Origin of the sequence: Mesorhizobium sangaii (assembly GCF_014207355.1) — a bacterium.
Classification (GTDB): domain Bacteria; phylum Pseudomonadota; class Alphaproteobacteria; order Rhizobiales; family Rhizobiaceae; genus Mesorhizobium; species Mesorhizobium sangaii.
The window spans coordinates 227,272-284,942 of sequence record NZ_JACHEF010000008.1 but is presented as its reverse complement, the minus strand read 5'-3'; the positions used below and the strand labels follow the sequence as shown (position 1 = coordinate 284,942).

Below are 57,671 nucleotides of genomic sequence, written 5' to 3'. Positions count from 1 at the left end.
CTGATACGCTAGCCGGATGACAGAAAAAAGAAACGATCCAGTGCAAAACTAGGGCAGTATCAGTGCGTCGGCAAATGAACCGAGAAGGCAGCGCCCTTGCCGAATTCGGACTTGATCGAAAGCCGGGCATTGTGGCGGGTCAGGATATGCTTGACGATCGACAGACCGAGGCCGGTTCCCTTCTGGGTACGGCTGGTCTCGACGTCGACGCGATAGAAGCGCTCGGTGATGCGCGGAATGTGTTCTTCGGGAATGCCGGGGCCAAAGTCCCTGATGGTCACGTCGATGCCTGGCTCTGAGCCGGCATCGCCGCGCGCGATCGACACCACGACGCGGCCGCCCGACTGCCCGTATTTGCAGGCGTTTTCCAGGAGGTTCTCGAAAACCTGGAAGAGCTCGTCGCCATCCCCCGGCACATCAAGCGGCCCGTCGGCGTAATCCCGTTCAATGACAACGCTGTTTTCCGTGGCTAGCGGCCCGAGCGAATCGATGACGCTGTCGACCGTCTCACGCAGGTCGACCTCGGTTCCGGGCTTTAGATAGGGCTTCATCTCGAGCCGCGACAGCGACAACAAATCGTCGATCAGACGCGCCATGCGGCCGGTCTGGCTCTGCATGATCTGCAGGAACTGATCGCGGGCCGCCGGGTCGTTGCGGGCCGGTCCGCGCAGCGTTTCGATAAAGCCGGAGATAGAGGCGAGCGGCGTGCGCAGTTCGTGGCTGGCATTGGCGATGAAATCGGCGCGCATGCGGTCGATCCTGCGCGCTTCGCTCTGGTCCTTGAACACCAGCACATAGAGATCGGTGCCGTGGCCGACCGAGGAGGCGCTCACCCGGTAGGCCCGTTCGACCGGCAGCTTCTCGGTATAGTCGACGACGTCAGAGGCGACATTACCCGACAGCACGCCGTCCAGCAGAGCCTGCATTTCCGGCGCCCGGAATTTCAGCGACAGCGACAGACCGGGCGCAATCCCGCCGAAGGCGGCAAAAGCGGCGGCATTGGCGTGGACGATGGTGGCGGTCCGGTCGAAGATGATCAGCGGGTCGGCGACGGCGGCCGCAAGATATTCGCCGGAGAGCCGTTGCAGGCCGATTGCCTCGATCGCCGCGGCACTCTCGGCCGATTGGCGCGTGCCGGTGACCGGCAGCATTGCCGCTGCAAGCAGCAGCGCCAGCGCCGCAAGGATAACAAAGCCGGATATCGCGGCCAAAGCATAGACGGCGACAATCGCGACGACGCCGGCGATCAGCAGCCAGCGGCTGTTCCACAGCCGGACGGCCAAGCCTTGCGCCATGCCTCTCTGCTCTGCGTCCAGGTCAGCCATTCGCTCGCGCGCCCGCACCCTATGCCTCGCACCCGACCGGTGACGGGAATTTCCGCTGGACCGGTCTAACGCATGACCTAGAAAATCGGAATCGATTTTCTGAAAGGATCATGCGCAAAATCAAAAGTGCTGTAGTGGCTCCCAATAGCATGAGTCCGGAAGCAGAAAAGGGTTCGTCTCGATGAAAAAAGCCAAGGAAACTCCCGCCGCCCCGACTTCGGGTCCGCTGAAGATCAGGATCGACGGCAAGGAGCGGGAGTTCGATATTGAAAATCCCGTGCTTCCCGATTGGGTCGAAGACAAAAAGCTGACCGCCGGCGGTTACCCCTACGACAAGAAGATGAAAAGCGACGAGTATGACGAGACGCTCGAGAAATTGCAGATCGAGCTGGTCAAGGCGCAGGCATGGCTGCAGTCGACCGGCAAACGGGTGATGGCGCTGTTCGAGGGCCGCGACGCCGCCGGCAAGGGCGGCACGATCTTCGTGCTGCGCCAGTATCTCAACCCTCGTACCGCGCGCAACGTGGCGCTGACCAAGCCGACTCCGACAGAGCAGGGGCAGTGGTACTTCCAGCGCTATGTCGACCATTTTCCGACATCGGGTGAGTTCCTCACCTTCGATCGCTCCTGGTACAACCGCGCCGGCGTCGAGCCGGTGATGGGTTTTTGCACGCCGCAGCAGCACGAGCAGTTTCTCGACGAGACACCGCATTTCGAACGTATGATCGCCAATGACGGCATCCACTTCTTCAAATTCTGGCTGAACATCGGCCGGGAGACGCAGCTCGAGCGCTTTCACGATCGCCGCTTCAGCCCCCTGAAAAGCTGGAAGTTTTCGCCGATCGACGTTGCCGGCATCACCAAGTGGGACGACTACACCAAGGTCCGCGACACCATGTTCGAGCGCACCCACAAGGAATTCGCGCCGTGGATCATCATACGGGCCAATGACAAGCGGCGCGCGCGGCTGGCGGTCATTCGGCGCATCCTCCTGTCGCTGCCCTATGACGGGCGCGATCTCGACATCATAGGCAAGGAAGACAGGAAGATCATCGGCGAAGGGCCGTCGTTTCTGGGAAAGCAAGACTGACGTCCTTTGCGCCGCGCAGCCAGAGGCCGCGCGGCGCTTTCGTCATCGAGGCCTTTCGGTCGACCGTTCAAGCCACCAGCCGGGCTATGCGCTGCAATCGCCGCAGCGTGGTGTCATCCTGCAGCGCCTGCTGGAAAAGCGAAATCTCCTGATCGATACGGTCGCACAGCGCGCTGGTGTTGCCTTTGAGTAGACCCCGCGTCTGCAGCAAGGCGGCGACCGGCTTCTTGACAAGCTGCCTCGCCCGGCCGAGGGCCGCGTCTTCGACGGTGCCGCCCGGCACGATCTCGGCGACGAGGCCGAGCGCCCTGGCATCCTCGGCGCGAAGCGTGTCGCCGAGGCAGAAGAAGCGGAAAGCTCCGGCATAGCCGAGTTTCTGCGGCGCCAGGATGCTGGTCGCGGCATCCGGGACCAGGCCGAAATCGACGAACGGCACCCGGAACGTGCTTTGATCGGACGCGATCACCATGTCGCAATGGAACAGGATCGTGCAGCCGACGCCGACGGCATCGCCATCGACGCAGGCTAGGATGGGTTTGGGAAACGTCGCCAGCGTGCGAAACAGATCGGTGACGGCGGCGATCAGTTTCTGGTGCTTTGTGGCGTCGAGGAATTCGGAGAAATCGCCTCCGAGACAGAAGCAGCCTGACAGGCCGCGCAGCACGACGACGCGCACCTCCTCATTGTCGGCGGCTTGATGGAAGGTCTTTGCCAGGCTTTCATAGGCTCTTCTGTCCAGCACAGGCCGGCCGTCATTCGACGATACGGTGACCATTAGCGTGTGGTTGCGGAGTTCTGGTTGCGGATGGGGGCTCATGACTGTCTCCGATTTCACGACGCACGCCTTTGGCCGAGCATGTCGGGGTATCCCCTGGTCAGCACGGGAGCAAAATGATTGCGGCGCGAACGCACCACATCGAGCGTGTGCTCGTTGAAGGTAAGCAAGGTGGCTACGACCTGCTGGTTGCCATAGGTGCGCTGATAGCCCAGCGGGGTCGCCAGGAAATGCAGCTGCAATGCGCGCAGCACCCACATCGGCTCGAACTCGATGATCACCTGGTTGACGTTGCGCTTCAGTCCCCACTCGACGAAGCCAGCGATCAGCTCGGTGCCGACGGTTGACACGCCGCGACGGCCATCGCGGTAACCTGGAGCGACCGCATAGCGGGTCAACTCATAGATGTTGGGTCCGGAGGGCGGCGTTCCTTCAAAGAGGTCGGTCAGCACCTCGGTCAGCAGATGTGCCCGCGTCGTCGGCAAAAGCCGCTGGTAGCCTGCGACTTCACTGCCCCTGATGACGATTTGATGGACGGCCTCGTCATGATCGAACTGATCGCATTCGAGCCCGTCGGGGCGCCTGAGGTCCTCCCATCCCATCTCCTCGACGAATATCTTGTAGCGCAGGCGATGGACCGCCTCCCAAAGGTCCGGGCGTTCCATCAATTCTTGGGTTGTGAGAGAAAAAAGCATTCCGTCATCTCCTGGTTTCAGAGGAAGATACGGCCGTGCTTCGATGAGAAAATTGCGTGATCGCGTAGGCTAGAATTGCTAGGCCGGCACGGCCGACCTAACTAATGTAGCCCCGCCTTATCGCTTCCGCGACCGCCTGAACCCGGTTGACGGCACCAAGTTTGCTTTTGGCGTTAAGAAGATGTTTCTCCGAGGTGTGTTCGGAGATGCCAAGGATTTGCGAAATCTCCCACTCGGACTTGCCGACGGCGGCCCATTGCAGGCATTCGCGTTCGCGCGGCGTCAGTACGATGTGATCGATGGTGTTGCTCGCCATCGTGTGGAGCTGCATGGCGCGGCCGACCGCATAGGTCGACACCAGCGACACCAGGCCGAACTCGGCCGCCGACAATTCGACTGCCTCGCCACCCAGCGACACCATGACGATCTGGCCGTCGAGCGTGATCAGCGGGAAGGCCAATCCGTCGCGCAGCTTGAACGCGCCGGCATCGCCCATCACTTCGCCGCTGCTTTTGTCGATGCGGGCGCCCTGTGAGGCTTCGCGCCACTGGAACGGCGCCTGCAGCTGTTTCATGTGGCTGACGACCGGGTCGTGATCGACATAGTTGCGCGCCACATAGCGCTCCAGCCATTCAACAGGCCAGTCGCAGAGAAGCACATGCTGCTTTTGCTGGCCGCTTGGCGTGCCCGGCTGCGGCACGGTTCCCGCCATCAGCGCGGTGAGCCCGAAATCCGACGTTACACCCAGCAACGTTTCGCAGACTGCCGCCGCCGTTCCGGCGTGCTGCAGTTGGTCTATGAATTCCAGCGTGCGATCGAACTGACCCATCGCAACATCAACCCTATGTTGCCTCATGCATTGCGACCAATGATGCGTGCTTCGTTTGCACTTCACCACCGACCACGGATTGCAAACCGCATGTTTCCGGTCGTGGTTCTCAACCCTGGTCCCCCAACCAAGGCAGCCACTGCTATTTGCAAACTCCCTAAAGCATATCCTGAAATCGACGCGTTGAAATCAAAAAGCATTGTACCTTTGTCATTTTCGTACCAAAACCTGCCAACACGACTGCGGCGGAGTCTTATCGTGGCGTTCCAGTGGAGGTTTTTGGCTCTTGCGTCGCTGCTGATCGCAGCAGTGTCGGTCGCCAATACAGCGCCAGCCGCCGAGCCGCAGGTGCCGGTACTGTGGGATGCCAAGGAGCGGCTGCCGAAACCGGACCTCTCGGCACTGCCGCGGCTGCGCTTCCTGACGACCACGGATTTTCCACCATTCAATTTCCTCGACGGGTCGGGAAAACTGTCCGGTTTCCATATCGATCTGGCACGCGCCATCTGCGCCGAGCTTGGTATCGTTGACAAATGCCAGATCCAGGCCCTGCCCTGGGCAGAGCTCGAAGGCGCGCTGCAGAAAGGTGAGGGCGAAGCGATCATCGCCGGAATCGCCGCAACGCCCGAATCTCGCTCGACCTATGCCTTCTCGCGCTCCTACCTGCAGTTCCCGGCTCGCTTCGTCATACAGAAGAGCAAGGACCTGACCGAACCGGTCTTCGACAAATTGCGCGGCAAGCGTGTCGGCGTGCTCGCCGGCTCGGCGCATGAGCGCATGCTGCGCGACTATTTCAACACCGGTCAGATCGTCCCCTTCGACAGGCCGGAAGATCTCTATGCCGATCTCAAGGCCGGCAAGCTCGACGCCGCCTTCGGCGACGGCATGCGGCTGGCCTTCTGGCTGGGCGGATCGGATGCGACCGGCTGCTGCCGCTTTGCCGGCGGTCCCTATCTGGCGCCCGAATATCTGGGTTCGGGCATGGCCATCGCCACCAGGGCGGACGACCCCGCACTGGCCGCCGCGTTCGACTACGCGCTGCAGGAGATCTCGATGAAGGGCACGTTCGCCGAATTCTATCTGCGCTATTTTCCGGTCAGCTTCTTCTAGCCACCGAAAGGCAGCGCCCTAGGTCAGGGTGCGCAGCCTCGCCTTGGCGGCACGACCGATCGCGGCGACGGTCAAGGTGTCGAGGTCGAGCTGGCGGCGGATGAGCTGCAGCACTCGGACTTCTTCCATGCGCATTTCGAGATCGACGGCGGCCACTTCGAAGGCGGCGGCATAGGCGGTGTCGCGCAAGCGCTCCGGCAAGGCCTGGGCAACCCGCGCAAGAACGCCTTCCAGCCCGCCCTTTTCATTAAGCATCTTCTGGCAGGCCTGGGCGACGCCGACCAGCCGGTCGCGATTGAAATCCTCGAACACCGGCCACGAGCGGACGACGTCGCCGATCCGGGCCAGCTCGACATCGGTCATGTCGCGGTCGGAAGCCGAGGTGATGACCATCAGGTAGATCAGCGCTTCGTGCGGCGTCGGCAACGGCATTCCATACTCCTTGAATGGGTTCCGAAGGTAGGAAAGTGGTATCTGCACCGCAAGGAAAAAGCGCCGCACGCGTTGACGCTCCGGCCACGCACGCCTAGAGACCGGTTGAAAACCCCTGCTCAGGGCAACACCGGCGATTTATTTGGAAAACTGCGACATGGCGGGATCAAACACCATCGATCTCAATCCCGAGCTGCTGGCGGCTGCGACCGAGAGCAAGGCATGGCCGTTCGAGGAAGCCAAGAAGATCATCGAACGGTACAAGGGCACCGACTTTCCTGAAACAATCCTGTTCGAGACCGGCTACGGACCGTCCGGCCTGCCGCATATCGGCACGTTCGGCGAGGTGGCGCGCACGACGATGGTGCGGCACGCCTTCCGCGTCCTGACGCAGGACAAGGTTGCGACCAAGCTGCTGTGCTTTTCCGACGACATGGACGGCATGCGCAAGATCCCCGACAACGTGCCGGATCGTGCGGCGCTGGAGCCCCATTTGCACAAGCCGCTGTCGTCGGTGCCCAATCCGTTCGGCGACGATTACCCGAGCTTTGCCGATCACAATAACGCGATGCTTTGCCGCTTCCTGGACACGTTCGGCTTCGACTACGAGTTCGCCAGCGCGACGCAATATTACAAGTCGGGCCGCTTCGACGCGATGCTGCTGCGCGCCGCCGAACGCTATGACCAGATCATGGCGGTGATGCTGCCGACGCTCGGCTCCGAGCGGCAGGCGACCTACAGTCCGTTCCTGCCGATTTCGCCGAAGAGCGGCCGCGTGCTTTACGTGCCGATGAAGCATGTCGACGCCAAGGCCGGCACCATCACCTTCGACGATGAAGGCACCGAGACCACGCTTTCGATCACCGGCGGCAGGGTGAAGCTGCAGTGGAAGCCGGATTTCGGCATGCGCTGGGCAGCGCTCGGCGTCGATTTCGAGATGTTCGGCAAGGACCACCAGACCAATGCGGTGGTCTATGACCGCATCTGCAATATCCTGGGCGGGCGCGCGCCGGAACATTTCGTCTATGAACTGTTCCTCGACGAAAACGGCCAGAAGATCTCGAAATCGAAGGGCAACGGGCTGACCATCGACGAGTGGCTGACCTATGCGCCGACCGAGAGCCTCGGGCTCTATATGTACCAGCGGCCGCGGCAGGCCAAGAAGCTGTATTTCGATGTCATCCCGAGAGCAGTGGACGAGTATTACACCTTCCTTGCCGCTTACCCGCGGCAGGACTGGAAGGAGCGGCTGGGCAACCCGGTCTGGCATATGCATGACGGCAACCCGCCGGCCATCGACATGCCGGTGCCGTTCTCGCTGCTGCTCAACCTGGTCAGCGCTTCCAACGCGCAGAACAAGGATGTGCTGTGGGGCTTCATTTCGCGCCATACCGCGGGGGTAACGCCAAAGACGCATCCCGAGCTCGACCAGCTGGTCGGCCATGCGATCCGCTATTTCGACGATTTCGTGAAGCCGACGAAAACCTTCCGCCCCGCCGACGAGGTCGAGCGCGAGGCGCTGGCGGCCCTCGACACGGCGCTTGGCGCGCTGCCGGCGGACGCCAAGGGCGAAGCGATCCAGAACGCTTCGCTCAACGTCGCACGCAGGATCGAACGCTATCAGGATCACTCAAAGCAGAGCCCGGAAGGCGGCCCCGGCGTGTCGGGCGCCTTCTTCCAGATGATCTACCAGGTGCTGATCGGCCAGGAGCGCGGCCCGCGCTTCGGCTCGTTCGCCGCGCTGTATGGCATTGCCGAGACGCGGGCGCTCATTGAGCGGGCGCTGGCTGGTCAGCTGGCTTGAGCACGCCGTCGACCTCTTCCAGGATCGAACTCGGCGCCTGAGGCGCCGGGCTCGGTGCGGCCGGCATCGCCGGCATGCCGGAAAGGTTGGGCGGCGACCCGAAAATGCCCTTCTTGGTCGTGCGTGCCTTGTCGCCGGCCTCGACATAGGGCCCACCCTTGGCGGCGCGAGCCCAGCCGTTTTCGACCAGCCATTGACCGACATCCTGCTTGCCGATCCGGCATTCGGCGGCGATCAGGTCGCGACCGCCCTCGGGCGGCACGGTGCAGACCACCGCGCGGCCACGCAGGAAGGCGCGGAACGCCGTTCGCGCCCGGATGCCGCACGGCCAGGATTTGCCGTCATCGCTGCAGGTCTCGTCCTGCCTGACGATGTCGATGCCCGACACCGCGACCGAGTAGCCTTTGGCCTCGATCAGGCCGGCGGCCTGCGCGACCGGCTGGAACAACTTTGTCCCGTTCCAGTCGTCGGGCATTTTCGGCTTGGGCGGCACTGCCAGCGCCAGCTTGCTCAAGGGCTCGCGCGGCTCGACGCGCTCAAGCCCTTCGGCGGGCAGTTCCGGTGGTACGATAATTTCAGGATCGATCGCCCTCGAATGTGGCGCCGGCTTTGGCGGCTGCGGAGCGGTTATGGCGGATGTCGCCGGCTCTGCAGGCACCGTCTCGTTGCCCTCATGCGAGATCGTTTCGGCGCCCGGATCGACCTGATCCACCGTCACCACGCCTTCGGTTCCCTTCAGCGTGCGACCGCCGGCGACGACGATGGCGGCCATTGCCGGCACCATCAGAACTGCCAGGACAAGATGAGGGAGCCGCACCAGCCGGACCTACTGGCTTGCCCAGACAATCCGCGCCACCCATTCGACATCGCGCATGGGAATGTCGCGGTCCGGATGATCGGGATTGAGCGAGACCAGTGCAATCGACTTGACGGTCTGGCGCTCGAGCACCTTGGCCATCACTTCGCCGGCGGTTGTCTTGACGACGACGCGGTCGCCCTTGCGGGTGACGGCGCCCGGCTCGACGATCAGGACGTCGCCATTGCGGTAGAGCGGCAGCATGGAATCACCTTGCACCTGCAGCGCGTAGGAGCTCTCGGTCGATTGCGCCGGCAGTTCGACCAGGTCCCAGCCCTGCCCGGCCGGGAAGCCGGCATCGTCGAAGAAGCCGCCGGCGCCGGCCTGGGCAAAGCCGAGCAACGGCACGGAGCGCCTGCCGGCGACCGATGCGGATCCGGCCCTGCCCTCGATCAGGCCGATGAATTCGTCGAGTGTAGCGCCCGTCGCCTCGATGATCTTGGCCAGCGATTCGGTCGAAGGCCAGCGCGGCCGGCCATCTGACGACAGACGTTTCGACTTGTTGAAGGCCGTCGAATCGAGCCCCGCGCGCCGGGCCAGCCCCGAAGCCGACAGCGAATAGCGCTCGGCGAGAGCATCAATGGCAGCCCAGACACGGTCATGCGAGAGCAATCTCGCTCTCCTCGAAACAGGAAAAAATGCCTCTTCCTGTCTAACGCGCATCCGCCGTCATGTCCACCGGGCGCAGCCGCCGCGTCGCCGACAGAACTGCGTGCCGCCGCGATAACGCTGCGGTCCAGTGATCGGACACCAATGATCGCCGATGAGCCTATCCGGCCATCGCCGCCATCGCCCTCGGCAAGCCCTTCCTGAGTTCCTCGGCGTTCATCACCGAGATCATCTCGACGCTCGCATTGAACGCGAAGAAGAACCGCTCGGCGACATAGGGCATATCCGAACTGTCCTTTACCTCCACGACGAGATAGGCCGTTCGCCGGCCACCGTCGGCGGTGAAATAGGCGGCCTCCGGGCCGAGATCGGACAAGGTGTGCTCGATGAACTTGGCCATGCTGCCGTTCTTGATCGCCTTGTTGCCTTCCTCAGCCGGGATGGAAACTCTCAGCATCATACGCATGACGATTACGTCCTTCTGCCAACTTTAAGTTAGCAAAAGCTAATTTATCACCGACGGACCGCATGGGAAAGCCAAAGCGCGCCGGCCACGGCTGTGTGCCGTGGCCATCATGCGCAAACCAAAGGGCTACGGCCGTCGCGCCCAAACATGGATCGACCAGTGTCAGGCTGCCTGCTTCACGTCACCCTTGGAGTAGGGATTGAAGCGCTCGTAGAAGGTCTCGCCCTTTTCGGCCATATCGAGCAGCAGCTTGGGCGCCTTGAATTCGGCGCCGTATTTCTTCTGAAGCTTCTTGGCGATCTTGACGAATGCCTTGGCGCCGATACCGTCGATATAGGACAGCGCGCCGCCGGTGAAGGGCGCGAAGCCGAAGGCCAGGATCGAGCCGACATCGGCCTCACGCGGATCGGTGACGATACCCTCTTCCATCACCCTGGCCGCTTCCAGCGCGATGGTGACCAGCAGCCGCTGCTGTAGCTCTTCATAATCGACCTTCTCGGCCGCAAGCTGCGGATAGAGATTCTTCAGGCCCGGCCACAGCTTCTTCTTGGCCGGCTTGGCGGGATAGTCGTAAAAACCCTTGCCGTTCTTGCGGCCGAAGCGGCCATGGTCGTCGACCATTGTGTTGATCAGCGCCATCTGCTTCTGGTCGACGGCGGCGTCGCCGAGATCGCGCATGGTCTGCTTCATGATTTTCTGCGCGAGGTCGATGGCCGTCTCGTCGGTCAGAGCTAGCGGGCCAACTGGCATGCCGGCGGCCTTTGCCGCATTCTCGATCATGGGCGCAGGCACGCCTTCGATCAGCATCTTGTAGGCTTCCGACATGTAACGCAGCACGCAGCGATTGACGTAGAAGCCGCGGGTGTCGTTGACGACAATCGGCGTCTTCTTGATGGCACGGACGAAATCGATGGCTGTCGCGAGCGCCTTGTCGCCGGTCTTCTTGCCCAAAATGATCTCGACCAGCATCATCCTATCGACCGGCGAGAAGAAGTGGATGCCGATGAAGTTCTTCGGCCGCGCCGAATTCTTGGCCAGAGACGAAATCGGAATGGTCGAGGTGTTGGAGGCGAAGATCGCCGAGGCTTTAAGCACCGCTTCCGCCTGCTCGGTGGCGCTCTTCTTGACGGCGGAATCCTCGAACACCGCTTCGACCACCAGGTCGCAACCGGCAAGGTCGGCATAGTCGGCCGTCGGCGTGATCAGCGACAGAAGTTTGTCCTTCTCCTCCGGCTTGGCGCGGCCCTTCTTCACCTGATCCGAGACCAGGCTGTCGGAATGCGCCTTGCCCTTGGCGGCCGACTCCATGTCGCGGTCGAGCAGAACCACCGGAATGCCGGCCTTGGCGGTGACATAGGCGATGCCGGCGCCCATGAAGCCGGCGCCGAGAATGCCGATCTTCTTGAACTTGGTATCCGGCACACCGGCCGGACGACGCGCGCCCTTGTTCAGTTCCTGCAGCGATACGAACAGCGAGCGAATCATCGCCGCCGCTTCCTGGGTCTGCATGATCTCGGTGAAATAGCGCTGCTCGATGCGCAAGGCCGTGTCGAACGGCACCAGCAGGCCTTCATAGACGCATTTCAGGATCGCGGCGGCAGCTGGATAGTTGCCATAGGTCTCGCGGCGCAGGATCGCGATGGCCGGCGGCCACAGATTGAAGCCGGCTGGCGAATAGATCTGGCCTCCGGGCAGCTTGAAGCCCTTCTCGTCCCACGGCGCCACCGGCTTCAAGCCGTTCCTGATCATCGCCTTGGCGGTGTCGACCAGCTTGGCCGGTTCGGCGATCTCATGGATCAGGCCCATCGACTTGGCCTTCTGCGGCGACAGCGCCTGGCCGGAGGTCAGCATCTGCAGCGCCTGCTGCTGATCGGTCAGCCGCGGCACGCGCTGGGTGCCGCCGGCGCCCGGGAAGATGCCGATCTTCACTTCGGGAAGCGCCATCCTGACCTTGTCGCTATCGGCCGCGACACGGCCGTGGCAAGCGAGCGACAATTCGAAGGCACCGCCCATGCAGGTGCCGTTGATCGCAGACACCCAGGGCTTGCCCGACGTTTCCAGCTTGCGGAACAGGCCGGTCATAGTGCCGGCATTGTCGAACAGCGCCTTGGTGGCCTTTTCGACATCCTTGTCCTTTTCGGTGGCAAAGGTGGTCAGCATCTTCTGCAGCATGGTGATGTCTGCACCGCCGGAGAAGGTGTCCTTGCCGGAGGTGATCACCGCCCCCTTGATGGCGGCATCGCCCGCCACCGTGTCGACGATGGCGTTCAGTTCCCGCATCGCCTCTTCGGTGAAGACGTTCATAGAGCGGCCCGGCATGTCCCAGGTGACCAGCGCAATGCCGTCGGCGTCCGTGTCGAGGGTGAAATTGGTGTAGCTCATGATTTCTCTCCCCTGTCAGACGCGTTCGATAATCGTTGCGGTGCCCATGCCGGCACCGATGCACAGCGTTACCAGTGCGGTGTTGAGATCGCGGCGCTCAAGTTCGTCCAGCACCGTGCCGAAGATCATCGCCCCGGTGGCGCCGAGCGGATGGCCCATGGCGATGGCGCCGCCATTGACGTTGATCTTGTCGTGCTCGATATCGAAGGCCTGCATGTAGCGCAGCACCACCGAGGCGAAGGCCTCGTTGAGTTCGAACAGGTCGATATCCGACAGCTTCATCTTGGCACGCTTCAACAGCTTCTCGGTGACGTCGACCGGGCCGGTCAGCATCAGCACCGGCTCGGAGCCGATGTTGGCGAAGGTACGGATGCGAGCACGCGGCTTCAGCCCCATCGCCTTGCCGGCCTTCTTCGAGCCGAGCAGAACAGCGGCAGCGCCATCGACGATGCCGGACGAATTGCCGGCATGGTGGACGTGATTGACCTCTTCCACCTCCGGGTGCTTCTGCACCGCGACGGCATCGAAACCGCCCATTTCGCCAGGCATGACGAAGGAAGGGTTGAGCGAGGCCAGCGACTGCATGTCGGTCGACGGGCGCATATGCTCGTCATGGTCGAGGATGGTCAGACCGTTTTGGTCCTTGATCGGGATGACGGACTTCTTGAAACGGCCATCGGCCCAGGACTTTGCCGCCCGCTTCTGGCTCTCCACCGCATAGGCGTCGACGTCGTCGCGCGAAAAGCCGTATTTGGTCGCGATCAAGTCGGCCGAAATGCCTTGCGGCACGAACCAGCCGGGCAGGCCGACCGAAGGGTCCATGAACCAGGCACCGCCTGAGGCGCCCATGCCGACGCGAGACATCGATTCGACGCCGCCGGCGATGACGATGTCGTCGGCGCCCTGCGCGATCTTGGCGGCACCGAAATTGATGGCGTCGAGGCCCGATGCGCAGAAGCGCGAGATCTGCATGCCAGGCGCCTTGGTGTCATAGCCGGCCTCGAAGGCAGCGGCGCGCGGAATGACCGAGCCCGCCTCGCCGACCGGATCGACGCAGCCGAAGATGATGTCGTCGACATTGCCGGTGTCGAGCCCGTTGCGATCGCGCAATGCTTCGAGCGTCTTGGCGGCAAGCCGCACCGCCGGCACCTCGTGCAGCGATCCGTCCTTCTTGCCCTTGCCGCGCGGCGTGCGCACAGCATCATAGACATAAGCTTCGGCCATCTTTTGCTCCTTGGGTTTATCGAACGGATTTAGACTGATGCATGTCGATCTCCCAAAACCGGGACCACTTTTGGGCGACATGCATTAGAGCGAGCGTCCGATCAGCAATTTCATGATCTCGTTGGTGCCGCCGTAGATGCGCTGGACGCGAGCGTCGCGGAACATGCGGGCGATCGGGTATTCATTCATGTAGCCATAGCCGCCATGCAATTGAAGGCATTCGTCGACGACTTTTCCTTGCAGGTCGCTGAGCCAGTATTTGGCCATCGACGCCGTCACCGGGTCGAGGCCACCGGCGATGTGACGGGTCACACAATCATTGTAGAAGACGCGGCCGATGGTTGCCTCGGTCTTGAGCTCGGCCAGCTTGAACTGGGTGTTCTGGAATTCGATGATCGCCTTGCCGAACGCCTTGCGCTCCTTGACGTAGTCGATGGTCAGCGCCAGGGCGCGCTCGATCATGGCAATCGCCCCGGTGCCGATCTGCAGCCGCTCCTGCGGCAATTGCTGCATCAGCTGGACAAAACCCTGCCCTTCCTCATGGCCGAGCAGGTTGGAGGTCGGCACGCGCATATCGTTGAAGAAGAGTTCCGAGGTGTCGTTGGCCTTCAAGCCGATCTTGTCGAGGTTGCGGCCGCGCTGGAAGCCTTCGACCTCATCGGTCTCGACAACGATCAGCGAGGTGCCCTTGGCGCCCTTCTCCGGATCGGTCTTGGTGACGACGATGATGAAGTTGGCAAGCTGGCCATTGGTGATGAAGGTCTTGGAACCGTTGATCTTGTACTGGTTGCCATCCTTCTCGGCTCGCGTCTTGACGCCTTGCAGGTCGGAGCCGGCACCTGGCTCGGTCATGGCGATGGCGCCGATCAACTCGCCGGTCGCCAGCTTCGGCAGCCATTTCTTCTTCTGCTCTTCAGAGCCGTAGTGGAGGATGTAAGGGGCGACGATCGAATTGTGCAGGCCGATGCCGAAACCATCGACACCGACATGGCCGATGGCCTCGATGATGGCGCTCTCATGCGCGAAGGTACCACCCGAGCCGCCATATTCCTCCGGCATCGAGGCGCAGAGCAGACCGGCAGCGCCGGCCTTCAACCAGCTCTCGCGGTCGACCATCTCGTTCTTCTCGAATTCATCGTAGCGCGGCGCGATTTCCTCCGACATGAAGCGGTGCGCCATGTCGTAGAGCATGCCGACCTCGTCCGCGGCCCAGGCGGGCTTCGGCAAAGAGAGCACTTCGGCGGGATTTGTCGCCACGATTTCCTCCGCGTATCGACAGACAAGGCCGGCGGTGCCGGCGTTCGAACTTAGAACGCTTCCGCCGGCAGAGCCATCAGCGTGTCGGCACCGCTCGAAATGCGGGCGAGGTGAGCGCCGGTTTCCGGCATGATCCGCTCCATGAAGAAGCGCGCCGTCACAACCTTGTTGTCGTAGAAGGACTGCGAACCGTTGGCCCCCGTCTTGCCAAGCGCCGCCTTGACCATCTGCGCCCACATGTAGCCCAGCGCCACAAGGCCGAAGAGATGCATGAAATCGGTCGAGGCGGCGCCGGCATTGTCGGGCTTGGCCATGCCGTTCTGCAGCAGCCACATGGTGGCGGCCTGCAGGTCGTTGAGGCCCTTCTTCAGCGCCTTCGTGAACGGCGCCATCTTCTCGTCGGAACGGTTTTCCTCGCAGAATTCGCCGACCTCCTTGAAGAAGGCCTGCACGGCGCGGCCGCCATTCAAACCGAGCTTGCGGCCGACGAGATCGAGGGCCTGGATGCCGTTGGCGCCTTCATAGATCATGGCGATGCGGGCATCGCGCACGAACTGGCTCATGCCGTGCTCTTCGATGTAGCCGTGACCGCCGAACACCTGCTGCGCCATCACAGCGTGGTCGAACCCCTTGTCGGTGAGCACGCCCTTGACCACCGGCGTCATCAGGCCGGTGTAGTCGTCGGCGGCCTGGCGGTCCTTGTCGTCGCCCGAGCGGTGGGCGATGTCGGACTTGATCGCCGTCCACAGCGCCAGCGCGCGGCCGGCCTCGTTGAAGGCCTTCATGGTCATCAGGCTGCGGCGGATGTCGGGATGGACGATGATCGGGTCGGCCTTCTTGTCCGGCGCCTTCGGCCCCGACAGCGAGCGGCCCTGCAAGCGGTCCTTGGCATAAGCGGCGGCGTTCTGGTAGGCGATCTCCGACAGCGACAGCCCTTGCAGGCCAACACCAAGGCGGGCCTCGTTCATCATCGTGAACATCGCCTTCAAGCCACCATTGGCCTCGCCGAGCAGCGTGCCTTCGGCCTCGTCATAGTTCATGACGCAGGTCGAGTTGCCGTGGATACCCATCTTCTCCTCGATCGAGCCGCAGGAGACGGTGTTCCTCGTGCCCGGATTGCCGGAGCCGTCGAGCTTAAGCTTCGGTACGATGAACAGCGAGATGCCCTTGACGCCTTCCGGCGCGCCCTCGATGCGGGCCAGCACCAGATGGACGATGTTGTCCGACATGTCGTGCTCGCCGGCCGAGATGAAGATCTTCTGGCCAGAAATCTTGTAGGTGCCATCGCCATTCGGCACCGCCTTGGTTCGCAGCAGACCAAGATCGGTACCGCAATGCGGCTCGGTCAGGTTCATGGTGCCGGTCCAGGCACCTTCGACCATCCTCGGCAGCCACTTGGCTTTCTGCTCGTCGGTGCCGTGGGTGATGATCGCCGCGATCGCGCCTTGCGTCAGGCCCGCATACATCATCAGCGACATGTTGGCCGACACCATATATTCGGCGACGGCGGTGTGTACCGCGTAGGGCAGCCCCTGGCCGCCGAACTCGACCGGTGCAGCGAGGCCCATCCAGCCACCCTCACGATACTGGTCGAAAGCCTCCTTGAAGCCTTTCGGCGTCGTCACCGAGCCGTCGTCATGGCGCACGCAGCCTTCCAAGTCGCCGACACGGTTCAGCGGATGCATGACGTTTTCGGCAAGCTTGGCGCCTTCGGCGAGGATAGCCTCCAGCACATCGGGCGTGGCGTCGGCAAATCCGGGAAGGTTCGAATAGCGCTGGTAGCCCAGCACCTCGTTGAGCACGAACAGCGTATCCTGGACCGGAGCCCTGTATGTCGGCATGCTTTTTCTCCACCCTGCAGACCTGATCCGAAAGCCCCCGAAGTCAGCCAGGGTGGCATGCGGACCCATGTTGCGAGCGGGATAGCAAAAATTGACGTTTGCGTAAACGTCAATTTTTCGATGCGACAAGATTTCCCGCCCACCGCGCGGTGAACGTAGCGACGAGGTATTGCACAAGCTAGCGGCGAGAGGCTGATTGTGGCGTTGCCAAGACGACGAAAGCCGCGCGGCAGGGCCACGCGGCTTTGATAGTCAGACAGTCAGCGGATGAGCTAGCCCGCGACGCTCGCCTGGGGCGCCGAACGCTCGGCCAGCATCTGGCGCACCGCCGACATCGAACCGCTCAGCTCGTTGATGGCGTCATCGATCAGCGCCCGCTGCTTCTGCAGCCGGGCAAGCTGCTTTTCCGACTTGTCCAGCGCCAGCCGCAGCTGCTTGGTGTTGGAGCCGGTCGGATCGTAGAGGTCCATCATCTGCTTGACGTCGCGCAGCGAGAACCCAACCTTGCGGCCAAGCAGGATCAGCTTCAGCCGGGCCTTGTCGCGGCGCGTATAGAGACGGGTCGAACCGTCGCGCTGCGGGTTGAGCAGGCCCTTGTCTTCATAGAAACGCAGCGTGCGCAGCGTCACTCCATATTTCTTGGCCATCTCGCCGATGCGGACAAGGTCCTCGCCGGTTTCGACAGACATATTGTTGGTATTGGCCGCGGTCTCGCCGGCCGAGATAAGCTTCATGGTCACTGGCTTTCCCCGTCTGGTGGCGTCGCGGTCCTGGACCCTGCGTCGCCTGACTGGAAGCGGGGGCTTGCTTCCGGTCGTGGTTTCAACAAACAAATCGCAAAAGCTCGCTCAAGGCGCCTTTTACGTTTACGTCAATTCTATACCGATAGCCGCCTCATGACGCAAGGGCGTTCTGCGCGCCGAGCTTTATGCCGCACCGTCAGGCCGGTATCCGACATCCTTGCAACTTCTTAAGTTTGGTTAACGCGTTGTTTACCACGTTGGGCGAAATGTGGGCGCGTCGGCTACCCGTGGTTATCCTGTATCGAATTTTTCACGGTTTTTCGGAGCGCGGGTGAGAGCCCGGGAAGCTCGTCTTCCACCGCGGCATAGCCGCTGTCGCCTCGTTCCGACAGGGACTTGGGGGAACTGGCCGCGAGCCAGCCATTCTGAAAGACGGACGCACCGATGAACAGCAAGCGGTCCTACCTCGATACACTCAACGCCGGCAGGCAGCGCAGGCCGCAGACCACGCTCGAGCAGTTGAACCGTTCCCTCGAAACGCTGGAGCAGCGGCTGGAGCGTACGCGCGAGGACCCGCTGGCACGTCCCGAGCCCCGCCAATACGGGGCCGATGCGCGCTATCCCGCCGCCCAACCGGCCGGTCAGCAGCGGTGGTACGAGGACCCGCAGCCGGCGCCGCGCCCGACGAGCCCGGCGCAGCCCGCAGCCGCCTTCGGGCAGAATTACCAGGCCATCGCCCGCGACATCGATCGCGTGCGTGGCCAAGAGGACGGCGTCGCCATGGTCGGCAAGATCGCCGGCGAGTTGCGCGGCATGCGCGAGGAACTGCGCCACCAGATGACGGCCGGACTGCAGCGGGAATTCGAAGCTCTGCGCAAGGACATCGAGCGGGCTTTCCAGTCGGGCGCCAAGCCTGGCACGGCCAAGGGAAGCGCCGAACTCGGCCTCGAATTCGAGCGGCTCTCCGGCGCCATCCAGACACTGGCCGAGAAGAGCGACGACAGAAGCGTCAACATGCTGCGGCTCGAACTCGAACAGGTCAAGGCCGCGCTCGACACGCTGGCGCGCGAGGAGAGCGTGCAGAAGGTGGACCGCCGCTGGGACGATTTCGATCGCCGCTGGACGGCCTTCGAGGATCGCGTCGACGCCGACCAGCGCAAGCGCTCCGACGACCCCGGCCTATCAATGCTGACCGACCGGCTGGAGCAGATCAGCAACGCCGTCAACAATCTTCCGGAATCGCTGTCGCTGCGCTCGCTCGAGGAAAAGGTGCGCACGCTTGCTGGCGCCGTCGATCATTTCGCCAGCCAGCAGGACAATCGTGGCAGCGACACGCTTGGCATGATCGACGAGCGGCTGGACGAGATTTCCCGCGCCATCGTCGCCTCGACGATTGCCGCGCAAGCCAATACATTCGACCACGAGGCTATCGAGCGCATCGAGAAGCGGATCGACTCGCTTGCCCAACAGATCGAGGAAGTGGCGCAGGATCGGCCAGGCAACGCTGTCATGGACCGGCTGAACACGCTGTCGAGCCGTGTCGACGAGCTCGCCGGCCGCGCCAACCTGCCCGAGCAGGCGATGGAGCGCCTGGCCAAGCAGATCGCGCTCATCGCCGACAAGATCGACCAGGCACCTGCGATGCCCGACGCCGACTATATCTTCCATGGCCTGGAGCAACGCTTCGACGTGCTGTCGGGCATGATGGAACGGCGCCAGGGTGACGCCATCGAACAGGGCAACATGCTGTTTCGCGATCTCGAGCGGCGGCTGGACGAGGTTGCCGACAGGCTGGACCAGCGCATGCCGCACGTCGACAGCGCCGGCATCATGGAAGCCATCGACGCCCGCTTCACCGCGCTGGCCAAGCGCTTGGAAACGCGCACTCCCGATCCTGCGGGCGAAGCTGCGATCCGCGGCCTGGAAAGCCGGCTCGAGGATATTTCAAGCCGGCTGGACGCATCGGCCGCGCAGGTGGCCGGCATCGATCCGGCGCTGATCCGCAGCCTGGAGGCCCAGGTCGCCGGCCTGTCCGCCCACCTTTCAAGGCCCAGCACGCCGCTGCCGGAATTCGAGGACATCAGCCCGCGTCTCGACGAGATCGAGAAGTCGCTGTCCGGAACCCGCGATTCCATCCTCGGCGCGGCGCGCGAAGCGGCCGAGAACGCGGTGCGTTCGCTGGCCGGTTCGAGCGCCAACGCGACGGCCGTTTCAGGCCTCGCCCAGGACCTGAAGACACTCGAAACGCTGACGCGGCGCTCCGACGAGCGCAATTCGAGAACATTCGAAGCCATCCATGATACGCTGCTCAAGATCGTCGACCGGCTGGGTTCGCTGGAACCCGGCGAACCGGTCGAGGCTGTGAGCGAACTCCTGGATGCGGCTGCGGTCGAACCGAACAGCCGGCGCGGTGCGCGGCGGTCCAAGATGGCCGTCGAGGCACCGTCGATGGATATCGATCAGCCGATGCCGCTGACCGGGGACATGGCCGATCTCGATGGCCGCGCCGCCGCCGTCCTGCGCAATGAGCCGGGCACGCGCTCACCGGCCGAAGCCGCCGCTGCCGCGGCCCTGGCTGCCCTCAGTTCCGACACCATCGCCGAGAAAAGCGAACAGACAGGCGGCCGCAAATCGTTGTTCGGCGGGCTGGCACGCGCATTCAGGGGCAAGAAGGAGGCCGACATTCCGCCTCTGGCCGGCTCGGCGCCGATTGCCCCGACACCGAGCGTCGACCTCGACGAACCGCTCGACCCGAAATTGGCCAACCGGCCGCTGGAGCCCGGCTCCGGCGCACCTGACCTCAATGCCATCATGAAGCGTGTGCGCGACGAGCGCGGCCAGCCGGCCAAGCCAAGCGACACCGATGCCGCCAAATCGGATTTCATCGCTGCAGCGCGGCGCGCGGCGCAGGCCGCCGCCGCCGAGGCCGATGCGCTGAAGCGCCAGTCGACGATGACCGGACCCGTGAAGGCACTGCGGATCGGCGACCTGCTCAAGGCGCGGCGCAAGCCGATCCTGATGGCAGCCGCCGCAATCATGCTGGCGCTCGCCGGCCTGCAACTGGGCAAGGCCTTCTTCGCCGATCCGGCGCAGGTGGCGAGCAACGACGCCGCGCCGATCGTCGCCGCGCAACCGGTGCAAACCGCCTCGGTCGATACCGATAGCCAGCCGAAGACGGACGTTCAGCCGCAGGCCGTGGAAAGCGCGCCGGCCCGTGCCGTCAGACAGGCCGAGCCGTCCGAACCGGCAGCCAAGGATGACATGGCCGCGCAAGGCACGATGGCCACGCCGCCAAGCATCGAGCCTTCGATGGGTTCGGCACCGACAGCCGAGCCAACTCTTGCGCCTGTTGCTTCGGCGACGCCCGCCGACGCAAGCCCGACAGCGCCCGACATGACAGCTTCGGCTGCTGCGCTACCGGCTGGTCCGGCTGTTGTCCCGGAAGCGACCGATGCCGATACCGGCACCCAGCCTACGACGGCCGAGCCGAACACTGCCAAGGACACGACAGGCGCGGTTCCACCGGCGGACGCTTCGCCGGCGGCGGCCACGGCCAAGTTCGACATTCCCACCGACGTCGGCCCGCTCGCCTTGCGCGATGCCGCTGCCGGTGGCGACGCCAAGGCGCTGTTCGAGGTCGGTTCGCGCTACGCCGAATCGCGTGGCGTCAAGGAAGACATGGCGGCAGCCGCCAAATGGTACGAGAAGTCGGCCGAACTCGGCTTCGCGCCGGCCGAATACCGCATCGGCAATTTCTTCGAGAAGGGCATTGGCGTCGCGCGCGACATCAAGAAGGCGAAGACCTGGTACCAGCTGGCCGCCGAGCAGGGCAACGCCAGCGCCATGCACAACCTGGCCGTGCTGTTCGCCATGGCCGCGGATGGCGTCACCGACAATGAGTCGGCCGCGCACTGGTTCCAGGCGGCGGCAGACGTCGGCGTCAAGGACAGCCAGTTCAACCTCGGCATCCTCGCCGCTAAGGGCGTCGGCATGAAGCAGAACCTTGAGGAATCCTACAAATGGTTCGCACTCGTCGCCAAGACCGGTGACAAGGATGCTGCGGCCAAGCGAGACGAGATCGCCAATGCGATGCGGCCCGAGCAGCTCGAACGCGCCCGCGCCGCAGCCGAACTGTGGAAGGCCAAGCCGCTGGATGCGGCAGCCAATTCGGTCGACATTCCCGAATCCTGGCAGGACGGCACGCCGCAGACGACCGCCAGCGTCGACATGAAGAAGGCCGTCGAGAACATCCAGCGCATTCTCAACAAGAATGGCTACGATGCGGGCGACGCCGACGGCAGGATGGGCCAGAAGACGAAGACCGCGATCATGGCTTTCCAGACCGACAACAAGCTGCCGGCGACCGGCACGGTGGATGAAAAATTGGTCAAGGCGCTGCTGGCGCGCAAATAACGGCAGATGCGTCGCTTCCACGACGCCCTTGCCACACATTTGCCTGTTAACTGATTGAGATGTTTTTTGTTTCGGCAATGCTGCGCGGTTTGACTTCGTAGCACCTCCGGCGCAAGAACAAACTGGCTTGTCGGGTCAAGATGCCCGCAACGGTTGCATTCACCGACAGGCAAAACTGATCGAGACTGACGGGTGGGCATCTATCTCCCGATCGCGGAAATTTCCGTCAACGTCTTCGTACTGCTGGCCATGGGTGCGGCAGTGGGCTTCCTGTCGGGCATGTTCGGCGTCGGCGGCGGCTTTCTCATCACGCCACTGCTGATCTTCTACAACATCCCCCCGGCGATCGCCGTCGCCACGGGCGCCAACCAGGTCATCGCCTCCTCCTTCTCCGGCGTGCTTTCGCACATGAAGCGAGGTACACTCGACTTCAAGCTCGGCGGCGTCTTGCTTGCCGGCGGCATCGTCGGCTCCACCGGCGGTATCTTCGTCTTCGCCTTCCTGCGCAGGCTCGGCCAGCTCGACCTGTTCATCTCGCTGCTTTACGTCGTGCTGCTCGGCACGGTCGGCGGTCTGATGCTGGTCGAAAGCGTCAATGCGCTGCGCGCGACGCGCAGCGGTGCGGCACCGGTGCTGAAGAAATCCGGCCAGCACAACTGGATCCACCGCTTGCCGCTGAAGATGCGGTTCAGGGCCTCGAAACTGTTCGTCAGCGTCATCCCGGTGCTGGGTCTTGGTGCCGGCATCGGCTTCCTGTCATCGATCATGGGCGTCGGCGGCGGCTTCATCATGGTGCCGGCGCTGATCTACCTGCTGAAAGTGCCGACCAATGTCGTGATCGGCACTTCGCTGTTCCAGATCATCTTCACCTCCGCCTACACGACGCTGGTCCACGCCACCACCAACCAGACGGTCGACGTCGTGCTGGCCTTCCTGTTGATGGCGGGCGGCGTTGCCGGCGCGCAATACGGCGCCAAGGCCGGCCAGAGGCTGCGCGGCGAGCAGCTCAGGGCCTTGCTGGCGCTGCTGGTGCTGGCGGTGGCGATCCGCCTCGCCATCGACCTCTTCGTCACCCCGCCCAACCTCTACTCGCTGACCGCCACGGGCCTCAACTGATGAGGGGCCCTAAAGCGTTCGCAACCGCCATTCTCCTGTCGTTGCTAGCGGCCGTCGTTCCGGTCAAGGCACAGACACCACCGGTAGAAGGCATCCAGATCGGGCTCTCCACCGACAATGTTTCCATCACCGCCGGCTTTTCCGGCGCCGACCTGACCATTTTCGGCTCGCTGGAAAATCCCGACCCGCTGGTTGCCCGTCAAGGCAGATACGATGTCATCGTCGTGCTCGAGGGTCCGCCGCGCCCGGTGGTGGTACGCCGCAAGGACCGGGTGCTCGGCGTCTGGGTCAATCTGGAGTCCGAAACCTTCGAGAATGTGCCGATGTCCTATTCGGTGGCGACGACGCGGCCACTGCAGGACATAACCGAACCGAACAGCTACAAGCAGCTGTCGCTCGGCGCCTCCAATCTCTACATGCAGCCGGCCGACGCCGGCGACAGCCCGGCGACCATCGAGGAATTCACCGCGGCGCTGCGCAGTCGCAAAACCGCGACCGGCCTCTACAGCGAGAATGTTGGCGGCGTGCAATTCCTGTCGCAGAACCTGTTCCGCGCCACGGTCAGGCTGGCGCCGAATGTTCCGGTCGGCACCCACAAGGCACGCGCCTTCCTGTTCAAGAGCGGCGTGTTCATCAAGGAAAGCTCGGCCCAGCTCGAAATCCGGAAATCCGGTTTCGAGCAGTCGATCTTCCGTGTCGCGCACAATTATTCCTTCCTCTATGGCGTCTTCGCGATATCGCTGGCCATGCTGACAGGCTGGCTCGGACGGGTGATCTTCCGAAAGGATTGATGCATGTTGCTCAAAAGTGGCCTCGGTTTTTGAGACAACGACATGCGTGGAACCAGAAAGACTTAAAGCGCGCCGCAGGAATCCGTTCGACGCGACGCACTTTGGGACGCCGGATTCCCAAAAAGGGTTTCCCTTTCCAGCGTCATGCGCTAGAGCACGCCCCCGGCCCGACCGGACACGAGTTGCCGCTCCCTAAAGAACAAAATCAGGAAACTTGCCATGCGACCAGCATTCGGCGGTATCGACTTTGGCACTTCAAACTCCACCGTTGGCGTGGTCCGCAACGGGCAGCCGCGCCTCGTCGCGCTTGAGGATGGCCAGGTCACGCTGCCCAGTGCCGTGTTCTTCAACTTCGAGGACAACCGCACCTGTTTCGGACGCCACGCCATTGCCAACTACACAGACAGCATCGAAGGCCGGCTGATGCGCTCGCTGAAGAGCGTGCTCGGCAGTTCGCTTGCCCACGAGAAGACCCGCATCAAGGCCCGCTCGATCGGCTTCATGGAGATCGTCGGCCTGTTCCTCGGCCACCTCCGCAAAAAACTGGAGGAAGATGCCGGCGGCATGGTCGAGACGGTGGTGCTCGGCCGCCCGGTGCAGTTCGTCGACGACGATCCCGAGGCCGATGCAAACGCCCAGGGCGAACTTGAGAAGGCCGCACGTGCGCAGGGCTTCAAACACATCGCCTTCCAGTTCGAGCCGATCGCGGCGGCGCTGGACTATGAGCAAAAGGTGACGCGCGAGGAACTGGCGCTGATCGTCGACATGGGCGGCGGCACCTCGGACTTCTCGATCGTGCGCGTCTCACCGCAACGCTCGCGGTCGCTCGACCGCAAGGACGACATCCTGGCCAGCCGCGGCATCCATATCGGCGGCACGGATTTCGACCGGCTGTTGAGTATCGCCCATGTGATGCCGCAGCTCGGCTATCTGACCCCGACCAAGGATGGCAAGCGCAATCTGCCGGCCAGCTACTTCATCGATCTCGCGACGTGGCAGCGCATCAACCTGGTCTACACCGCCAAGGCAATGACGCATCTGCGCCAGATCCGCTACGAAGCCGAGCGCGCCGACCTGGTCGACCGCTTCATCCACATCGTCGAGCATCGCTACGGACATGCGCTGGCAGCCCTTGTCGAAAAGGCCAAGATCGAGCTGACCGACAGATCATCGGCTCAGGTGGCGGTGAAGTTGCCGGGGGCGGCGTTCGACGCCGAAATCACACGCACCGGGCTGGACGCCACGATTGCCAGGGATATCGATCGGGTCACCGCAACGGTCGGGCAGACCATCCGCGACGCCCAGGTCAAGCCATCCGACATCACCGCGGTGTTCCTGACCGGCGGGTCGACCGCAATCCCGCTGGCAAGACGAGAGATTCTCTCCTTGGTGCCGCAGGCATCCGTCATCGAAGGCGACGTGTTCGGCTCGGTAGGGCTTGGCCTGGCGCTCGACGCCCAGCGAAAGTTTGGCTGACACGGCCCACTCACGGGCGGGCGGGCAGCGCTTCATCGGCGCTGGCGCTGAGATGCGCCTTGAGCGCCATCTGGGCAAGGCTCGCCTGCCGGTCGCGGTGGGTGATGATGGCGAAGTCGCGCTTCGGCAGGTCAATCGGCACCGCGCGCAAACTGCCTTCGGCAATTGCGCTGTCGACGACGAGTTCGGAAATGATGGTGGCGCCGGCCCCCGCTTCGACCGCCTGTCGGATCGCCTCGTTGCTCGGCAGCACCAGGAATATCTGCAGGTCGGCGAGTGAAATTCCTTCGCGGCGCGCCATATCCTCCAGCACCTCGCGTGTGCCCGAACCACCCTCACGGATGATCCAGCGCAGGCCCTTGATGTCGGGCCGTCCCGGTGCGACTTCGGCGATCTCCGGATGGGCACTGGCGACGACCAGCATCAGCCTGTCGACGTCGACTTTGGCGCGGCGCAGGATATCGGATTCCGTGCGCCCCTCGACCAGGCCGAGATCAGCCGCACCATCGAGGACATTGGCCTCGACCTGCCTGGTATTGCCGATGGTGACGCTCAACCTGACGGCAGGATAGGCCTCGTGGAAGGAAGCCAGCCTGCGCGGCAGCCAATAGCTGGCGATGGTCTGGCTGGCGGCGATCGAGAGGCTGCCGGTGACCGTCTGCGAGACATGCTCCAGCACGTTGCGCGCGGCAGCCGCCCGCTCCAGCACGGCCTTGGCTTCCGGCAGGAAGCGGTGCCCGGTCTGGGCGAGCTCGATATTGCGGCCGACCCGGTTGAACAGATGGACGCCGTGCTGCTCTTCAAGCGCGCGAATAGCGGCAGACGCGGCCGATTGGGAAATGCCCAGCAGCTCGGCCGCCTTGGTCATGTGGCCGCGCTCGGCAACGGCGACGAAAATCCGCAATTGGTCCAGGGTCATGCACGCATTAAGAACCAATATCGATCGAATTTACAAGAACAACTGATTAGACAGATCGATAGCTTTATTCTACGTTTTCGAGCGAAGTTAGAAAAAATTCGCCAGCGAATCGCAGAGAACAAAATGATCGGGCGGTTCAGATCCCTGCTTGCCCATTGGACCCGCGGCATCCGGCGGCGGCTGGCCGGTGACCGATACCACCCGGAAGAGCACTATATGCGCGGCCCCGGGCCGAAGACTCGAGCCAAGTCCGCAAGCCATGCGGGCACCAACGGATCATGATGCATCGACCGCCGAACGGCGCGAATTCGGCACCATCGCAACGCCCGCTTGCCGACACGCGCGCGCCCGATGAAGGCGACGGCGTCGACACTTCGCCAAGCATTTCCGACAGCATCGCCAAGACGACCTGCTACATGTGCGCCTGCCGCTGCGGCATCGACGTGCACATCAAGGACGGCAAGGTCCGCTACATCAACGGTAACAAGGACCATCCCGTCAATCGCGGCGTGATCTGCGGCAAGGGCAGTTCCGGCATCATGCAGCACTACAGCCCAGCCCGGCTGAAAAAACCATTGCTGCGCACCGGTCCGCGCGGCTCGGGAGAATTCCGCGAGATCGAGTGGGAGGAAGCCTTCTCGATCGCGACCGAACGGCTCTCGGCCATCCGCCGGACCGATCCGAAGAAGCTCGCCTTCTTCACCGGCCGCGACCAGTCGCAATCCTTGACCGGCTGGTGGGCAAGCCAGTTCGGCACACCGAACTTCGCCGCCCATGGCGGCTTCTGTTCGGTCAACATGGCGGTCGGCGGCCTCTATACGATCGGCGGCTCGTTCTGGGAGTTCGGCGAACCCGACTGGGACAACACCAGATACTTCATGCTGTTCGGCGTCGCCGAGGATCACGACTCCAACCCGATCAAGATCGGCCTCGGCAAGCTCAAGGCGCGCGGTGCCAAGGTGGTGTCGATCAATCCGTGCCGGACAGGCTACAACGCCATTGCAGACGACTGGATCGGCATCCGGCCCGGCACCGACGGCCTGTTCGTGTTCGCCCTCATCCACGAATTGCTGAAGGCCGGGCGCGTCGATCTCGACTATCTCCTGCGCTACACCAATGCGCATTTGCTCGTCATCCAGGAGCCGGGCGCGGCGGATGACGGGCTGTTCGCTCGCGACGCCGGCGGCAATCTGCTGGCCTGGGACAGGGTTGCGAAGACGCCTGTCAGCGCCACCGATACCGGCGCTGAACCTGGGCTGACGGGCAGCTTCACCATCGACGGCCGCCGCTGCGTGCCGGTGTTCCAACTCATCGCCGACCGCTACCTCGCAGAGGGCTACGCACCCGATGCGGTGGCGGAGCGCTGCGGCATTCCAGCCGACACGATCCGCAGGATCGCCGCCGAACTGGCGCATGTCGCCTTCCAACAGACGATCGAATTGCCGGTTGCCTGGACCGACTGGGCTGGGCGCCGGCACGAGACGATCAAGGGGCGGCCAGTGTCGATGCATGCCATGCGCGGCATCTCCGCCCATTCGAACGGTTTTCATACCTGCCGCGCCATCCATCTCTTGCAGGTGCTGCTCGGCACCGTGGATGTTCCCGGCGGCTTCCGCTTCAAGCCGCCCTACCCGAGATCGCCGCCGCCAGGCCCAAAGCCTTCAGGCAAGACCGTTAAGCCGATGACGCCGCTCGACGGCATGCCGCTCGGCTTCGTCTGCGGGCCGGACGACCTTTTGGTCGACGAGGCCGGTACGGCCGTTCGCATCGACAAGGCTTATTCCTGGGATGCGCCGATCGCTGCGCACGGCCTGATGCATACGGTCATCCGCAGTGCCTGGGCCGGCGACCCGTACCCGATCGACACGTTGATGATGTACATGTCGAACATGGCCTGGAATTCCTCGATGAACACCGTCGAGACCATGGCGATGCTGACCGACAGCGACGAAGCGGGCAACTACAGGATCCCGTTCATCATCTATTCCGACGCCTACTATTCCGAAACGGTGCCGTTCGCCGATCTCGTGCTGCCGGACACAACCTATCTCGAACGTCACGACTGCATCAGCCTGCTCGACCGGCCGATCAGCCATGCCGACGGACCGGGCGACGCCATCCGCCATCCCGTCGTCGAGCCGGATCGCGACGTCAGGCCGTTCCAGTCGGTGCTGATCGAACTCGGCGCGCGGCTTGGCCTGCCGTGCTTCGTCAATGACGATGGCTCGGCCAGATACCGCGACTATGCCGATTACATCGTCAACCATGAGCGCACGCCCGGAATCGGCCCGCTTGCCGGCTGGCGCGGCAAGGATGGGAGCGCGATCGGCAAGGGCGAGGCCAATCCGGACCAATTGCAGCGCTACATCGACAATGGCGGCTTCTGGCACCACGATTTTGCTGAGGACCAGCGCTACTACAAGATGGCCAACCGCTCCTATCTCGACTTCGCGGTGCAGATGGGCTTCATCCCCAAGGCCGAGCCGGTCGTCTTCCAGCTCTATTGCGAGCCTCTGCAGCGCTTCAGGCTGGCCGCACGTGGCCATGGCCGCGTGGTGCCGCCGGAGGGCGACCGCCAGCGCATCGAGACCTATATGGACCCGCTGCCGTTCTGGTACATGCCGTTCGAGGAAGCGGCCGTCGATTTGCAAGACTATCCGCTGCATGCGCTGACGCAGCGGCCGATGCACATGTACCATTCCTGGGGTTCGCAGAACGCGTGGCTGAGACAGATCACCAGCCAGAACCGGCTGTTCGTGCATCACCGGACCGCCGCTGGTCTCGGTCTTGTCGATGACGACTGGGTGTGGATCGAAAGCATCAACGGCAAGGTCAAGGGGCAGATCAAGCTGGTCGACGGGGTGAACGAAAGCACGGTCTGGACTTGGAACGCGATCGGCAAGCGGCGCGGCAGCTGGGGGCTGAAGGACGATGCCGCCGAATCCAACCGCGGCTTCCTGCTCAACCACATCATCGGCGACCAGACCTCGGCCGACGCCAGCGGCAAGCGCTATTCGAACTCCGATCCGGTGACCGGCCAGGCGGCGTGGTTCGACCTGCGCGTGCGCCTCGTCAAATGCGCGGCCGAGGAAGCCGGCTTCACCGAACCGCAATTCGAACGTTTCCAGCAACCGCCGCACTTCGAACCCTCACCCGACAGACTGACCTTCGGCGCTGAGTTCCGCCGGGCAAGGGAGGCGGCCGAATGACCTGTCTGCCAAGTCAAAGCGGCAAGAAGCTCGGCCTCGTCATCGATCTCGACACCTGCGTCGGCTGCCAGGCCTGCGTCACCGCCTGCAAGGAATGGAACACCGGCGGCCACATGGCGCCGCTGACCGACATCGACCCCTATGGCGGCCAGGTCGACGGCGTCTGGTTCAACCGCGTCCACAGCTACGAACACACCACCGAGATGGGCGGGCGGACCGTCAACTTCCCGCGCTCTTGCCTGCATTGCGAGACGCCGGCCTGCGTGACGGTCTGCCCGACCGGCGCCTCCTATAAGCGGGCCTCGGACGGCATCGTGCTGATCGACGAGGACAAGTGCATCGGCTGCAAATTGTGCAGCTGGGCCTGCCCTTATGGGGCGCGCGAATTCGACACCGACGTCGGCGTGATGAAGAAGTGCACGCTGTGCGTCGACCGCATCTACAATGACAATCTGGCCGAGGAAGACCGCGTGCCGGCCTGCGTCGCCGCTTGCCCGACCAGCGCCCGGCATTTCGGCGATCTCGGCGATCCTGCGTCGGCCGTCTCGCAGCTGGTGGCGGAGCGTGGCGGCGTCGACCTGATGCCGGAACTCGGCTATCACCCGACCAACAAATATTTGCCGCCGCGCGCCCACGCCAAGCGTGCCGCATCGGTGGCCGCGCCGGCACTCGAACCGGTGCGGGCCGAAGGCGGCTTCCTCGGCTGGGTCGACCGCATGCTTTCGAACTGATATCCATGCATCCAGCCTTCTCCGTCGTCTTCTTCACCACCGCCACCGGCGCCGGCTATGGGTTGCTGGCGCTGCTTGGGGTGCTCGGAGGTTTCCAGATCATCCCGCCCGATTTCTGGCTGGGTCTCATCGGCATGGGCCTTGCGCTTGGCCTGATCATAGCCGGGCTGCTATCCTCGGCAGGTCATCTCGGCAGACCCGAGCGCGCCTGGCGGGCGTTCTCGCAATGGCGCAGTTCATGGCTGTCGCGCGAAGGCGTTGCCTCTGTCATCACTTTCGTTCCGGCAGGCCTTTTCGGTATCGGCTGGGTGTTTTTCGGCCGCAGCGGCGGCTGGGTGACTATCGCCGGATTGCTGGCTGCCATCGGTGCGGTCGTCACCGTCTGCACCACCGGCATGATCTATGCGTCGCTGAAGCCGATCGCCCAGTGGCACAGCCGCTTCACGCTGCCCGGTTACCTCTTTTTTTCGGCGATGACCGGCAGCGTGCTGTTGAACGCGCTGCTACAGGGATTCGCCATCGGCTCGAAGACCCTTCTGGCGGCCTCGGTGCTGCTAGGTCTGCTCGGCTGGGGTTGGAAGGTGACGACCTGGCGCTACAATGACCGGTTGGAAATCCCGACCAATGCCAACAGCGCGACCGGACTGGCCGGCGGCACGGTACGATCGCTGGAATGGCCGCATACCGAAGAGAATTATCTGCTCAAGGAGATGGGATTCCGCATCGCGCGCAAGCACAGCGCGCGCCTGCGCCAGATCACACAGGCTCTGGCCTTCGCCTTGCCCGTCTTGCTGCTTGCCGCCGCATTCGCCCTGCCGTGGCCCTTCGCGGCGATGCTGTCGGTCCTTGCCGCCATTGCTCAGTTCGCCGGCATGCTGGTCGAACGATGGCTGTTCTTCGCCGAGGCGAAGCACACGGTGACGCTCTATTACGGGCGGTAGAGACAATTGACGGAAGAGTGGCTTCAGCCGGGTCGCAGCATCGAGCGGGAGATCGCAAAGATGCGCTCGGCGCCGAGCATGTAGGCCATCAGCGTGTCCAGCCGGAACAGGCCGGCATAGGCGCGGTCGAGCACATTGAGCGAGCCGGTATAGGCGCCGAAGGCCGGCATGATCATGCGGCCGCCATCGCCGGCAAAGCAGCGCCGGCGCACCGAACGGCCGCGCTGCACGATGCGCGCGCACGGGTGCAGATGGCCGGCTATTTCGCCTTCGACACGCTCCTTCGACGGCTCATGCCGGAACAGCAGCGAGCCTATGGCAAGCTCCCGCACCGTCTCGCCGGGCAGGTCGGCGGGCGCTTCCGGATCGTGATTGCCCGCGACCCAGAACCAGTCGCGGCCTGATATCAGTGCTTCCAGCCGCTCGCGGAAGCTCGCATGCATGCGCTCGGCGCCACCGCCATCGTGGAAGCTGTCGCCCAGGCTGATGACGATGGATGGCTGGTAGTCGGCGATCACGGCCTGCAGTCTCAGCAAGGTCGCGCCGGTGTCGTAAGGCGGGATCAGCGCGCCGCGCCGCGCCAGCGACGAACCCTTTTCGAGATGCAGATCGGAAACGGCCAGAAGCCGCAGATCCGGAAAATAAAGCACGCCGCGCCGGTCGCAGACGGCACGTTCGCCGGCGATGGCGACAAGATCGGCCTCGGCGATCAGCGACGTGCGCGCCAGCGAAAAATTCATCTCGAAATCAGTCTCATCTTTGACCCATGGCCTCCTCGACCAGATCGGCAGCTTCCATCAAGAGCGACTCGTTGGCGCCGCCATTCACCAATTCCTTGCCGATCTCCAGCATGATCGGCACGGCCAGCGGCGATATCTGTTCAAGATGCTTATGCATGATTCGACCGCGGACACGCGAGAGCATCTCGGCAAGTCTGCTGACATCGAGCAGTCCCGCCGATGCATCGGTGCGCGTCGCCTGCAGCAGGATGTGGTCCGGCTCGTGGCTGCGCAACACGTCGTAGATCAGGTCGGCCGAGACGGTCACCTGCCGGCCGCTCTTCTCCTGGCCGGGAAAGCGCTTTTCGATCAGCCCGGCGATAACTGCGCAGGTGCGAAACGTCCGCTTCAGCATCCAGCTGTCGTTCAGCCAGGCCTCGAGGTCGTCGCCGAGCATGTCTTCGTCGAACAAGGCGGCCAATGAAGGCTTCTTGGCCTTGAACAGGGCCGCCATGTCGTCCAGCGCCCAGATGGCTAGCGAATAGTCGGTGGCGACGAAGCCGAGCGGACGGGCGTTGGCGCGCTCCAGCCGCCGCGTCAAAAGCATGCCGAGCGTCTGGTGCGCCAGCCTGCCCTCGAAGGGATAGGCGACCATGTAGTGGCGGTTGCCGCGCGGAAAGGTCTCGACCAGAAGGTCGCCGCGTTTCGGCAGCACCGACTTTTCCTTCTGCAGCCGCAGCCAGTCGGCGACCTGCTCGGGCAGCGCCTGCCAACGGCTGCTGTCGGCCAACATGCCGCGCACCTGATCGGCGAGATAGGTCGACAGCGGAAACTTGCCGCCGGCATAGGACGGGACGATGATGTTGGCGCCGGCGCCGTTGGAGACGACGCATTCGTTCTCGCGGATACCCTCGAAGCGCAGCACCTTGCCGGCAAACAGGAAATTGTCGCCGGGGCGCAAGGTCTCGGCGAAATATTCCTCGATCTTGCCCAGCACCGGCCCGCCGCGCCCGGCCATGCCACGACCCTGCCGGACATAGCGGACATTGAGTTCCGGCATTTCGACGATGGTGCCGACATTCAGCCGGTATTGCTGGGCGACACGTGGATGCGAGACGCGCCACAGCCCGCCGACCGTCTTTCGAATGCGGGCGTAGCGCTCGTAGTTCTTCAGCGCGTAGCCGCCGGTGGCGACGAAATCGACGACACGGTCGAAGGTCTCGCGCGCCAGCCCGGCGTAGGGCGCGGCACCGCGCACTTCTTCGAACAAATGGTCGGCATCGAAGGGCGCGCCGCAGGCGACGCCCAGCACGTGCTGCGACAGCACGTCGAGCGCGCCATTGATCAGCGGCGGCGTGTCCTGCGCGCCGAGATAGTTGGCGTCGAGTGCTGCCCGGCATTCCAGCACCTCGAAACGGTTGGCCGGAATGAGGATCGCCTTGGACGGTTCGTCCATGCGGTGGTTGGCGCGGCCGATGCGCTGCGCCAGGCGGCTTGCCCCCTTCGGTGCGCCGACATGCACGACCAGATCGACATCTCCCCAGTCGATGCCGAGATCGAGCGTCGACGTCGCGACGATGGCGCGCAGCGCATTCTCGCCCATCGCCTTCTCGACCCGCCGGCGCTGGCCGACATCGAGCGAGCCGTGATGCAAGGCAATCGGCAGCGAGTCCTCATTGGCCCGCCACAGTTCCTGGAACAGCAATTCGGCCTGGCTGCGGGTGTTGACGAACAGCAGCGTCGTGCGGTGCCGCTTGATCGCCTCATAGATTTCGGGAATGGCGTACCGGGCCGAATGGCCGGACCACGGCACATGCTGCTCGGAGTCGAGAATGGAGATGTCGGGCTTGGCTCCGCCCGCCACGGTGATCAGGCCGGCCATGGCGCCTGGCGGATTCTGGCCCACCAGCCAACGCCGCAATTCGTCGGGCTCGGCAACTGTCGCCGACAAGCCTATCGTCTGCAGGCCAGGCACGTAGTTGCGCAGCCGCGCCAGGCCGAGCGCCAGCAGATGCCCGCGCTTCGACGTCACCAGCGAGTGCAGCTCGTCGAGCAACACATAGCGCAGATCCTCGAAGAAGCGTCTGGCGTCTGGCGCCGCGATCAGCAGCGCCAATTGTTCGGGCGTGGTGAGCAGAATGTCGGGCGGCACCAGCTTCTGGCGCAGACGCTTGTGCGACGGCGTGTCGCCGGTGCGCGTCTCGATGGTGACAGGCAGGCCGATCTCTTCGACCGGCTTGCCGAGATTGCGCTCGATGTCGACCGCCAGCGCCTTCAGCGGCGAGATGTAGAGGGTATGGATACCGCGATGCGCCTGCCCCGGCTTTCGCCTTGGCCGGTTGGCCAGTTCGGTCAGCGAAGGCAGAAACCCTGCCAACGTCTTGCCGGCCCCGGTCGGGGCGATCAGCAGCACCGATTGCCCGCCCTGGGCCCTTGCCAGCAATTCGATCTGGTGGGCACGCGGCGACCAGCCTTTCTCGCCGAACCACCTGATGAATGGTTCGGGCAGGGCCACGGTGGCATTCTGTTCGGCAAGGCGCGGCTGCTCTGTCACGCGCCAGAGGTAGCGCGAAGGTGGGCAATCGCCAAGAAGAATCGGAACAAAAGGGGATCGAAGGTCTTAAGGTTGCCGAAAACCGGTCGGGCCGCCATAGAGATAGCCGATGCGGGCGATCGCCTCCTTCAGCCCTTCGCGCGACACCAGCATGGTGTGGCCATTGGCGTGGATCATTGTGTCGGCGTCGGTCATGACGGCGACATGGCCTTTCCAAAAGACGAGGTCGCCGCGCCGCAGGCCGCCATAATCCGGACCCGGATCGAGTGGTTCCCCAAGTGTCGCCGCTTGCATGTCGGAATCGCGCAACACGTCGCTGCCGGTCATGCGCATCGCCAGTTGCACAAGGCCCGAACAGTCGATGCCGAACCCCGAAGCGCCGCCCCACAGATAGGGTGTGCCCAGAAACATCTCGGCCACCGCAACATAGTCGGCCGCCGTCTCACTGACAGGCCGCAGATGGCCGGCGATGATCGCCTCGCCCGAGGGCAGGACGGCATAATGCGTGCCGCGCGTTTCGGCTGCGCCCGTCACCGTCACCGTCGATCCCATCGACAATTGCCCTGCGATCGGAAACCGGAGATCCGGCCCGGGGTAGAGGAAGGTGCGCGGCACCGACACGATATGGGTCGCCGCATGATCCCGCCCGCCCAGCATGGTATCGGCGACATAACCGACATAGCCATCGCGCTCGGCCTGGATCCAGGCCCAGCCTTCGGCGACCTCGAAGACGAGGACATCATCGCCGAACAGGGCTTGCGTGTTGACGCCGGCATCCGGCCGCGGCCCCTTGCGCACATCGGCCACCGAGGCGGTGATCCGCGCCGGCCGGCCGGCGACGAAGCGGTCGGCCGCGACCTCGCCCTTCAGCCGTGCATCGGCAAGGTCGGAACGGAAAGCGTGCAGGCGGGCATCCCTGGCGGTCAAATCGGCAACTCTGTTTTATCTTGTTGACGCATGATGTTGTCCGAAAAACCGGTTCCCGCTTTTTGCTGCGCTGACCTGCGGTTCGGGATCGTGCTCTAGATGGGCAACTCGTGGGCCTTGGCAATAATACCATCGCCGAAGCGCTCGACAAAGAGCGCGCCCTCGACCGTGCGCCTGATCAGAACGTTGCGCTTGTCGAGTTCGTCGCGATGGCGGGAGACCAGCTTCAACGCGCCCATCGTGTCGAGCGCGCGGGTGATCACCGGCTTGGTGACATTGAGGCGGGCGGCGAGCCCCCGCACCGTGTGCGGCGGCGGATCGAGATAGATGGTGAACAGGATCGCCGTCTGACGCATGGTCAGGTCGGGCGCGTCGTCGCGCACCTGCGACAGCATCACTTGCTGCCACAGTCGCAAGGCCTGGCTCGGGCGCATGGCAATCGACATCCGAGCAGCATGACGGCAAATTGTTTCGGTTCCGTTTCAGTTTCTGCAATTTGCCGGCTCTGCTTGTGGCTATCAGCCAAAGCGTTTCGAAATAATCCGCTCCAGCGCGCGAATGCCTTGCGCCTCGCCGCCGGCGGGGCCGTGCGGACGGTCGGCGGGATTCCAGGCGAAGATGTCGAAATGCGCCCAGCCCGCGGTCTTTTCGACAAAGCGCTTGAGGAACAGTGCCGCCGTGATCGAGCCGGCGAAACCGTCCGTGGTGACGTTGTTGATGTCGGCGATCTTTGAGGACAGTTTTGCATCGTAAGGCCGCCACAACGGCATGCGCCACAACGGATCCTCGGCCGCGACGGAAGCCGCCGCCAAGTCGGACGCCAGCGCTTCGTCGCCGGTATAGAAGGGCGGCAGGTCGGGACCGAGCGCGACACGGGCCGCTCCGGTCAGCGTCGCCATATCGACCAGAAGCTGCGGTTCCTCCTCGTCGGCCAAGGCCAGCGCATCGGCCAGCACCAGTCGCCCCTCAGCGTCCGTGTTGCCGATCTCGACGGCGATGCCCTTGCGGCTTGTCAGCACGTCGCCGGGCCGGAAGGCATTGCCGGCGATCGAATTCTCGACCGCGGGAATGAGCACGCGCAAACGCACGTTCAGCCCGGCGGCCATGATCACCGAGGCGAGACCAAGCACATTGGCCGCGCCGCCCATGTCCTTCTTCATCAACAGCATGCCGGACGACGGCTTGATGTCGAGACCGCCCGTGTCGAAACAGACGCCTTTGCCGACCAGCGTCACTTTAGGCGCGCCTTGCTGCCCCCATCTCATGTCGATCAGGCGCGGTGCGCCGGTCGACGCGCGACCGACGGCGTGGATCATCGGGAAATTACGGTCGAGGAGGTCGTCGCCCTTCACCACCGAGATTTCGGCATTGTGCGCCGCGGCCAGGCTCCGCACCGCTTTCTCCAATTCGTCCGGACCCATGTCGCTGGTCGGCGTGTTGACCAGATCGCGCGTCAGGAAAACGCCATCGGCAACGCGGCGAACATGCGCGGCGTCGACGCCGGCAGGCAAGTCGAAGCGCAGCGCCTTGCCGGGTTTCTTGCCATATCGGGTAAAGACATAGCCGCCGAGCACCAGCGCGGTCGCCGCCAGTTCCGGGTCGGCCGGCGCGGAGGCGAAATGCCAGTCGCCTTCCGGCAACGCTTTCGACAACGCGCCAAGAGCAAGTGCGCCCTCGCCATCGCCGATACCGAACAAGGCGCCGCCGAGGGCTCCCTTTTCGCCGGGCACGACCAGCGTCCTGCCTGACTCGCCGGAAAAGCCGTTGGCCCTCGCCCAGGCGATCGCGGCTGGCGCAAGACCGGCTGCGTCAAGACCATCCCTGCCGACCAGATGGACCGGCAGCGCGCCCGGCAGTTTCTTTTCGACGAGTTCGACAGGCATTCGATGTTCTCCGTGCGGCGGCCTTGAGTCGCCATTCTTAACCATCCGTTAGGGTTAACAGAATATTTCTTCAGGAGGGAAGATGGCCACGCAATGGCCGCGCATGAATGGAGGCCCGGTGCCGATGCCGACCAACCGCACGATCAATGCCAAGGGAAAACGGTTCATCACCACGGCCCTCGTGCTGGCGCTCGCGGCCGGTGTCGCCGGTTGCGCAACAGACAAGTTCACCACCGGCTCGATCGGACGCACCAGCGGCAAACCGCTGGAAACCATGTCGGCGGGAGAACTGCATACTGCGACGGGGGCACTTGGCCAATCCTACGCCAGGAACCCCACCGACAAGCGGATCGCCACCAATTATGCGGCGGCGCTGCAGATGGATGGCGACGCCGACCAGTCGCTCGCCGTGATGCGCAAGCTGGCGATCGCCATGCCGAAGGATCGCGACGTGCTCGCCTCCTATGGCAAGGCGCTGGCCGCTAATGGCCAGTTCGAGGCCGCGCTGGACGCCGTGCGCCGCGCCCAGACACCGGAATATCCCGACTGGAGGCTGGTGTCGGCCGAAGCGGCCATTCTCGACCAGATCGGCCAGAAGGACGACGCGCGCCAGCTCTACCGCAAGGCTCTCGAACTGAAGCCGAACGAGCCTTCGGTGCTCTCCAATCTCGGCATGTCCTACGTGCTGGAAGGTGACCTGCGCACCGCCGAAACCTATATGCGCTCCGCCGCGCAGCAACCGAACGCAGACAGCCGGGTGCGCCAGAACCTTGCGCTGGTCGTCGGCCTGCAGGGCCGTTTCGACGAAGCCGAAAAGATCGCCTCGCAGGAACTCTCGCCAGAACAAGCACAGGCAAACGTCGCCTATCTGCGCCAGATGCTGGCCCAGCAGAATGTCTGGAGCCAGCTCAAGGACAAGCCAAAGTCCGCGACCAACTAGAGCGCGTCTCTCCGAACGTGCTTTAAGTCTTTGTTTCATGCATGTCGTTGTCCCAAAACCGCTGCGCACTTTTCGGCGACATGCATTAGACGACCTTGAAATGACGAAAGCCGCGCTGCGTTCAGCGCGGCTTCGTCATTTGTGGCGCGGGACGAGCCTCGCCTCTATTGCGCGGTCGATGATGGTGCCGAACGATCGCCGAAGATGCCGCGCTGGCTGACCTGAATGCCGGCGGGGCCCAGGATGATGGCGAAAAGCACCGGCAGGAAGAACAGGATCATCGGTACGGTGAGCTTCGGCGGCAAGGCCGCCGCTTTCTTCTCGGCCGCGTTCATGCGCATATCGCGGCTTTCGGCGGCCAGTACGCGCAGTGCATGCGCCACCGGCGTGCCGTAACGCTCGGCCTGGACGAGTGCCTGCGACACCGACTTGACCGATTCCAGGCCGGTGCGGCTTGCCAGGTTCTCGTAGGCCTGCTTGCGCTCCTGCAGAAAGGAAAGCTCGGCGTTGGTGAGGATGAACTCTTCCGCCAGCGCCACCGACTGGGCGCCGATCTCTTCGGCGACCTTGCGCAGGGCTGCTTCCACCGACATGCCCGATTCGACGCAGATCAGCATCAGATCGAGCGCATCCGGCCATGCCATCTGGATCGACTGCTTGCGCTTGGTGGCGCGGTTGTTGATGTAGACGACCGGAGCATAGAAGCCGGCATAGGCAACGAGGATGCAAACGAACAGCCGGATGACCAACGGTTTGTCGGGCAGTCCCCCGAGCAGGAAAATGTAGATCGCGGCCAGCGCGAAGCCGACAAAAGGAAGCACGAGCCGGAAGAAAAGAAACTGCGTCAGCGGGTTCTGCCCGCGAAACCCGGCGACCTTGAGCTTCTGCAATGTGCCCTCATCGGCAAGCGCGCGCCTCAGATCCAGCCGGTCGACAATGTTGCGCATGCCAACCGACTGCTCCTCGCGCAGGCCCTTGCGACGGCGATCCGCCTCGACGGCAAGCCGGGCACGCTGCTGGGCACGCAGTTCGTCGCGTTCCAGCGCGACGGTTTTCATGCGTGACTTGAGCTGGTTTCCGCCAAACGCCGGCAGCAAGGTGAAAACGGTCGCAAACACGGCTATGCCGACCAGCAACGCGATCAGGAAGCTGGGGTCGGTCAGGGATTTGATGACTTGGTCGGTCATGCCGCGGTCCTAGACTTCAAAGTTCATCATCTTGCGCATCACAAAGATGCCGATCGACATCCAGACTGCCGAGCACCCAAGGATCAGGTGTCCAACACTGGTGACGAACAGCGGCATCAGGTAGTTTGGGCTCGACAGGTAGACGAGAAACGCAACGATGAAGGGCAGCGCGCCGATAATGGCGGCGGACGCTTTGGCTTCCATCGACAGGGCCTGGACCTTGGCTTTCATCTTCTTGCGATCGCGAAGCACGCGCGAAAGATTGCCCAGCGCCTCGGACAGGTTGCCGCCGGCCTGCGACTGAATCTGGATGACGATGCCGAAGAAGCTTGCCTCCGTGCAAGGCATGGTTTCGGGCATGCGCAAGGTCGCATCGGGGATCGACAGGCCCATCTGCTGGGAATCGACGATACGACGGAATTCGGTCTTCACCGGTTCGGGCGATTCGTTGGCGATCAGGCGTACGGCGTCGTTCAGCGGCAGGCCGGATTTGACGGCGCGCACGATGATATCGAGCGCGTTTGGAAATTCGTTGAGGAATGCCTTGACCCGGCGGGCGCGACGAAACGAGACGAACCAGCGCGGCAGGCCGAGTGCGCCGGCCAGCAGCACGCCCGGCAAGACGATCGCCGGCGCTCCGGCCATAAAGGCAGCCATCGTCACAGCGAGGCCGCATATGGCGGAATATACATAGAAGCGCTCGACGGTGGTCTTCAGGCCGGCCTGACGGAGTTGGGCTTTCAGCGGTGGTTTCTTGACCGCGCTGTCCTTGGTTTTCTGCTTTGCGTCGAGCTCGTTCAGCGAATCCTGAACCGATTTGCGCCGCTTGACGGCTTCCGCCGCGCGGTCGCGCGAGGCCTTGACGACGGAGCGATCCGTCTCGGCGGTCTTGATCGTTTCAAGCCGCTTGCCGACCTGTTTCTCGTTGCTCATCCGGGTGAACAGAAATGCATAAGCCACCGCGCCGGCACTGAAGCCGGCGAGCACGACAAACGCCAGTACTGTGCCGTCAATTCCAAACATTGGCCAGAACCCTCACGCCGTCAGTCAGCGCGTTTCTCCATCGCCTCGAGCGCGGTGGCGAGGCGCTGCTCCTCACCATAATAACGAGCCCTGTCCCAGAAATGCGGACGACCAATGCCGGTCGATACATGCTCTCCCAGCAGCCGGCCATTGGCGTCCTCGCCCTTGATGTTATAGAGGACGATATCCTGTGTGATGATGACGTCGCCTTCCATTCCGATCACCTCGGTGATGTGGGTAATGCGACGCGATCCATCGCGCAGGCGCGCCGCCTGGATGATCACGTCGATGGAGCCGACGACGATTTCGCGCACGGTCTTCTGCGGCAGCGAATAACCGCCCATCGCGATCATGGATTCGATACGGTTCAGGCATTCGCGCGGGCTGTTCGAGTGGATCGTTCCCATCGAACCGTCATGGCCGGTGTTCATCGCCTGCAGAAGATCGAACACCTCGGGTCCGCGCACTTCGCCGACGATGATGCGCTCGGGACGCATGCGCAGGCAGTTCTTGACCAGGTCGCGCATCGTCACCTCACCCTCGCCCTCCAGATTGGGCGGGCGGGTTTCGAGGCGCACGACATGCGGCTGCTGCAATTGCAGCTCGGCCGAATCCTCGCAGGTGATGACGCGCTCCTCGCGGTCGATATAGTTGGTCAGGCAGTTGAGCAGCGTCGTCTTGCCCGAGCCGGTACCGCCCGAGATGACGATGTTGCAGCGAACACGACTGATGATCTTGAGAACTTCGGCTCCCTGCGGTGAGATGGCGCCGAACTTGACCAGCTGATCGAGGGTCAGCTTGTCCTTCTTGAATTTGCGGATGGTGAGCGTGGCACCGTCGATGGAGAGCGGCGGCGCGATGACGTTGACGCGGGAGCCGTCGGGAAGACGCGCGTCGCAGATCGGGCTGGATTCGTCGACACGGCGGCCAACCTGGCTGACGATGCGCTGGCAGATGTTGAGGAGCTGCTGGTTGTCGCGAAAGCGGATGCCGGTCTGTTCGACCTTGCCGTTGACTTCGATGTAGACGTTCTTGGAGCCGTTGACCATGATGTCGGCGATGTCATCGCGCGCCAGCAACGGCTCGAGCGGCCCATAGCCGAGCACATCGTTGCAGATGTCCTCGAGCAGTTCCTCCTGCTCGGCGATCGTCATCGCGAAATTCTTGATCGCGATGATGTCGTTGACGATGTCACGGATTTCTTCGCGTGCGCTTTCGGGATCAAGCTTGGAGAGCTGCGACAGATCGATCGTGTCGATGAGCGCGGAGAAAACCTGGCTCTTGGTGTCGTAGTAGGATTCGCTCTTTTCGCGCTGGACCCGCTTCAGGTCCGGCGCCGATGGCGGCGCCTCGATTGTGCGGCGCGCCGGCGGCGCGACAGGTGCGCTTGGCAAAGGCGCGGCGGGGCGGGCAAGCACCGCCGTATCCGCAGAACTTGCGGCCGCCGGCGCAACCGGGGTCGGTGCCGGCTGGCGAAATTCCGGCGTGAACCGGTTTCCGTCGTCGCTGCCTCTTTTACCAAACATGATCTGCTACCGATTCCACCGCTGAAACGTCATTTCTTGTTGCGCGAGAGCCTGCCAAGCAGATTGCCAAGCCCTGCCTTCTTCTTCGTCTTGATTTCGCTGCGCCCAGTCAGCACGTGCGCGATTTCGTTGATCATCGCGACAACCGAGTTCTTGGCATCCATTTCGCCAAGCATGCGCCCGTTGTTGGCGGCATTGCCGAACAGCAACGGATCAAAGCCAATGACCGACATCGGCGTCAGGCCGAGCGGCTCGGTGAAATCGGACGGTGAAATCTCCGGGCGCTTGGGGACGCCGGCCTGGTTGATGATCAGCTTCGGCGGCGGGTCGTTGGGACGAAGTCGCTTCAACATGTCGAACAGGTTCTTGGTGTTGCGCAGATTGGCCAGTTCCGGCGTCGCCGTGATGACGATCTCGTCGGCCTTGATCAGCGTGTTCTTGGTCCAGCCCGTCCAGGCATGGGGAATATCGAGCACCAGTAGCGGCACGCTGCGCTGGGCGGTGTCGATGAGCTGCGCGAAGGCTTCGGGATCGAAGTCATAGACCCTTTCGAGCGTCGAAGGGGCTGCCAGCAGCGACAGGTGTTCGGCGCACTGGGTCAGCAGACGGTCGAGATAGACTTCATCGATGCGCTCCGGCGAAAACACCGCCTCGGCGATGCCTTGCGCCGGATCCCGGTCGAAATTGATGTTGGCCGTACCGAAAGCGAGGTCGAGATCGGCGACGACCACCTCGGATTTGAACAGGGTGGACATCGCCCAGGCCACATTGTGGGCAATCGTGGAGGAACCGACGCCGCCCTTGGCGCCGACAAAGGCGATCGAGCGGCCGAGCGGCTCGGCTTCCGGATCAATGAAAATCGACGACACCACGCTGACGATGTCAGCCATCGAGACAGGTGCGATCACATATTCGGAAATGCCGGAGCGGATGAGCTCGCGATAGAGACCGACATCATTGTAATGACCGATCACCACCACCTTCGAGGTCGGATCGCAATATTCCGAGAGCTGGGCGAGTTGCTCCAGCAATTGCTTCGGCTCGCTGCGCGATTCCAGCAGGATAAGATTGGGCGTCGGCGCCGACTGATAGAATTCGATGGCGGTGGGGACGCCGCCCATATGGACCTTGAGATGCGCCTTCGTCATGCGGCGGTCCTCGCCGGCGCGCTCGACCGGATTGGCAACGCCCTCGGTCTCGCAGAATGCCTGGATCGAGATGCGCGGGATCGGCCGCAATGCCTGCATCGCGGCGATGTCTTGCTGCGACGTATCGCTGCCATCCACCGGGGCGTCGTAGGCAAGGTTGCTCATGATCATACTCTTTCGCGTGGCCTGTTCTGTCCGAGACGGCGGCTCAGTAATCTACTTCCGAATTGCCAAGGAAATCGCCCGAGATGCCCCTCTGACGGTAGACATCGATCACCGCGCCGCGATTTTCAGCATCGATGTCGGTAGATTTCCGCGGGCCGAGCAGATCGGCCGGGTTGGCCATCTGCGCGGCGAGATTGTTCTGATAGGAGCAGCCGAAGTCGGCATAATGCTTGTTTTCCGAGGTCTCGACCAGGTCAGCTGGCCAGCGTCCGCATTTGTCGGTCTGGGCTCTCACCGAGACAAAGGAGACGCGAACCGGCGAGGAGATCTCGCTCGAGGCGGCCTGATAGGAGGTGACGACGACCCGGTTGCGCTTGACACCAGCGGCGACCGCGAGCCGTGCGAAATCGCGGGCGGCCGCCGTCGCGGCGACCTCGTTGGCCGACCCGCTCGGGACCTGGATCGTCAGCGTCGGGGCGGCACTCTTGTCATAGCTGTCGAGGAAGCCCAGAAGCGTGTCGCGCTGCGATCCGGTCATGCCGCGATCGCCGGCGCCGACAGGCAGGTCGATCTTCTGGTTCTTCTCCGCGATCACGATGGGATGATTGGTGCGATAATCATCCGGAATCGCACCGACGGTGACGCTGTCGCGATTGGCGCAGCCGGACAGCAGCGCCGCTACCGCAATTGCCAGGACCGGAACGGCTCGCCCGCAAGTTCGCGAACGGCCAAAGCGCATCGTTGTGGCGATGGTGCTTGCCTTCAATGCTGACTGAGACATATCCGCTCCCGCCTATTTGTAGATGAAGCCGACAACGCCATGGTAACGGCCGTTGGGCTTGTCAGTCTGCATGGTGCCGTAGACGCGATTGACCCTGCCAAGGAACATGGCGGCGCCATCGCTGGCAGCGTTGAAATTGTCGTCCGGCTTGGCAAGGTCGTTGCGTGCCACGGGCCGTGCGAGATACGGCGTGATGATGATCACCAGCTCTGTTTCGTTGCGCACGAAATCCCTGCTGCGGAAGAGCGCGCCGAGCACCGGGATCTTTGTCAGCCCTGGCAACCCGTTGACGGCTTGCCTGACATCGTCGCGAACCAGGCCGGCGATCATCATGGAGCCGCCCGAGGGCAGTTCAACGGTCGTATCGGCAAGGCGCTTGCGCAGTGACAGCGCATTCATGCCGGGGCTGGTCACGCCACTGGAGAACGAAACCGACCCTTCCGTCGTCGGCTCGGAAACCGAGGTTCTGACTTTCAGGCTTATGCGGCCGGGAGACAACACCACCGGCTGGAATTCCAGACCAATGCCGTACTCGATCTTGTCGACGCTGTAGGTCTTCAGGCCGGTCTGGTTGTCGGTCGATACATTCTGGGAGACGCCGCTCACCATGTTGTACTCACCACCGACCTTGAAGGTCGCCTTCTCGCCGGACACGGCGGTCAAGGTCGGCTCTGCCAGGGTCTTCATGACCCCGGACTGCTCCATGGCGTTGATATAGGCCTGCAGCCCCGAGGCGCCGATGTTGAAGCCCGAATTCGACAGCTGCTTGCCGAGGCCGGTGAAATTGTCGCTGACCGCGCCGTAGCTGATGCCGTTGCTACCGCCACTGCCGACCATGTTGACGCCGAGCTGCTTCATCACCGAGCGGCTGACTTCGGCGACCGTCACCTTCAGCGTGACCTGGTCGTCGCCGATGATCTGAAGCAGGTTGACGATCTTGCTGGTGCGACGCTCCTGGTCCGGATTGTTGATGTCGACGCCGCTCTGGGCCGAACCGCCGGCCGCGGTCTGCGAATATTGTCCCGTCGTCGCTTCACCGCCCGACACGAAGATCGTCGCCAGGTCGACGGCGCGTTTTGCGTCCAGCGGCGTGTCGACCGTTCCGGTCAGGACGACGTTGTCATTCAGCAATTCCACCTTGATGGCCGACGTCGGAATGAAGCGCTTGATATAGTCCTCAAGGCCGGCAACGTCGCGTTCGACGGCCAGATCCAAACTGACGATCTGCTCGCCATTCGGGCCGAAGACAAAGATATTCGTCTCGCCGACCGACTTGCCGAACAGATAAATGCGCCTTGCGGTGCGGGTGACCGCATCGGCAACCACCGGGTTGGCGACGAGAATGTCATAGGCATCGCTCGGCAGGTCGATGACCACCGACTTGTTAAGACCGAGCTTGACGCGCTGGGTGGCCGTCGACGCCGTGACGTGCGCGTTCTTTGCCTCGACGACGCCTTGCACGTTCGTTCCGATGAGCAGCAGGCCGAATGCCGCGGCTATGATTGCCGGCAGTTTACCACTTAGCCTCATTTCCTTGCCCCCACTTCGGAAACTTCGCCCGACTTGATCAGCCTCACCGTTCCCCTGCGGCCATTGCCGGAAACGAGATAGTCGGCCTCGCCCAGGTTCTTTTCCTGGGTGTCCGCGACCGCCCGCAGCGCCAGAGTCAGGCGATCCGCCATCTGCTGGGCAACCGTGATGATCTCCGCCTGACGCGGTGTCAGTTCCAGCGTGGCGGTCTGGCCCACCCTGGTCTTCTTGCCTTCCTCGTCCTCCTGAATGGTCTGGTCGATTGCCAGCACGCGGATGTTCTTGAGGATGGTTTCAGTGTTGAAACTGGTGGCGCCGCCGCCGCTGGCATCGCCCCTGCGGGTCATGATGACATCGACGTAGTCGTTCGGAAGAATGAAGCCGCCGGCCGACGTGTCGGCCGAGATGGCGGTGGCGACCGCCCGCATGCCGGAAGGCAGGATCGACGACATGAAGCTCTGCCCCTCGCCGATCAGCTTGGAACGCCGCAGAGGCTCTCCGGCGTACATCGCCACGCGGGCAACGGAGCCCTTCAGCTTTTCCAGCGCCTCTGGCTCGGCGGTGCGGGTGATGAAATTCGCGTTGATGCCGTCGGCGGGCCAGGATTGCCAGGCGATGTTTTTCTCGAGCGGACTGCCCATCGGAACGTCGCCCGAAAGCACTAGCACATCCTGCAGCGACACCGCCGGCGCCTGGGGCCCGGAATCGACGACGATCTGGGGCGGCGATGCCACCATGTTCTTCGCGACATAACCGGCACCACCCGCCGCGGCCACCGCCACGCCCAGAATTATCAATCGCGATGCTGGCATCTGTCCGAACCCTTGCCCTGGCAAACCACGTAGCCAAGCCGGACTTTGCAGCGGCAATCGTCAAAACAAGGTTAATGTAATGCTTACGATCGTGATTAATTTAACGTTTACATAAATTAGCCGGAATGTGGCCTGACCGGCCAAAACGGGCCGTCCCGGCGTTGTCGAAAGCCGGCTGCGGCAATGCTGGTGGATAAACGAAATCGGATCGTGTTCAGGTCGCCAGCCTGGTCAGCGCCCAGACCATCAAGGGCGAATCCGGATAGGTCAGCAACCCGCCAAGGCCAAGCGCGATCCCGTAGGGAACCCCATTTGACTCTTCGGCGAAATGGCGCAGAAACGGATTTTGGCCGGTAACGGCCGCAAGCAGCGATTTCCGGTAGAGGAGGATGGCGAGCGTCAGCAGGCCGCCGATGATTGTCGAGACCACAAGATATTCGACGAGATGTATATTGAGACCCATCCACATCGCGGAGGCGGCCAGCAGCTTGGCGTCGCCACCACCCATGCCACCCATTGCAAACAGGCCGAACGTCACGGCCAGGACCAGGGCGCCAGTGGCGATATGTCCGCCATAGGCTGCCCATTCCATACCCGTCAGCGGCGCAACCAGCGCGAAAACAACAACAAGCAGCACCGGCACGCGATTGGCGATCGTCATCGACAGCATGTCGGAGATCGCGGCAAACAGCATGCAGAACGGAAACACGACGAAGATCAAGGCTTCAAGCATCGGCGCTATGCCTATTGTCCGATTTTCACGGGGCTCAATCTAGCCATGTTCGATTAACGATTGGTGAGGCCCGGAACGAAAAGGCGACTGGTATTGGCAGCGGAACAGAGAAGGGCCGCCACGCGGCAGCCCTTCTTCAGAACGTGATCAGAGCGCTCAGCGCTCAGCTATGCGGCATATTAGCTGCCGCTGCTGTTCAGGGTGTTTCCGATAGCCAGGAACTTGGTGTTGAGTGCATTGCCGAGCGCGCCAGCGCCAGTGATGATGGCGAGCGCGATGAGAGCGGCGATCAGACCATATTCGATAGCGGTCGCGCCGGATTCGTCCTTCACAAAACGTGCGATGAGATTAGACATTCGAGAGCTCCTACTCCACGTGTTACAGCACTTCCGTCAACTTCTGCGTTGGTTGATCGGATACTGGCAATCTAGGGAGAAGCTCTTTCGATCGGCTTAATAAACAGCCTTACCGATTCCTTTCCCGGTTCGAATATATTGCGTGGTTAACCCAGCACTAAATGCCGGCCGGCCCCATCCGTTTGCAGGGGTCGATGGTGGGGAGATCGCGCTCCGCAGGCAATCAAGTTGGCACGCCGCACCCTTCGACCAGGGTGTCCGCTTAACCGTTGGTTCACCAATCTCGTTCATGTTCCGTTGATCAGTCTGCTTGCGTGGAGCGCCTTAATGGCCCAGCCGAGATCGTCAATCGTGATTGCTGCGCTTCTTGTCGCCGCGAGCTTCGTCGCGCCCGCCATGGCCGGGGCCGGCATCGAGGTCACGATGAACCAGGCCAAGATCGTCAAACTGTCGCGTCCCGCCGATACGATCGTGGTCGGCAATCCGGCAATCGCCGACGCTTCCGTACAGGACGCCTCGACGATCGTGTTGACCGGCAAGGGTTTCGGCGTCACCAATCTGGTCGTGCTCGATACGGACGGCAGCCCGATCGTCGACGAACAGGTTACCGTCGTGCGGCAGGCCGCCTCGTCGGTGCGTATCTATCGCCGTGCAGAAATACAGACCATGTCCTGCACGCCCTATTGCGAAAGCTCCTATAAGAGTGATGCGGAGAAATCCTCCGAGGCTGAGATGAACGGCACCCGATAGGATGGCGCGGTGGAATGCCGTTCAGGTTATCGGCTGGTTAAGACGCCATCGACGACTTTAACGATCATTCAAACCGGGCCTCAATTGGTTTGCGCTAATACGCCTTCCGAGACCGCATAGAGATCGGCAGGATCAGACATGAGCAAGGAATTCGGCTCCGCAGACGGGCACAAAGCGAGACGCCCAAGGTTTTTCGCTCGCTTCCTTCGCGACCGGCGCGGCAGTACGGCAATTGAATTCGGAATCCTTGCAATCCCGTTCGCGCTGCTTGTCTTTGCCATTCTGGAAAGCTGCATCGCATTTGCCGGCCAGGAAGTGTTGTCCAACATCACCGACGATGTCGCGCGCCGCCTGCGCACAGGCCAGTTGAGGGCGGCCGACGTCGCCGGAGACAATTTGAAGAACATGATCTGCGCCAAACTGGAGATCATCGTCTCGCAGGATTGTCCCAATCAACTGGACGTGGATCTTCGCCAATATACGACGTTCGCCGCCGCCGCCTCGGCCGGCTTTAAGATTCAGGCTGGCCAAGTCGTCCTGACAAACGGTGGCGCTAACCAATCCTTTTCCGTTACGGCGGGTGCGGCGGAATCGAAGAACATGCTGCGGGTCTTTTACAAATGGCCGATCATGACCGATCTGTTGGCGCAGTCGATGGGCGGCAACAGGACCCTGCATTTTGCGTCGGTAACCTGGCAGAACGAGCCGTTCGACAATTGAGTTCGAGGCGGATGCACGAGCAGTAAAAGAAAAAAGGGCAATGGGCATGATGCGTGCGGGGGCACATCTCAAGACTTCAGGAATTTGGCGCAAAGCAATTCGATTCGGGTCCGATCGCCGTGGAATCGCGGCAGTCGAGTTCGCTTTGATCATGCCTCTTCTGCTGGCCATGTATTTCATCACCATGGAGGCGTCACAAGCCATCGAGACCAGCAAGAAGGTCAGTCGTATCGGCAGCATGGTGGCTGATCTCGTCACGCAGCAGACGACGGTCGTCAAGGCAGATATCGACGCCATCATGGCGATCGGCGCCGTCACCCTTCAGCCCTACAACCGCTCGGTCCCGGGCATCACCATCACGGCAATACAGGTCACGACCGACGCGACACCGCTGGTGCAGGTGGTGTGGTCGCGCAAGCTGGTCAATGGCGTCGCCAGCGCTGGCCCCACCACCGCCACGGTTCCTCCAAAACTCAAAGTCGCCGGCACCTTCCTCATCCGCGTCGACAGCACTCTCGGCTACACGCCGGTCATCGCCTGGTCGTCGGGCAATCAGCAGAAGCTTGGATTGACCTCGGCTTTCAACAACATAACGATGGGCGAAACCTACTATCTGCGTCCCCGCAGAAGCACAACGATCCCTTGCGGCGACTGTTAAATCGGGACCGCTGAGCCGTTCGCAGACCACTCCAAGGCGTCGCGTTACTGCCCCGGACCGCTGCCCGAGACGAGGCGCACGACAGCGGCGGCCATCTCGTAGTCCTTTGGCGCCACCACAGCGAAGCCACCGGAATGCTTCGATTCCAGGAGATCGTAGATGTCTGGCGTCATCGACTTGAGGTTGGTGAGAAACACGGTGAGCCGGCGCTTGGCTTCCGGATCGAGATCGCTGCGGACGGCGTGGGGACCATATCTCAGCAGGCCCGACGTCCATACGACCTGAAGTGCCGTTGCCGAAAGCCCGGCTGCTTCGAGCCTCGCCTGGGTGCCCGATGCCTGCGGGCCCGATGCTCGAGTGCCTGATGCTTGAATGCCTGATGCTTCCGGTTGGCCGTCGCCAGCGGCCGTTACCCAACCGAACAGGCCATCGGCCTTGCCATCGAGCAGCATCGTTTCCGCCGCCGCAGCCGACTCGGCATGGACCAGAAACGGCGCATTGTCTGCAATCTTGCGGCCTTCTGCTGTCAACGCCGCCAAGGGCAACAGAGAACCGCCGACGCTGTCCGAAGGGGCCATGGCTATGCGATGGCTTTCCATTGCCGCCAGATCAGGCAGCTTGCCGTCGCGCGTCAGCAGAACGGAGCGGATGCCGATCGCGCCGTCAAAATCGACCGGAGCTACAAGCGGCTCGATGCATCCGCAGCGTTGCGACGCCGTCGCGTAGGCGGTCGCCGAATAGATTGCGTATTCGATGCGGGCATTGGCCTGCGCCTCGATCAGCACGGCATAGTCGCGGGCAACGACAAACTCGACCTTCATGCCCAGGGCCTTGGTGTAGGCGTCGGTCAACCGTGCCAGCCCCGGAACGGTGTTGCCGGCGCCTGGCTCGGCAACAATGCCGATGCGGAACGTACCGATATCATCGCGCCAGTCGGCATGCGCCGGATTGGACCAGAGCGCACCCTGCACCAGCAAGAGAGCGGCGTAGGCCTTCAGGGCAACCCTCATGACCGAACCGCCGTCTGCTTTCCTCGATCCATATCCATGCCCGGCACATCGTTGCGACATGCCAAAACCGCTGCGCACTTTTTGGCGACACGCATCAAGACTATCACGCCTGGTCGTTGCCGTTTGGTTTCCGAATTGCCAACGAAGTCGCGGAACCCTATGTCTGGGCGTTCAAACTGGCAACAACTCGATGGCGCGCGCTTTCATCTTCGTTCTGGACTCCTTCGGCATCGGCGGGGCGGCCGACGCCGACCGCTATGGCGACGCCGGCGCCAACACATTCGCGCATATCGCGGAAGCCTGTGCCGAAGGCCGCGCGGATCGCGAAGGGCTGCGCAGCGGACCGCTGTTTGTCCCCTATATGGCCTCGCTCGGGCTTGGCAAGGCTGCCGAAACAGCCACGGGACTGGGCTTCGCCAGCAGCGGCACGGATCTGCTCACCACGGCCTTCCACGGCGCGGCGCAAGAGGTTTCGAGCGGCAAGGACACGCCGTCTGGCCATTGGGAAATCGCCGGCCTGCCGGTGCGCTTCGACTGGGGCTATTTCCCGGACACGGTTCCGGCCTTTCCGGCAGATCTGACCGAGGCGATCATTAGCGAGGGCAAGGTGCCGGGCATTCTCGGCAACTGTCATGCGCCGGGCACCGAAATCATCGAGCGGTTCGGCGAGGAGCACATCCGTACCGGCAAGCCGATCTGCTACACGTCGGTCGACTCGGTCCTGCAAATTGCCGCGCATGAAGCCCATTTCGGCCTCGAGCGGCTTTATGAGTTCTGCAAGGTGGTGCGCAGGCTGGTTGACCCGCTGAGGATCGGGCGGGTGATTGCACGGCCGTTCGTCGGCGAAACCACCGCGACCTTCGAGCGAACCTACAACCGCCATGATTACGCGGTGCCGCCGGCGGAGCCGACGCTGCTCGATCGGCTGACGGCGCGTGGCAGCCGTGTCATCGCCATCGGCAAGATCGGCGACATCTTCGCCCATCGCGGAATTTCGCAAGTGCGCAAGGCGGCGGGCAACATGGCGATGTTCGACGAAGCGCTGGGCGCGATGGATGATGCCGGCGACGGCGACCTCGTTTTCGCCAATTTCGTCGACTTCGACACCGAATTCGGACATCGCCGCGATGTTGCAGGTTATGCAGCCGCGCTCGAGACCTTCGACCGGCGGCTGCCGGAGGCGTTTGCAAGACTGCGGCAGGGCGACCTTCTCATCCTGACGGCCGACCATGGCAACGATCCAACCTGGCGCGGTACCGACCATACGCGCGAACGCATTCCGGTGATCGGCACCGGACCGGGTTTCAAGGGCGGTGACATCGGACTGAGAACGACATTCGCCGACATCGGTGAAACCGTGGCCGAGCATCTTGGGTTGGCGGCCGGCCGTTACGGCACGTCTTTCTATGCAGCGATTGGCGGCCATGCCTGAACTGCCCGAGGTCGAAACGGTCCGGCGTGGGCTGCAGCCGGTTCTGGAAGGTGCCACCATCACCCGTGTCGAGGCGCGCCGACCGGATCTGCGCTTTCCATTTCCCGAAAAGTTCTCGCAGCGGCTGACCGGCAAGACGATCACCGCGCTCGGCCGCCGGGCCAAATATCTGACGATGGACGTTGAAGGCGGTCCGATGCTGATCTGCCATCTCGGCATGTCGGGCTCATTCCGCATCGAGACAGCTGACGGCAACGACATGCCGGGGATCTTCCAGCACGATCGCTCGAAGAACTCCAACCACGACCACGTCGTCTTCCATGTCGTATCCGCGGGCGGCGGCAGTTCGCGCGTGATCTTCAATGATCCGCGCCGCTTCGGCTTCATGTTGTTTGCCGAAGGGCCGCCGGACGTCCATCCGATGCTGGCCGGGCTCGGCGTTGAGCCAACCGGCAACACATTGGACGGCGCGCTGCTTGCCTCATTGATGAAAGGGCGACGATCACCGCTCAAGGCAGCGCTTCTCGACCAGAGACTGATCGCCGGGCTCGGCAACATCTACGTCTCGGAAGCGCTGTGGCGCGCCAACCTGTCGCCGCTGCGCGAGGCGGGCACGATCGCCAAGCCCGGGAAGAAGGCCCAGGCCCAAAGCGAGCGCCTCGCGGAAGCCATTCGCTCGGTGATATCAGATGCGATCGCGGCCGGCGGATCCTCGCTCCGGGACTATATGCAGACCGATGGTTCGCTGGGCTATTTCCAGCATTCCTTCGCCGTCTACGACCGCGAGGGCGAGCCTTGCTCGAAACCCGGCTGTAGCGGCCATATCGAGCGGATCGTGCAAAGCGGTCGCTCGACCTTCTATTGCCGGACGTGTCAGCGGTGAGTTAGAGCAATTCCTGGAATGTGTGAACGGTTTTCCCGGGAAAGCGCGTGCCGCTTTCCCTTGGGGAGTTGCCTCAAAACAAAGAGATAGAGCGGATCTGTGTTTCCGTGAAACGATGAACCGCTCTGGACGATGGGCGAGCGAGGAGAAGCAAGTCATGGCCTATGAGACGATCATCACCGAAGCGCGCGGCAAGGTCGGGCTGATCACGCTGAACAGGCCGCAGGCGCTCAACGCGCTGAATTCCCAGATCCTGGCCGAACTCGTGGCAGCCGTGAACGGCTTCGGCGCCGATGCCGGCATCGGCGCCATGGTCATCACCGGTTCCGAAAAGGCCTTCGCCGCCGGCGCCGATATCAAGGAAATGCAGGCGATCTCCTATGTGGATGCGTATCTGCAGGACTTCTTCGTCGGCTGGGAGGAGTTTACGCGGGCGCGGAAGCCGATCATCGCTGCGGTGGCCGGCTATGCGCTGGGCGGCGGCTGCGAGCTGGCGATGATGTGCGACTTCATCATTGCCGCCGACACGGCCAAGTTCGGCCAACCCGAAATCACGCTCGGCGTCATTCCCGGCATGGGCGGGTCGCAACGGTTGACCCGCTTCGTCGGCAAGTCGAAGGCGATGGACATGTGCCTGACCGGACGGATGATGGATGCAGCCGAAGCCGAGCGTTCGGGCCTGGTGTCACGGGTCGTGCCGGCCGGCGATCTCGTCGAGGAGGCGCTGAAGGCGGCTGCCAGGATCGCCGACTTCTCGCTGCCATCGGTGATGATGGCAAAGGAGGCTGTCAACCGCGCCTTTGAGACGACGCTTGCCGAGGGATTGCGGTTCGAGCGCCGACTGTTTCACTCGCTGTTTGCACTCGAGGACCAGAAGGAAGGCATGGCGGCTTTCGCCGAGAAGCGGAAGCCGAATTTCAACAACCGCTGACGCCAGTCTGATGGCTGCCAAAAAGAAGGCCAGGCAGCGTTGACGCGCCGGAAAAGCTGAACTATAAGCCGCACCAACCGAGGCGGCCCCGTGGCTGCCCGTTTGTTTTTTGCGCCCTGCGGCATCCCGCATGCGCCGACCAGATCAGAAGAGAGGCATCATGGCCAATACATCCTCGGCCAAAAAGGCAACGCGCAAGATCGCACGCCGCGCGGCGGTCAACAAGAACCGTCGCTCGCGCGTCCGCACCTATATCCGCCAGGTCGAAGAGGCACTTGCCTCTGGTGACAAGGCTGCCGCACAGGCTGCGTTCAAGATCGCGGAGCCGGAATTGATGCGCGCCGCAACCAAGGGCGTGATCCACAAGAACACGGCGTCCCGCAAGGTGTCGCGACTGGCCCAGCGGGTCAAGGTTCTGTCTGCCTGACATCACGTCCTAGACTGACGTTCTGCGAACCCGGCCGATTGTGCCGGGTTTTTTCGTTTGCCGGCAAGCACTTAAAAAAAGATGGCCGAAAACGGCCTCCGGTGCGGGCTTAGCTGTTCGAAATGCTTTGCCGGCACTGCCCTGCCGGTTGATCGCCGGTATCCCTGAAAAGGGTTCACTTGGAAAAAGTCGACACTCAGAAATAATCTATAGTTTTCAGCTAGTTGCGGACAGTCGTCCACAGCTTGTTCACATCGAGCCGGGGCGATGGGGGACAAGTAGCTGTCAAGCGAATTATTTCATAAAATTTCGTGACGGGCCGGCTTTTTCATATTCGCCGGAAAAGAGTTTGAATCACAATGGCTTTGTTAAAATGTGCCGCTGCGGCACGTCACTCGAACCCGCCTTCAGTAACCAGATTCCTTAAAAATCGGTTAGTCCCGGCCTTGCCCTATCCACAGCGATTTCGGTAATGTCGGTCTATCGAAAGGGAAGGGCTCCGGCCCTTAACCCAGCCAGAAACGGCCAGCTTAAATTGGCGGGATTTGCGACGCGGATCAAGTCCGTGGACGGGTTTGGTTTGTCTTTTTCGATACGGTAGGGGACTGGCGTAACTAGACATGGCAGGTAGTTGGCGCGCCGGCGCACTTTCGCCGGACGGCGCTGTATTGCCCTGACTTACCTGAACGCGGACTGGCTTCCATGGGCCGGCACCGGTTTCCCCCGGATATTGGCGATGTCATCTGCCGGCGGCGGCAGCAAGCATCGTAGCGACGCAGTTGCCGGGACTCGGATGCAGGGGCGCATCCCCCGGTGGAAATAGGTACGGAAGGACAAGGAAGAGACCATGCAGAGCGGCATCGAAAGGGAGCTTACGGGCGACCTCCCATTTCCTGGAACTTTGACCGGAGCAAACGACATGGCGGTGTCCAGCGACGCGGAACAGAAATTCGACCGGGTCAAGACCCAGTTGAAGGCGCGCCTGGGAACCGAAGTCTATTCGAGCTGGTTCGGCCGCATGAAGGTCGCGGAGGCTTCCAAGGGCATCATCCGCATCTCGGTGCCCACCGCCTTCCTGCGCTCATGGATCAACGGTCACTATCTCGACCTCATTTCCGAGCTGTGGAAGCAGGAGGATCCCGATCTCCTCAAGATCGAGATCGTCGTGCGCACCGCGACCCGCCAGGGGCACAGCCAGGCCGAGCCGGAGGTGGCTCCTGCACGAGCCAAGATGACGCGGCAGACGCAGACGGCGCTCGCCGCCGGCACCGCCAGCCCCGGCCGGGCGGAGCGTGCACCGGCACCGCGCCCGGGCACGCCGGTCGAGAGCGAGTTCCGGCACAATGTGCTCGGCTCGCCGCTTGATCCGCGCTACACATTCGGCTCCTTCATCGAGGGACCGTCGAACCGGGTGGCCTTCGCCGCCGCCAAGGCAGTTGCGGAATCGCAATCGAGCGCGGTGCGCTTCAACCCGCTTTTCCTTCACGCAACCGTCGGGCTCGGCAAGACACACCTGCTGCAGGCGATCGCCGCGGAATCGCTGAAGCAGAACCCCAAGTCGCGCGTCGTCTATCTCACCGCCGAGTATTTCATGTGGCGCTTCGCCACCGCGATCCGTGACAACAACGCGCTGACGCTCAAGGAACAGCTGCGCGACATCGACCTGCTCATCATCGACGACATGCAGTTCCTGCAGGGCAAGTCGATCCAGCATGAATTCTGCCACCTGATCAACATGTTGCTCGACAGCGCCAAGCAGGTCGTCGTTGCCGCCGACCGGCCGCCGTCGGAACTGGAATCGCTCGAACCGCGTGTCCGGTCGCGCCTCAATGGCGGCGTCGCGCTTGAAATGTCGGCGCCCGATTTCGCCATGCGCCTTGGCATGCTCAAATTGCGCCTTGCCACCGCCAGGGTCGATGACGCATCGCTCAATATTTCGGAGGAGATCCTCAATCACGTCGCCCGTACCGTGACCGGCAGCGGACGCGAGCTGGAAGGGGCGTTCAATCAGCTGTTGTTCCGCCAGTCCTTCGAACCGCAGATCACCATCGACCGGATCGACGAGATCCTCGGCCACATCTATCGCACCGGCGAGCCGAAGCGGGTCCGTATCGAGGACATCCAGCGCATCGTCGCGCGCCACTACAACGTGTCGAAGACCGAGTTGCTGTCCAACCGGCGCACGCGCACAATCGTCAAGCCGCGGCAGGTCGCCATGTACCTGTCGAAGGTGATGACGCCGCGCTCGCTGCCCGAGATCGGGCGGCGCTTCGGCGGCCGCGATCACACCACGGTGCTGCACGCCGTGCGCAAGATCGAGGACCTTTCCGGCAACGACAACACGCTGGCGCAGGAACTCGAGCTCCTGAGGCGATTGATCAACGACCAGGCCTGACCGGTCTGGGCAAGTCGAAACCAGAACAGCGCCGGAATTCAATGACTTGCCGGTGCGGTCCTGGATCCGAAATGGGTTCGCGGTGTCGCCTGGGGGCGACCCGGAATCTGGTTTTGCGACACCGGCTCGCGGACTTCGTGGCCTTTATCCCCAGAAAGCCCGCGTAGCCGGCCTGAACCGATGGCGCGGGCTTGCGTTTGCTGGTTTTTTCCTGTCAGTTTACGCAGATTCTGAGCCTGTTCAGACCTTTCGCGGGGCGCCGCCCACTGGTGACCCGTCATTCATTCAAGCGAGCCTGTTTCGTCATGCGTGTTATCCTGGAACGGTCAAATCTCCTGAAGTCGCTCAACCACGTCCACCGTGTCGTCGAGCGGCGTAACACCATACCGATCCTGTCCAACGTGCTGCTCAGTGCCGAGGGCGCCAGCCTCGAAATGAAGGCGACCGATCTCGACCTGGAGGTGACGGAAGCGACGCCCGCAAAGGTGGAGCGCGGCGGGGCGACGACGGTTCCGGCACATCTGCTCTACGACATCGTGCGCAAGCTCGCCGACGGCGCCGAGGTGATGCTGAAGACGGACGAGGACGGCAACGCCATGACGGTGACGTCCGGCCGTTCGAGCTTCCGCCTTCAGTGCCTGCCGCAATCCGACTTCCCGGAGCTTTCGGCCGGATCCTTCTCGCATATCTTCCGTCTCGACTCGGTTGCCCTGAAGGGCCTGATCGAGAAGACCCAGTTCGCCATCTCCACCGAAGAGACGCGCTATTATCTGAACGGCATCTACCTGCACACGCACGAGGTCGGCGGCAAGCTGAAGCTGCGCTCGGTGGCCACCGACGGCCACCGCCTGGCACGCGCCGAGATCGACGCACCGGCGGGTTCCGAGGGCATGCCGGGCATCATCATTCCGCGCAAGACCGTGAGCGAACTGCAGAAGCTGGTCGACGATCCCGATGTCGCGGTCACCACCGAACTGTCGGACACCAAGATCCGCTTCACCATCGGCAGCGTGGTTTTGACCTCGAAGCTGATCGACGGCACCTTCCCGGACTATCAGCGGGTCATTCCGACCGGTAATGACAAGAGGCTGATCATCGACCGCCAAAGTTTCGCTGCCGCTGTCGATCGCGTCTCTACCATCTCCTC

Annotated in this window: 49 protein-coding genes (1 of these 49 running past the window's edge); 20 read left to right on the top strand and 29 right to left on the bottom strand. The window is 62.8% G+C overall.

What is annotated here, in order from left to right; translation table 11 throughout:
* Positions 1 to 59: 59 nt before the first annotated feature.
* Positions 60 to 1,325: an ATP-binding protein gene (locus tag HNQ71_RS31015; protein ID WP_184877676.1), complete on the bottom strand. Its 1,266-nt coding sequence runs from the start codon at positions 1,323 to 1,325 to the stop codon at positions 60 to 62.
* A gap of 181 nt (positions 1,326 to 1,506) precedes the next feature.
* Between HNQ71_RS31015 and ppk2 the strand changes: the two genes are divergently transcribed.
* Positions 1,507 to 2,415: a polyphosphate kinase 2 gene (gene ppk2, locus HNQ71_RS31010; protein WP_184877674.1), complete on the top strand. Its 909-nt coding sequence runs from the start codon at positions 1,507 to 1,509 to the stop codon at positions 2,413 to 2,415.
* 67 nt (positions 2,416 to 2,482) lie between these two features.
* Here the strand turns inward: ppk2 and HNQ71_RS31005 are convergent, their stop codons facing one another.
* The 3 genes from HNQ71_RS31005 to HNQ71_RS30995 form a co-directional block, all read right to left on the bottom strand.
* Entirely contained in the window at positions 2,483 to 3,232 is a 750-nt protein-coding gene (locus HNQ71_RS31005) for an enoyl-CoA hydratase-related protein (protein WP_184877672.1), read from the bottom strand.
* Positions 3,233 to 3,246: 14 nt separating this feature from the next.
* Positions 3,247 to 3,885, bottom strand: coding sequence for an acyl-homoserine-lactone synthase (locus HNQ71_RS31000; protein ID WP_184877670.1), 639 nt, complete (start codon positions 3,883 to 3,885; stop codon positions 3,247 to 3,249).
* Positions 3,886 to 3,982: 97 nt separating this feature from the next.
* Positions 3,983 to 4,714: a helix-turn-helix transcriptional regulator gene (locus tag HNQ71_RS30995; RefSeq protein WP_184877668.1), complete on the bottom strand. Its 732-nt coding sequence runs from the start codon at positions 4,712 to 4,714 to the stop codon at positions 3,983 to 3,985.
* Positions 4,715 to 4,972: 258 nt separating this feature from the next.
* Here HNQ71_RS30995 and HNQ71_RS30990 point away from each other — a divergent pair, with 258 nt between their 5' ends.
* Complete coding sequence (locus tag HNQ71_RS30990) at positions 4,973 to 5,824, top strand: transporter substrate-binding domain-containing protein (RefSeq protein ID WP_184877666.1); 852 nt, start codon at positions 4,973 to 4,975, stop codon at positions 5,822 to 5,824.
* An 18-nt stretch (positions 5,825 to 5,842) separates the two neighbouring features.
* Here HNQ71_RS30990 and HNQ71_RS30985 read toward each other — a convergent pair whose 3' ends face one another.
* Positions 5,843 to 6,256 (bottom strand): tellurite resistance TerB family protein, encoded by a 414-nt coding sequence (locus tag HNQ71_RS30985; protein ID WP_184877664.1) that lies wholly within the window; start codon positions 6,254 to 6,256, stop codon positions 5,843 to 5,845.
* Positions 6,257 to 6,413: 157 nt separating this feature from the next.
* Here HNQ71_RS30985 and HNQ71_RS30980 point away from each other — a divergent pair, with 157 nt between their 5' ends.
* The gene (locus HNQ71_RS30980; protein WP_184877662.1) at positions 6,414 to 8,060 is read left to right on the top strand and encodes a lysine--tRNA ligase; all 1,647 of its coding nucleotides are present in this window, start codon (positions 6,414 to 6,416) and stop codon (positions 8,058 to 8,060) included.
* On the opposite strand, the gene HNQ71_RS30975 is transcribed toward HNQ71_RS30980, so the two are convergent.
* The 8 genes from HNQ71_RS30975 to HNQ71_RS30940 all read right to left on the bottom strand — a co-directional run bounded on the left by HNQ71_RS30975 (position 8,026) and on the right by HNQ71_RS30940 (position 17,429).
* Positions 8,026 to 8,877: a thermonuclease family protein gene (locus HNQ71_RS30975; protein WP_425492283.1), complete on the bottom strand. Its 852-nt coding sequence runs from the start codon at positions 8,875 to 8,877 to the stop codon at positions 8,026 to 8,028. The two genes, HNQ71_RS30980 and HNQ71_RS30975, sit on opposite strands and share 35 nt — an antisense overlap.
* A gap of 9 nt (positions 8,878 to 8,886) precedes the next feature.
* The gene (locus tag HNQ71_RS30970; protein WP_184877658.1) at positions 8,887 to 9,528 is read right to left on the bottom strand and encodes a S24 family peptidase; all 642 of its coding nucleotides are present in this window, start codon (positions 9,526 to 9,528) and stop codon (positions 8,887 to 8,889) included.
* A 157-nt stretch (positions 9,529 to 9,685) separates the two neighbouring features.
* Positions 9,686 to 9,991: a hypothetical protein gene (locus HNQ71_RS30965; RefSeq protein WP_184877656.1), complete on the bottom strand. Its 306-nt coding sequence runs from the start codon at positions 9,989 to 9,991 to the stop codon at positions 9,686 to 9,688.
* Positions 9,992 to 10,153: 162 nt separating this feature from the next.
* Positions 10,154 to 12,373: a 3-hydroxyacyl-CoA dehydrogenase NAD-binding domain-containing protein gene (locus HNQ71_RS30960; protein WP_184877654.1), complete on the bottom strand. Its 2,220-nt coding sequence runs from the start codon at positions 12,371 to 12,373 to the stop codon at positions 10,154 to 10,156.
* 15 nt (positions 12,374 to 12,388) lie between these two features.
* Positions 12,389 to 13,597: an acetyl-CoA C-acetyltransferase gene (locus HNQ71_RS30955; RefSeq protein WP_184877652.1), complete on the bottom strand. Its 1,209-nt coding sequence runs from the start codon at positions 13,595 to 13,597 to the stop codon at positions 12,389 to 12,391.
* 84 nt (positions 13,598 to 13,681) lie between these two features.
* Complete coding sequence (locus tag HNQ71_RS30950) at positions 13,682 to 14,854, bottom strand: acyl-CoA dehydrogenase family protein (RefSeq protein ID WP_184877650.1); 1,173 nt, start codon at positions 14,852 to 14,854, stop codon at positions 13,682 to 13,684.
* A 50-nt stretch (positions 14,855 to 14,904) separates the two neighbouring features.
* A complete protein-coding gene (locus HNQ71_RS30945; protein WP_184877648.1) occupies positions 14,905 to 16,695 on the bottom strand; it encodes an acyl-CoA dehydrogenase in 1,791 nt (596 codons plus the stop codon).
* 272 nt (positions 16,696 to 16,967) lie between these two features.
* The gene (locus HNQ71_RS30940) at positions 16,968 to 17,429 is read right to left on the bottom strand and encodes a MerR family transcriptional regulator (protein WP_095082335.1); all 462 of its coding nucleotides are present in this window, start codon (positions 17,427 to 17,429) and stop codon (positions 16,968 to 16,970) included.
* Between the two features lie 453 nt (positions 17,430 to 17,882).
* Here HNQ71_RS30940 and HNQ71_RS30935 point away from each other — a divergent pair, with 453 nt between their 5' ends.
* From HNQ71_RS30935 to HNQ71_RS30920, 4 genes are all read left to right on the top strand, one after another.
* Positions 17,883 to 21,851 carry a peptidoglycan-binding protein gene (locus HNQ71_RS30935; RefSeq protein ID WP_184877646.1) on the top strand — a complete coding sequence of 1,323 codons (3,969 nt, stop codon included), beginning with the start codon at positions 17,883 to 17,885 and terminating at the stop codon, positions 21,849 to 21,851.
* 192 nt (positions 21,852 to 22,043) lie between these two features.
* Positions 22,044 to 22,967 (top strand): sulfite exporter TauE/SafE family protein, encoded by a 924-nt coding sequence (locus HNQ71_RS30930; protein WP_095082339.1) that lies wholly within the window; start codon positions 22,044 to 22,046, stop codon positions 22,965 to 22,967.
* Positions 22,967 to 23,758 (top strand): TIGR02186 family protein, encoded by a 792-nt coding sequence (locus tag HNQ71_RS30925; protein ID WP_184877643.1) that lies wholly within the window; start codon positions 22,967 to 22,969, stop codon positions 23,756 to 23,758. Before HNQ71_RS30930 ends, HNQ71_RS30925 begins: the two co-directional genes overlap by 1 nt.
* 219 nt (positions 23,759 to 23,977) lie before the next feature.
* Positions 23,978 to 25,234 carry an Hsp70 family protein gene (locus tag HNQ71_RS30920; RefSeq protein ID WP_184877641.1) on the top strand — a complete coding sequence of 419 codons (1,257 nt, stop codon included), beginning with the start codon at positions 23,978 to 23,980 and terminating at the stop codon, positions 25,232 to 25,234.
* Positions 25,235 to 25,244: 10 nt separating this feature from the next.
* On the opposite strand, the gene HNQ71_RS30915 is transcribed toward HNQ71_RS30920, so the two are convergent.
* Positions 25,245 to 26,153, bottom strand: a complete 909-nt coding sequence (locus HNQ71_RS30915; protein ID WP_184877639.1) for a LysR family transcriptional regulator — start codon at positions 26,151 to 26,153, stop codon at positions 25,245 to 25,247.
* A 278-nt stretch (positions 26,154 to 26,431) separates the two neighbouring features.
* On the opposite strand from HNQ71_RS30915, the gene HNQ71_RS30910 reads away from it, so the two are divergent.
* The 3 genes from HNQ71_RS30910 to HNQ71_RS30900 are packed head-to-tail and all read left to right on the top strand — an operon-like array spanning position 26,432 to position 31,034.
* Entirely contained in the window at positions 26,432 to 29,362 is a 2,931-nt protein-coding gene (locus HNQ71_RS30910; protein ID WP_184877637.1) for a molybdopterin oxidoreductase family protein, read from the top strand.
* The gene (locus HNQ71_RS30905; protein WP_184877635.1) at positions 29,359 to 30,093 is read left to right on the top strand and encodes a 4Fe-4S dicluster domain-containing protein; all 735 of its coding nucleotides are present in this window, start codon (positions 29,359 to 29,361) and stop codon (positions 30,091 to 30,093) included. The genes HNQ71_RS30910 and HNQ71_RS30905 overlap by 4 nt, the downstream gene beginning before the upstream one ends.
* Before the next feature lie 5 nt (positions 30,094 to 30,098).
* Positions 30,099 to 31,034, top strand: coding sequence for a dimethyl sulfoxide reductase anchor subunit family protein (locus HNQ71_RS30900; RefSeq protein WP_184877633.1), 936 nt, complete (start codon positions 30,099 to 30,101; stop codon positions 31,032 to 31,034).
* A gap of 23 nt (positions 31,035 to 31,057) precedes the next feature.
* Here HNQ71_RS30900 and pdeM read toward each other — a convergent pair whose 3' ends face one another.
* The 5 genes from pdeM to HNQ71_RS30875 form a co-directional block, all read right to left on the bottom strand.
* Entirely contained in the window at positions 31,058 to 31,774 is a 717-nt protein-coding gene (gene pdeM, locus HNQ71_RS30895; RefSeq protein WP_184877625.1) for a ligase-associated DNA damage response endonuclease PdeM, read from the bottom strand.
* A gap of 13 nt (positions 31,775 to 31,787) precedes the next feature.
* Positions 31,788 to 34,307 carry a ligase-associated DNA damage response DEXH box helicase gene (locus HNQ71_RS30890; RefSeq protein ID WP_184877623.1) on the bottom strand — a complete coding sequence of 840 codons (2,520 nt, stop codon included), beginning with the start codon at positions 34,305 to 34,307 and terminating at the stop codon, positions 31,788 to 31,790.
* 66 nt (positions 34,308 to 34,373) lie between these two features.
* Positions 34,374 to 35,234, bottom strand: a complete 861-nt coding sequence (locus HNQ71_RS30885) for a C40 family peptidase (RefSeq protein ID WP_184877620.1) — start codon at positions 35,232 to 35,234, stop codon at positions 34,374 to 34,376.
* A 95-nt stretch (positions 35,235 to 35,329) separates the two neighbouring features.
* Positions 35,330 to 35,680, bottom strand: coding sequence for a MarR family winged helix-turn-helix transcriptional regulator (locus HNQ71_RS30880; RefSeq protein WP_056588405.1), 351 nt, complete (start codon positions 35,678 to 35,680; stop codon positions 35,330 to 35,332).
* Between the two features lie 72 nt (positions 35,681 to 35,752).
* On the bottom strand, positions 35,753 to 37,117 hold the full coding sequence (locus HNQ71_RS30875) for a leucyl aminopeptidase family protein (protein ID WP_184877618.1): 1,365 nt from the start codon (positions 37,115 to 37,117) through the stop codon (positions 35,753 to 35,755).
* A gap of 124 nt (positions 37,118 to 37,241) precedes the next feature.
* Between HNQ71_RS30875 and HNQ71_RS30870 the strand changes: the two genes are divergently transcribed.
* Entirely contained in the window at positions 37,242 to 38,057 is an 816-nt protein-coding gene (locus tag HNQ71_RS30870; protein WP_184877746.1) for a tetratricopeptide repeat protein, read from the top strand.
* A 164-nt stretch (positions 38,058 to 38,221) separates the two neighbouring features.
* Here the strand turns inward: HNQ71_RS30870 and HNQ71_RS30865 are convergent, their stop codons facing one another.
* The 9 genes from HNQ71_RS30865 to HNQ71_RS30825 all read right to left on the bottom strand — a co-directional run bounded on the left by HNQ71_RS30865 (position 38,222) and on the right by HNQ71_RS30825 (position 47,318).
* A complete protein-coding gene (locus HNQ71_RS30865) occupies positions 38,222 to 39,244 on the bottom strand; it encodes a type II secretion system F family protein (protein ID WP_184877616.1) in 1,023 nt (340 codons plus the stop codon).
* A gap of 9 nt (positions 39,245 to 39,253) precedes the next feature.
* A complete protein-coding gene (locus HNQ71_RS30860) occupies positions 39,254 to 40,267 on the bottom strand; it encodes a type II secretion system F family protein (RefSeq protein WP_184877614.1) in 1,014 nt (337 codons plus the stop codon).
* 20 nt (positions 40,268 to 40,287) lie between these two features.
* Positions 40,288 to 41,793: a TadA family conjugal transfer-associated ATPase gene (locus HNQ71_RS30855; RefSeq protein ID WP_184877612.1), complete on the bottom strand. Its 1,506-nt coding sequence runs from the start codon at positions 41,791 to 41,793 to the stop codon at positions 40,288 to 40,290.
* Positions 41,794 to 41,822: 29 nt separating this feature from the next.
* Positions 41,823 to 43,106, bottom strand: coding sequence for a CpaE/TadZ family protein (locus tag HNQ71_RS30850; protein ID WP_245331028.1), 1,284 nt, complete (start codon positions 43,104 to 43,106; stop codon positions 41,823 to 41,825).
* Between the two features lie 43 nt (positions 43,107 to 43,149).
* Positions 43,150 to 43,887 (bottom strand): CpaD family pilus assembly protein, encoded by a 738-nt coding sequence (locus HNQ71_RS30845; protein WP_184877610.1) that lies wholly within the window; start codon positions 43,885 to 43,887, stop codon positions 43,150 to 43,152.
* 12 nt (positions 43,888 to 43,899) lie between these two features.
* Complete coding sequence (locus HNQ71_RS30840) at positions 43,900 to 45,417, bottom strand: type II and III secretion system protein family protein (protein WP_184877602.1); 1,518 nt, start codon at positions 45,415 to 45,417, stop codon at positions 43,900 to 43,902.
* Positions 45,414 to 46,229 (bottom strand): Flp pilus assembly protein CpaB, encoded by an 816-nt coding sequence (gene cpaB, locus HNQ71_RS30835; RefSeq protein ID WP_184877600.1) that lies wholly within the window; start codon positions 46,227 to 46,229, stop codon positions 45,414 to 45,416. The genes HNQ71_RS30840 and cpaB overlap by 4 nt, the downstream gene beginning before the upstream one ends.
* A 214-nt stretch (positions 46,230 to 46,443) precedes the next feature.
* Positions 46,444 to 46,962, bottom strand: a complete 519-nt coding sequence (locus HNQ71_RS30830) for an A24 family peptidase (protein WP_095082371.1) — start codon at positions 46,960 to 46,962, stop codon at positions 46,444 to 46,446.
* A 179-nt stretch (positions 46,963 to 47,141) separates the two neighbouring features.
* Complete coding sequence (locus HNQ71_RS30825; protein WP_184877599.1) at positions 47,142 to 47,318, bottom strand: Flp family type IVb pilin; 177 nt, start codon at positions 47,316 to 47,318, stop codon at positions 47,142 to 47,144.
* A gap of 327 nt (positions 47,319 to 47,645) precedes the next feature.
* On the opposite strand from HNQ71_RS30825, the gene HNQ71_RS30820 reads away from it, so the two are divergent.
* The 3 genes from HNQ71_RS30820 (at position 47,646) to HNQ71_RS30810 (ending at position 49,446) form a co-directional block, all read left to right on the top strand.
* Entirely contained in the window at positions 47,646 to 48,068 is a 423-nt protein-coding gene (locus tag HNQ71_RS30820) for a pilus assembly protein N-terminal domain-containing protein (protein ID WP_095082375.1), read from the top strand.
* Between the two features lie 138 nt (positions 48,069 to 48,206).
* Positions 48,207 to 48,788, top strand: a complete 582-nt coding sequence (locus HNQ71_RS30815) for a TadE/TadG family type IV pilus assembly protein (protein ID WP_184877597.1) — start codon at positions 48,207 to 48,209, stop codon at positions 48,786 to 48,788.
* A 46-nt stretch (positions 48,789 to 48,834) separates the two neighbouring features.
* Positions 48,835 to 49,446, top strand: coding sequence for a TadE/TadG family type IV pilus assembly protein (locus HNQ71_RS30810; protein WP_184877744.1), 612 nt, complete (start codon positions 48,835 to 48,837; stop codon positions 49,444 to 49,446).
* A 44-nt stretch (positions 49,447 to 49,490) separates the two neighbouring features.
* Here the strand turns inward: HNQ71_RS30810 and HNQ71_RS30805 are convergent, their stop codons facing one another.
* On the bottom strand, positions 49,491 to 50,456 hold the full coding sequence (locus tag HNQ71_RS30805; protein ID WP_184877595.1) for a phosphate/phosphite/phosphonate ABC transporter substrate-binding protein: 966 nt from the start codon (positions 50,454 to 50,456) through the stop codon (positions 49,491 to 49,493).
* Positions 50,457 to 50,646: 190 nt separating this feature from the next.
* Here HNQ71_RS30805 and HNQ71_RS30800 point away from each other — a divergent pair, with 190 nt between their 5' ends.
* From HNQ71_RS30800 to dnaN, 6 genes are all read left to right on the top strand, one after another.
* Positions 50,647 to 51,888 (top strand): phosphopentomutase, encoded by a 1,242-nt coding sequence (locus HNQ71_RS30800; protein WP_184877593.1) that lies wholly within the window; start codon positions 50,647 to 50,649, stop codon positions 51,886 to 51,888.
* The gene (gene mutM / locus HNQ71_RS30795) at positions 51,881 to 52,771 is read left to right on the top strand and encodes a bifunctional DNA-formamidopyrimidine glycosylase/DNA-(apurinic or apyrimidinic site) lyase (RefSeq protein WP_184877591.1); all 891 of its coding nucleotides are present in this window, start codon (positions 51,881 to 51,883) and stop codon (positions 52,769 to 52,771) included. The genes HNQ71_RS30800 and mutM overlap by 8 nt, the downstream gene beginning before the upstream one ends.
* Positions 52,772 to 52,928: 157 nt before the next feature.
* Positions 52,929 to 53,702 carry an enoyl-CoA hydratase gene (locus HNQ71_RS30790; protein WP_184877590.1) on the top strand — a complete coding sequence of 258 codons (774 nt, stop codon included), beginning with the start codon at positions 52,929 to 52,931 and terminating at the stop codon, positions 53,700 to 53,702.
* Positions 53,703 to 53,862: 160 nt separating this feature from the next.
* Positions 53,863 to 54,129 carry a 30S ribosomal protein S20 gene (gene rpsT, locus HNQ71_RS30785; protein ID WP_095084274.1) on the top strand — a complete coding sequence of 89 codons (267 nt, stop codon included), beginning with the start codon at positions 53,863 to 53,865 and terminating at the stop codon, positions 54,127 to 54,129.
* A gap of 919 nt (positions 54,130 to 55,048) precedes the next feature.
* Positions 55,049 to 56,524, top strand: a complete 1,476-nt coding sequence (gene dnaA / locus HNQ71_RS30780) for a chromosomal replication initiator protein DnaA (RefSeq protein ID WP_343068287.1) — start codon at positions 55,049 to 55,051, stop codon at positions 56,522 to 56,524.
* Between the two features lie 305 nt (positions 56,525 to 56,829).
* Positions 56,830 to 57,671, top strand: the 5' portion of a protein-coding gene (dnaN, locus tag HNQ71_RS30775; RefSeq protein WP_095082385.1) for a DNA polymerase III subunit beta. It continues 277 nt past the right edge of the window; 842 of the gene's 1,119 nt are visible here — the first part of the coding sequence; the start codon lies at positions 56,830 to 56,832; its stop codon lies off the right edge, out of view.

Bases quoted from the DNA above. Each gene is read 5' to 3' on its own strand.
- HNQ71_RS30995 (WP_184877668.1), bottom strand. From the start codon at position 4,714: ATGGGTCAGTTCGATCGCACGCTGGAATTCATAGACCAACTGCAGCAC.
- HNQ71_RS30960 (WP_184877654.1), bottom strand. From the start codon at position 12,373: ATGAGCTACACCAATTTCACCCTCGACACGGACGCCGACGGCATTGCG.
- HNQ71_RS30955 (WP_184877652.1), bottom strand. From the start codon at position 13,597: ATGGCCGAAGCTTATGTCTATGATGCTGTGCGCACGCCGCGCGGCAAG.
- HNQ71_RS30830 (WP_095082371.1), bottom strand. From the start codon at position 46,962: ATGCTTGAAGCCTTGATCTTCGTCGTGTTTCCGTTCTGCATGCTGTTT.
- HNQ71_RS30925 (WP_184877643.1), top strand. From the start codon at position 22,967: ATGAGGGGCCCTAAAGCGTTCGCAACCGCCATTCTCCTGTCGTTGCTA.
- dnaA (WP_343068287.1), top strand. From the start codon at position 55,049: ATGGCGGTGTCCAGCGACGCGGAACAGAAATTCGACCGGGTCAAGACC.
- HNQ71_RS31015 (WP_184877676.1), bottom strand. From the start codon at position 1,325: ATGGCTGACCTGGACGCAGAGCAGAGAGGCATGGCGCAAGGCTTGGCC.
- HNQ71_RS30840 (WP_184877602.1), bottom strand. From the start codon at position 45,417: ATGAGGCTAAGTGGTAAACTGCCGGCAATCATAGCCGCGGCATTCGGC.
- HNQ71_RS30915 (WP_184877639.1), bottom strand. From the start codon at position 26,153: ATGACCCTGGACCAATTGCGGATTTTCGTCGCCGTTGCCGAGCGCGGC.
- HNQ71_RS30965 (WP_184877656.1), bottom strand. From the start codon at position 9,991: ATGCGTATGATGCTGAGAGTTTCCATCCCGGCTGAGGAAGGCAACAAG.
- cpaB (WP_184877600.1), bottom strand. From the start codon at position 46,229: ATGCCAGCATCGCGATTGATAATTCTGGGCGTGGCGGTGGCCGCGGCG.
- HNQ71_RS30980 (WP_184877662.1), top strand. From the start codon at position 6,414: ATGGCGGGATCAAACACCATCGATCTCAATCCCGAGCTGCTGGCGGCT.
- HNQ71_RS30820 (WP_095082375.1), top strand. From the start codon at position 47,646: ATGGCCCAGCCGAGATCGTCAATCGTGATTGCTGCGCTTCTTGTCGCC.
- pdeM (WP_184877625.1), bottom strand. From the start codon at position 31,774: ATGAATTTTTCGCTGGCGCGCACGTCGCTGATCGCCGAGGCCGATCTT.
- HNQ71_RS30805 (WP_184877595.1), bottom strand. From the start codon at position 50,456: ATGAGGGTTGCCCTGAAGGCCTACGCCGCTCTCTTGCTGGTGCAGGGT.
- HNQ71_RS30900 (WP_184877633.1), top strand. From the start codon at position 30,099: ATGCATCCAGCCTTCTCCGTCGTCTTCTTCACCACCGCCACCGGCGCC.
- HNQ71_RS30880 (WP_056588405.1), bottom strand. From the start codon at position 35,680: ATGTCGATTGCCATGCGCCCGAGCCAGGCCTTGCGACTGTGGCAGCAA.
- HNQ71_RS30860 (WP_184877614.1), bottom strand. From the start codon at position 40,267: ATGTTTGGAATTGACGGCACAGTACTGGCGTTTGTCGTGCTCGCCGGC.
- HNQ71_RS31005 (WP_184877672.1), bottom strand. From the start codon at position 3,232: ATGAGCCCCCATCCGCAACCAGAACTCCGCAACCACACGCTAATGGTC.
- HNQ71_RS30865 (WP_184877616.1), bottom strand. From the start codon at position 39,244: ATGACCGACCAAGTCATCAAATCCCTGACCGACCCCAGCTTCCTGATC.
- HNQ71_RS30870 (WP_184877746.1), top strand. From the start codon at position 37,242: ATGCCGACCAACCGCACGATCAATGCCAAGGGAAAACGGTTCATCACC.
- HNQ71_RS30850 (WP_245331028.1), bottom strand. From the start codon at position 43,106: ATGAGCAACCTTGCCTACGACGCCCCGGTGGATGGCAGCGATACGTCG.
- HNQ71_RS30800 (WP_184877593.1), top strand. From the start codon at position 50,647: ATGGCGCGCGCTTTCATCTTCGTTCTGGACTCCTTCGGCATCGGCGGG.
- HNQ71_RS30905 (WP_184877635.1), top strand. From the start codon at position 29,359: ATGACCTGTCTGCCAAGTCAAAGCGGCAAGAAGCTCGGCCTCGTCATC.
- HNQ71_RS30855 (WP_184877612.1), bottom strand. From the start codon at position 41,793: ATGTTTGGTAAAAGAGGCAGCGACGACGGAAACCGGTTCACGCCGGAA.
- HNQ71_RS30810 (WP_184877744.1), top strand. From the start codon at position 48,835: ATGATGCGTGCGGGGGCACATCTCAAGACTTCAGGAATTTGGCGCAAA.
- HNQ71_RS30845 (WP_184877610.1), bottom strand. From the start codon at position 43,887: ATGTCTCAGTCAGCATTGAAGGCAAGCACCATCGCCACAACGATGCGC.
- HNQ71_RS31000 (WP_184877670.1), bottom strand. From the start codon at position 3,885: ATGCTTTTTTCTCTCACAACCCAAGAATTGATGGAACGCCCGGACCTT.
- HNQ71_RS30910 (WP_184877637.1), top strand. From the start codon at position 26,432: ATGATGCATCGACCGCCGAACGGCGCGAATTCGGCACCATCGCAACGC.
- HNQ71_RS30935 (WP_184877646.1), top strand. From the start codon at position 17,883: ATGAACAGCAAGCGGTCCTACCTCGATACACTCAACGCCGGCAGGCAG.
- ppk2 (WP_184877674.1), top strand. From the start codon at position 1,507: ATGAAAAAAGCCAAGGAAACTCCCGCCGCCCCGACTTCGGGTCCGCTG.
- HNQ71_RS30920 (WP_184877641.1), top strand. From the start codon at position 23,978: ATGCGACCAGCATTCGGCGGTATCGACTTTGGCACTTCAAACTCCACC.
- HNQ71_RS30815 (WP_184877597.1), top strand. From the start codon at position 48,207: ATGAGCAAGGAATTCGGCTCCGCAGACGGGCACAAAGCGAGACGCCCA.
- HNQ71_RS30985 (WP_184877664.1), bottom strand. From the start codon at position 6,256: ATGCCGTTGCCGACGCCGCACGAAGCGCTGATCTACCTGATGGTCATC.
- HNQ71_RS30940 (WP_095082335.1), bottom strand. From the start codon at position 17,429: ATGAAGCTTATCTCGGCCGGCGAGACCGCGGCCAATACCAACAATATG.
- HNQ71_RS30790 (WP_184877590.1), top strand. From the start codon at position 52,929: ATGGCCTATGAGACGATCATCACCGAAGCGCGCGGCAAGGTCGGGCTG.
- rpsT (WP_095084274.1), top strand. From the start codon at position 53,863: ATGGCCAATACATCCTCGGCCAAAAAGGCAACGCGCAAGATCGCACGC.
- HNQ71_RS30945 (WP_184877648.1), bottom strand. From the start codon at position 16,695: ATGCCGACATACAGGGCTCCGGTCCAGGATACGCTGTTCGTGCTCAAC.
- mutM (WP_184877591.1), top strand. From the start codon at position 51,881: ATGCCTGAACTGCCCGAGGTCGAAACGGTCCGGCGTGGGCTGCAGCCG.
- HNQ71_RS30875 (WP_184877618.1), bottom strand. From the start codon at position 37,117: ATGCCTGTCGAACTCGTCGAAAAGAAACTGCCGGGCGCGCTGCCGGTC.
- HNQ71_RS30825 (WP_184877599.1), bottom strand. From the start codon at position 47,318: ATGTCTAATCTCATCGCACGTTTTGTGAAGGACGAATCCGGCGCGACC.